The following is a 57,671-nucleotide window of genomic DNA, read 5'->3' as shown; positions in this document are numbered from 1 at the left end:
CCTGGAAAGACGTGTTTATTCAGCGTCCGGCTCAGTTCCGGTAACCTGCTCTGGGGCAACGACATCAACGCTTTCGGTCAGTTCTGAGTAGACCAAAACGGCTTTGCCCGCTTTCAGATTTTGTTTCAGTTGCTCAACTTTGGTGGCAAAGCTAAGTTCTTCATCACCGTAATCTGTACCTTCTCGTAAAACCACTGCCTCTAAGACATTATGAAGTGTTTCAGGATCAAGCTGTTGCCAAGGTATTTTCATCGCTGACCTCATTTTCTTTAGCGCGGAAGTACTGTGCTATAGCACTAGGTAACCAACTATGCAGTTTACCATCAAGCCGCTCTATAAATCCCATGTGGCCACCATGTTTGGCCATTTCATAGGTAGTCGTTGGCGAGAGCTCGTTTACTTTGGGTACTACGTTGGGGCCTAAAAAGGGATCGTCGGCGGCATGCAAGATGCGGGTTGCAACGTTAATCTGGCCAAGAACGGGCCTGCCACTGGCGCGTCGATAATAATCAGCCACGGAACGGAAGCCGTGCAACGGTGCGGTCACTTTATCATCAAACTGAAAAAAGCTACGCATCGATTTTACCGATACCGATGCCAACGGATGGTCGGCGGGGATAATGCCTTGCGCCACTTTTTGTTCAAATTTCTGTTTCAAAGGTTCCAGCAGATAGCGTCGGTAAATGCGGGAGAAGCCGCGATCGATTCGTTCCGAACAGCTCCAAAGGTCCAATGGCGCGCAAGCGACAAAAGCTGCGGCGATAGGTAATTTGGGTTGCTCAGCGAGTAACTTAACCAACATATTGCCGCCCAAACTAAAGCCAGCTAGATATATCGGTTGGGTGGGAAAGCGTTTAGCTAAATACGTGAGTACCTCCAGCGCGTCGCCGGTGTCTCCAGAGTGGTAGGCGCGCGGCAGCCGATTAAGCGGCTGCCTACCGCATCCTCGAAAATGCATGACCAAGGCATTGAAGCCTTGTTGTTGGCATTGTTGCAGCGTTTGCCAAATGTACGGTGAAGCGGCTCCCCCTTCCAAGCCGTGAAACAACACCACCAACGGACCGGTTTGTTGCTCGGGCTTTTGCGCTTGCCAATAAAGCTCAACAAAGTCGCCGTCGGTTAGGGTTACGTTCTGCCAGTGACCCTCTAACGGCGGGGTACGAAACAGCACCCGCGGCAGTAAGGTTTGGATATGGCTGTAGCTAAAGCCTTTTGCGGCTTGAAATTCACTGGCGATAATAGGCATCGAAGGTGTTACTGTTGGCTCTCAAACTCGGCTTGCATTTCCTGCAAGCGTTCTTCCGCAGCCAACCATTGCTCCTCTGCTTCGGCTAAGGCTTGTTGGAGGCTACGCTGTTGTTCCAATGTACGTTGTAAGCGCGGCTTTTGATCGCTGTGGTAAATACTTTGGTCGGCAAGCTCGGTTTCAACTGTTTGCAATGCCTCGGCTAATCGCGCCATTTGCTGCTCCTGTTCAGTCGCTTGCCTGCGCAACGGCTGGGTCTTTTTGCGAAACTCTGCTTCTAGGCGCTTTTGTGCCTTGCGGTCCGTTTTCGGCGAGGCTTCCGTAGGGGCTTCTGAGGGCGTACTGATCGGTTGCTGCAACCATTGCTGGTAGGCGTCTAAGTCGCCGTCAAAGTATTCAACCGTGCCATCAGCGACTCGATAAAATTCATCAACACAGGTACGCAACAGGTGGCGGTCGTGCGATACCAGAATGAGTGCACCTTCGTACGACTGCAATGCGTGAATGAGTGCTTCCCGCATGGATAAATCGAGGTGGTTAGTCGGTTCGTCGAGGAGCAATAAATTGGGCTTTTGGTACACCACTAACGCCAACGCTAAACGAGCCTTTTCGCCACCCGAAAAGTGGGCGATTGAACCTGTCGCCATCTCACCGGAAAAACCAAACTGGCCCAAGTAGTCCCGTCCCGCTTGTTCTGACAGTTGTGAGTCTAAGCGACGAACGTGTTGTAGCGGCGATGCCTGCATATCTAAAATTTCTAACTGGTGTTGGGAAAAATAGCCAAGCTTTAACCCTTTTGAGGGAACGCACTCGCCCGCTTGTGGGGCTAGCTGCTGCGCTAGAAGCTTTATCAGGGTTGATTTACCCGCGCCATTTTTCCCCAACAACCCCATCCGTGTGCCAGGCACAAGGTTGAGTTTGATTTGGTGCAAGATGGTGGTATCGCCATAACCCACTTTTACATCGCGCAACTGCATCAATGGGTTGGGTAACTGATCGGCCGCGCGGAATTGAAATTGCAGACCGGACTCCGCGGCTATGGGCGCTTGAACGTTTAATCGTTCAATCGCTTTTAATCGGCTTTGTGCTTGCCGCGCTTTACTCGCCTTATAGCGGAAGCGGTCGACATAGCTCTGCAGATGTTGGCGCATAGCTTGGGCTTTTTGGTAAGCACTTTGTTGTTGCGCCAGTTGTTCAGCATACTGCGCTTCAAATGCGGAGTAACCGCCGCTATAGCTGGTCAGTTGATGGTGGCTGAGGTGTAATATTTGACCGACGACATTATCGAGAAAATCGCGGTCGTGAGAAATTACCATTACCGTGCCGGCGAAACTTTTCAACCAGCTTTCCAACCAATAAATCGCATCCACATCCAAGTGGTTGGTAGGTTCGTCAAGCAGTAATAAATCGGCGCGACTGATCAGTGCCTGAGCAAGATTTAAGCGCATACGCCAGCCGCCAGAAAAGGCGCTGACGGGAGTCGATAATTGTTCGCTAGTGAAGCCCAACCCCGCCATTAAACTGGCGGCACGCGCTTGAATTTGGTAGCCACCAATAGCATCCATCTCACCATGTAATTCGCCGACTTTGGCGCCGTCGTTCTCTGCTTCGGCAATGGCTAACTGGCGCTGAATATCGCGGAACGGCGCGTCGCCATCGATCACATATTCAATGGCGGCCTGGTCAAGCGCTGGCGTTTCTTGTGCTACAGAGGCTAAGCGCCAATCTGCTGGGAACTGCAACGTGCCTTGGTCACTGCTAATTTCACCCTTGAGGAGTGCGAATAACGATGACTTACCGGTTCCATTACGCCCCACAATACCCACTTTGTGGCCGGGGAATACAGCAAACTGGCAATCTTCAAGAAGCGTTTTTCCGCCTCGCTGGAGGCTTAGAGCACTGGCATTAATCATAGAGCGGCTAACATTTCATCCTTTTCGGAACTGCGGTAAAATTACCCTTATCATTTGCCTATAGAGTACCACAGGACCCATATGGCACGACAAAAGAAACGCTTTATCGCGGGTGCCACTTGCCCAAAATGTGAGGCGGTGGATACCTTGATGTTGTTTGTCGAAAATGACGTCGAGCAAGTGGAGTGCGTGAATTGCAAACACCGAATAAGCGAGCCTAAAGCGCAAGGTGGAACCAGTGAACGCCAATTTGACCAAGTGATTGGCGTATTTAAGCCCGAGTAACTAGGCGTCTCGAGGTAAACCTTTTTCCACCGCACGGACCAAGCGTTTCAGCTGCTGGGTGGTTTTTGCTACCCCCCGCTGTTGTCGCTCAAGTGCCCAGTCGATGTGCTCCTGCACCATTTCAGATACCTGCCCACTGCGCTGCGCTAAAGCGTTAATAACGCTAACATCAGGGTCGGCATTACCGAGAGCGACAGCGATATTTCGTAACCAGCAGTCAAAGCCAATACGACGAATCGGAGAGCCTTGCAACTGGCTGTTGAATTGCTCTTCAGTCCATTGCCATAGAGAAATAAGTTCTGGAGCCAGAAGATCTTTTCGTGGGGAAAAATCATTTTCATCGGTCAGTTGGGCATAACGGTTCCACGGACAAATCAATTGGCAATCATCGCAGCCATAGATGCGATTACCCATTAGCGGGCGGAACTCCTCGGGTATTGAGCCGCGCAGTTCAATGGTTAAATAAGAAATACAGCGCCGTGCATCGATCACATATGGCTCAACGATGGCCTGAGTTGGGCAGATAGTCATGCAGGCGGTACAGCTACCGCAACCTTCTTCTACCGGTTGATCAACGGGTAAAGGTAGATTGATCAGTAACTCACCGAGGAAAAACCAAGAACCGCTGTCGCGGTCGAGAATTAAACTGTGTTTGCCGGTCCAACCCAATCCAGCTTTTTCTGCCAAAGGTCGCTCTAGAATCGGTGCGGTATCGACAAAAGGCCGAAAATCGGTGTCGTCGAAGGCGGCTTTGATTTTGTCACCAAGCTGCTTAAGGCGCTTACGCAGGACTTTGTGATAATCACGCCCCAAAGCGTAGCGTGAAATGTAACCCAGACGGGGATTCTTCAAGGTTTTCGCGAACCCGGCTTCGGCCGGCAGGTAATTCATCCGCACGGAGATTGCGCGAACGCTACCCGGATGGAGCTCCGCAGGGCGGGCGCGCAACATGCCGTGCCGCGCCATATATTCCATTTCACCGTGGTAGCCTTTATCCAACCAGTCTTGCAGCGCTTGCTCGTGGGCACTGAGATCTACGTCAGTGATCCCAACTTTCTGAAACCCCAATTCTTTCCCCCAGCGTTTGATATCCGCGGCTAATTGCTGATAATCGTAGGTATTGTTAGACATGATAAAGGCGCTTTATGGTGACTCACATTGATAGCTTAACACAGAGTTTGTACACCCCAGAACAAGTACAAAGTGGTGAGAAACAAGCCGCCGACGCCTCTGGCGTGAGCATGCAAGAATTGATGGCACGAGCTGGGCGCGCGGTATTCGCGCGTTTGCGCATGCAGCTCAGCGCACCGGCAAAAGTCGCAGTATGCTGTGGTGCAGGCAACAACGGCGGGGACGGCTTTATTGTTGCACGCCTAGCACAGCAAGCGGGCTATCAAGTGCAGGTATTTGCGCTAAACCCTGCTGCTGACGATCTCACCGCCGGCCCCGCGACCAATGCTCGTATGGCATGGCGTGATAACGCTGGGGAGGAGCGTGCGCTGTCTGAATTGCAAGCAGATGACTATGACCTCATTATCGATGCGGTGATGGGGATTGGCCTAAACCGGCCACTCGAGGGGCAATTACTGCAATGGGTTAATGCGGTGAATGACAGCCATACCCCGGTTATTGCTGTTGATGTACCCACCGGGTTGAATGCAGATAGCGGTACCGAGATGGGCGCAGCGATTAACGCCTTACATACGGTGACCTTTATTGTCCACAAGCGCGGGCTATTAACCGCTAAGGCCGCTGACCATATAGGCCATTTGCATTTAGAGCCACTGCAGGTGGCAGAAGCCTTCGTGGCTAAACAACAGGCGTTGTGGTTTCGTGAAGTTAGCGCCAGCTTACCCGAGCTACCACGGCGTTTGCCAACCGCACACAAAGGGACATTTGGCCATGTATTAATCGTTGGTGGCAATAATGGTATGCCGGGCGCCGCGGTATTGGCGATGATGGCAGCACTTCGCTGCGGAGCGGGAAAAGTATCAGTCGCCTGCCATCCAAAGGTTATGCCGGTCGTCGCTAGCTATCAACCTGAAGCAATGGTCACCGGGGTAGAGAATGAAGAGCAACTTACGCCATTATTAGAAAAAGCGTCAGTAGTCATTGTCGGTCCAGGATTAGGGCAAGATAGTTGGGCTCAAGCACTGTGGCAATGTGCGTTAGCTTACGATATCGACAAAGTGGTCGATGCTGATGCATTGAATCTGCTCACCCAAAACCGGGACACCAAACTGCAGCGCAGCGTAATGACGCCGCATCCCGGAGAAGCTGCGCGCCTGTTACAGCAAACCACCGCCGAGGTGCAGGATAACCGTTTCGCAGCCGTTAAAGCGTTGCAACAAGGTTTTGGCGGCACGGTACTGCTGAAGGGGGCTGGCACGCTGATCGACGATGGCCAGCGAGGTTGGCTGATTGACCGCGGTTCGGCAGCGATGGCATCTGCTGGAATGGGTGATGTTCTTAGCGGTGTTATCGGCGCACTATTAGCGCAGGGAATGGCAGCGACGGACGCGACCCGGTTAGCGGCCTATTGCCACGCCGTTGCCGGAGAGCAGGCGGCAAAATCGGGAACTTGTGGTACACTCGCGAGCGATTTAATACCCTTTATTCGCGATCGATTAAACCGTGCAATGAACCGAGACCATTAAACCATGTCGAACGTCTTAGTATCACGACAATTTGAAGCGCCCAATGAAGCTGCCTTGCTGGCGCTGGCAAAGCAATTTGCCCAGCACCTATCGCACCCTACAGTGACACACCTGAGGGGTGAGTTGGGTGCTGGAAAAACGACCTTTACTCGCGGTGTTTTGCGGGGTTTGGGTCATCAAGGTGCCGTTAAAAGTCCAACCTATACGCTGGTCGAACCGTACGAACTGGCAGGGTGGCGTTTACACCATTTCGATTTATATCGCCTCGGTGATGCGGAAGAGCTTGAATTCATGGGGATTCGTGAGTATTTTGCGGAAGATACCATCAATTTTATTGAATGGCCGCAACGCGGTCAGGGCGTGCTTCCTGACCCGGACGTGGTCATCGATATTGCATTTAGCGGTGAAGGGCGGGTGGTGACAATGGCCGCCTTGTCCAACGTAGGTAAACAGATAGTACAAAGGTTATGTTAAAACGTTTTTTGTTGCTGCTACTGGTTGCTGTGTCTTGTTCTGCGTTTGCGGACAACCGTATTGAGGGTGTCCGGGTATGGCCGTCGCCGGACAAAACGCGGATCGTTTTTGACCTCAGTGAAGCCCCCGAATTTAGCTATTTTACCTTGTATCAAAAGCACCCATACCGGGTTGTCATTGATTTCCGCAATGCGCAGCTCAAAGCTAAGCTGCAGGGCATTGCGAACGATTCCTTACTGGTAAAGAAGGTCCGTACCAGCACTCCGCAATATGCCGACAGCAGTCGTATTGTTATTGAGTTGGATCAGAAATCCGACCCAGAAATTTTTGCCTTGCCCGCTAACGATACCTATGGCGACCGCTTGGTTGTTGATTTACCCGGTAAGTCGATAGAACGTTCTGGCCCTGCCAAATCTGTGGCACAGTTAAAAGACCGAAAAATTACGGTAGCGGTGGACGCGGGCCATGGTGGTGATGATCCCGGCTCTATCGGCCCGCGGGGGACGTACGAAAAAGGTGTCGTGTTACCCATTGCAAAAGCCTTAGCTGCACTCATTAATAGTGATCCAGGCATGCAGGCATACCTTATTCGCAGTGGGGACTACTATGTTGGACTGGACGAAAGAACGGAAAAAGCACGCGAAGCGAATGCAGACATTTTCGTTTCAGTGCATGCTGATGCGTTTACCTCGCCTGAACCTAGCGGTGCCTCTGTATGGGTGCTGTCAAAACGTCGCGCAGATAGTGAAATCGGTCGATGGCTAGAATCGCGTGAGATCCACTCAGAATTACTGGGTGGGGCGTCGGAGATTTTGGAAGATCGGGAAGCTGAGCCGTACCTAGCTAGAGCGCTGCTTGATATGTCGATGGATAGCTCAATGGCTGGAGGGTATGCGGCAGCAAATGCCGTCATCGGAGAGTTGCGTGAAGTGACTGAGATGCACAAACGCCGTCCTCAGGCAGCTAGCTTGGCGGTATTGAAGTCGCCTGATCGACCGTCGATATTGGTGGAAACGGGATTTATTTCTAATCCGAGAGAAGAGCGTCTGCTGAGCAGTAACGGCCATCAGCAAAAATTGGCACGGGCGATATATCAAGGGATTCGGCGTTACTTTATTGAACATCCCATAGACGGCACGTACTTGGCTAAACAGCAGGACATTCCGTATAAAGTGAAGTCAGGTGATTCTTTGTCCGAGTTAGCAGAGCGTTATGGCACCTCGGTTGCGGCCATTAAAAAGCGTAATAACTTAAAAAGTTCGACGCTATACATTGGGCAAACTTTAGACATTCCGAGTCGTTGATGTCGATTCGCCAATTACCCGTCGAATTAGCCAACCAAATTGCCGCCGGAGAAGTGGTCGAACGGCCAGCCTCGGTGGTCAAAGAGCTGATCGAAAATAGCCTAGATGCTGGCGCGACCGAAATCGTGATTGATATTGAGGCCGGAGGGCGCAAGCGCATTCGTGTCCGCGACAATGGCAGCGGCATTGCAAAAGACGAACTAGCACTGGCTCTGGCGCGCCATGCCACCAGTAAAATTTCTACGCTGGATGACTTAGAAGCGATTTATAGCTTAGGTTTTCGTGGCGAAGCCTTGGCCAGTATGAGTTCGGTGTCGCGTTTAGTATTAACCTCGAAACCTGCGGCGCAACAGCAGGCATGGCAAGCTTGGACTAATGGCCGTGACATGCAAGCCCAAATTGAGCCGGCGGCGCATCCAGATGGAACCACCATCGATATTAGCGATTTATTTTTTAACACACCCGCAAGGCGCAAGTTTTTGCGCACCGACAAGACCGAGTTTGGCCACATTGATGAAATGGTTAAGCGAATAGCCTTAAGTCGTTTTGACGTTAGCTTTCAACTGCGTCACAACCAGCAATTAGTTCGCCAACTGCCGATCGCTAACACGCCCAAACAGCGTCAGCAGCGTTTAGCAAAACTCTGTGGTTCCTTGTTTGCGGAGCAGGCACAAAGGATTAGCGTTGAATCTCAGGGTTATCATCTAGAGGGCTGGTTCGCACCATCGGCGGGTTGTCGACATCAACCCGACGTACAGTACTTTTTTGTGAATGGTCGAATGATGCGCGACAAACTTTTAGCACACGCGCTGCGGCAAGCCTACGAGCCTTGGTTGATAGACGAGAAAGTCCCTACTTATGTGTTATTTTTACGCTTGCCAGCGGAGCAGGTGGACGTCAACGTTCACCCAGCCAAGCATGAAGTGCGTTTTCATCAAGCTCGGCAGGTGCATGATTGGTTGTTACAGCAAGTGCGGCATGGGTTACAAGCGGTTGAACAAGATCCAAGTGCAGCACTGGTTACAGAAGCTGGGCATCACTACCACAGTCACGATAATGACGCCTTACCGGCTACCGCAGATATTCCTAAGCCGCGCTCGCCGCTGCTGCCCAATGCAGCGCCGAGTCGACCGGCTAGCCAAGGGGATTGGCGCCAATTAGTACCGCAGCAAGAGCGGCAACAGGCTGACCACCGCTGGCAGGTATTGCGTGTTATCCAACAGCGTTTTGCACTGCTGATTGACCAGCAAGAGCAATTAGCATACTTGGACCTTTGGCCGCTTTACCGAGATAGCCAGGCGCACAAGCTGCGCCGTTCTGTCGACCATGGCTTAGCCGGGCAACCGCTATTGGTGCCAGTGAAATTGAACGTGGAATTGGCACGAGAATTTACCGCAATTGATCGTTTAGCGATGGAGCGCTTGGGTATTCATGCGCGCCAAGAAGGCCGCTCAGTAGTCATTAGCCATGTACCGCAGATGCTTCGTCGCAGCGACGTGCCTGCAATGATTGCCGATTTAGTCAAGCAATGGCAGCGGCTCAGTAACGACCCAGAACAGCTATGCCAGTGGTTACTACAACGCCAACCGCCGCTTACCATGAGCACCACCGAGGCAGAACAACTGGTGATTGAATGGCAGCAGCAAGGTGCGCCGCAGCAATGGCTACAGCCATTGGCGACTCCGGAGGTTACTGATGCAGCTCACTGATAGGCCGGCAGTGATCTGCTTATATGGTCCAACAGCGGCGGGAAAAACGGAACTTTCTTTGCAACTGGCAGAACAGTTACAAGGCGAAATTATCTCTGTCGATTCAGCACTGGTTTACCAAGGCATGGATATTGGCACGGCGAAGCCCAGTGACGCAGAACAACAACGTGCGCCACATCATCTGATTGACATCTGTGATCCAGCAGAAAGCTATTCCGCTGCAGATTTTCAACGCGATGCACTGCGCTGTGTAGAAGATGTGCTCGCACGTGGTAAACAGCCGATATTGGTGGGTGGCACCATGCTGTATTACAAAGCGTTGTTGGAGGGGTTATCGCAGCTACCACAAGCAGACCCAGAAATACGCGCACAACTGAATCAAGAGATAACGCAAAAAGGTTTAGAGGTATTGCATCAACGCCTACAAGCGCTCGATCCCGTTAGCGCAGAACGTATTCACCAAAATGATCCACAACGCATAACACGGGCGTTGGAGGTGTATATGTTGACGGGGAAAACGCTAACAGCGTTGACTCAACAACGCAGTGGTCAGCTAGCGTATCCGGTGTACCAGTTCGCTATTGCACCACGTCAGCGCGATGTGCTCCACCAACGCATCGCTGAGCGCTTTGACCAAATGCTGGCACAGCCTTTTCAACAAGAAGTCGAAGCACTTTATCAGCGCCCCGACTTACACAGTGAACTCCCGGCCATTCGCAGTGTCGGATACCGACAGATGTGGCAGTATTTAGCTGGCGAATTGGATTATCAACAAATGCGGGAGCGCGGTATCATCGCTACTCGGCAGTTGGCGAAAAGGCAGTTGACGTGGCTGCGCGGTTGGCCAGATGTGACGTGGCTGACGACCGCTGCTAGCGATAATATGGCGATAATATCAGAGCGCTTGCAGCAACCGGGCTATAAATTTTTATAGCGCAAGCGGTTGATTAATAAGAGCCCTGTCCCCAGATCCTTTTTGTCAGCAAAATCGTAGCAATGTCTCTAATTTAGTTGCAAAAATTTTTTGATCGTCTAGGGTGAGAATGATTGGCCTGACCCTACTAACAATGAAAACAAAAAGGAAAACTCCATGGCTAAGGGACAAACACTACAGGACCCCTTCCTAAATGCATTACGACGGGAACGTGTCCCTGTCTCGATTTATTTAGTCAACGGGATTAAGTTGCAAGGGCAGATTGAGTCGTTCGACCAATTTGTCGTTTTGCTGAAAAACACGGTGAGTCAGATGGTATATAAACATGCTATCTCGACGGTTGTACCTGCTCGCATCCCACAAAATTATTTGCCACAAAATGGCGCGCATGGAATGGAAACCGGGGAAGAGTAATTAACCAGTAGGGGAGGTCTTTACAGGTTGTTTGATCGTTATGAAGGCGGTGATACCGCCATTTTGGTTCATGTGGACCTTCCTGCTGAAGTTGATCGAGAAGACCTCTCTGAATTACAGCTCCTAGCGAATTCTGCTGGCGTAGAAACGCTAGCGGTGGTGACCGGCTCGCGTAGCGCGCCGTCACCCAAATACTTTGTCGGTTCCGGCAAGGCAGAAGAAATCGCGTGGCAGGTAAAACAGCACCATGCCGATGTTGTGATTTTTAATCACGCGTTATCCCCAACCCAAGAACGTAACCTCGAAAAAATTTGTGAATGCCGAGTGTTGGACCGCACCGGGCTTATCTTAGATATCTTTGCGCAACGGGCACGAACTCACGAGGGTAAATTGCAGGTTGAGCTCGCCCAGTTACGCCATATCTCCACGCGGCTAGTAAGAGGCTGGACGCACTTAGAACGGCAAAAAGGCGGGATCGGCTTGCGTGGTCCGGGTGAAACCCAGTTGGAAACGGATAGACGCTTAATTAGAGGGCGGATTAAAAATATCTTACGCCGTCTAGAACGTGTGCAGAAGCAGCGCGAACAGGGGCGCCGCGCCCGACGCCGAGCAGAAGTACCGACAGTATCCTTGGTAGGTTATACCAATGCTGGCAAGTCGACATTGTTCAATCGCATGACAGAAGCAAGTGTTTATGCGGCCGACCAATTGTTTGCAACCTTGGATCCAACGCTACGCAAACATTATATTGAGGATGTGGGTGACGTTATCTTTGCTGACACGGTTGGATTTATTCGCCATTTGCCCCATGATCTAGTCGCGGCCTTTAAAGCGACGTTGCAAGAGGTACAAGAGGCCGAATTATTACTGCATGTCGTTGATGTCAGTGACGAACAACAGCAACAAAATATCGAGCAGGTGCAAGAGGTATTAGAGGAAATTGATGCCGATGAAGTACCGCAATTGATGATTTGTAACAAAATTGATTGTGTTGACGATGCAACGGCGCGAATAGACTATGATGATGAGAAGCAGCCGATAAGAGTGTGGGTTTCTGCGCAACATGGCATTGGATTAGCGCTCATCGAGCAAGCAATCCGTGAGCGGCTGGGTCCGCAGATGGTGGAGCTAACCCTAAAATTACCCCCCTCTATGGGCAAACTTCGTGGTACATTGTACCAAATGAATAGTGTCACCGATGAGCACGTAGACGATGCGGGGCAAATAGCCATGCACGTGCGTCTCTCGGCGGTGGATTGGAAACGCCTAGATAAGCAGTTTGATCATTGTCTCAACGACTTGATTGAACCGTCGCCGACAGAACACTAAGAATAATAAATAGCAAATCGATTTCATAAACTTGTTGGAGCAATCAATGGCCTGGAATCAACCGGGGAACGGTCAAAATAATGATCGTGATCCATGGAAAAACCAAGGCGGACGTGATCAAGGTCCCCCAGATATTGACGAAGCCGTTCGCAAATTATTCGCTAAATTAGGTCTTGGCGGTAACGGTAAGCGCGGAAATGGCAGTGGTGGTAATGGTGGCAGCGGAATTCCGTTAAAGGGTATCGGTATTATCGTTATCCTTGCTGTCATTGTCTGGTTTATCGCCGGCTTTTATACCATTCGTGAAGCCGAGCGAGGTGTAGTACTGCGCTTTGGACAATTCGAATCGCTGGTTGAACCTGGCTTACATTGGCGACCTGTATTCGTTGATACCGTAACACCTGTCGACGTTAATAACGTACGTTCTGACCGTACCGACGGCTTCATGCTCACCCAAGATGAGAACGTGGTGATGGTACAGTTGGATGTACAGTACCGTGTTATTGACCCACGCGATTATCTTTATGCAGTAGATAACGCCGATGCCGTATTAGCACGCGCCACAGACAGCGCCCTACGCTATGTTATCGGCCATACCACAATGGATGAAGTTTTGACTACGGGTCGGGAAGAAGTGCGCGCTAAAACGCTGGAAAAGATTGAAGAAATCACAGAGTCCTACAACTTAGGTTTCCAGATTGTTGACGTTAACTTACTGCCAGCACGGCCGCCGGAAGAGGTGAAAGATGCATTCGATGATGCCATTGCCGCACAAGAGGATGAAGAACGCTTCATTCGCGAAGCTGAAGCCTATGCGCGTGAAATAGAACCGCTAGCTCGTGGTCAAGTGCGCCGTATGTTGCAAGAAGCGCAGGCTTATAAAGAGCAAATAACCCTCGAGGCACAAGGTGAAGTGGCACGTTTTGAAGCGTTATTGCCGCAGTACAAAGCCGCGCCGAAAGTGACGCGCGAGCGTATCTATATTGATACCTTGCAAGACCTTTATGCGAAGACACCGAAAGTCTTGGTGGACGTAAAAGGCAGCGACAACATGTTCTACTTGCCGTTGGACAAAATCTTAGAGAAGCAACGTGGGTCTGCACAAGAGAGCAGTGTAATTCCTGATGTTAAAATTCCTACTTCGGGTAACATGACCGGGCAAAATAGCCCCACACCAGAGAATGATACCGGGCGCTCAAGCCGTCGTGGCAACGGGAGGAACCTATGAAAAATTTAATCGGCATTTTAATTGTTGTGCTGGTGGTACTAGGTTTCTCATCGGTTTTCGTGGTGAAAGAGGGCGAACGAGCCATTGTTATACAATTCGGCAAGGTTGAGCGTAATGCAGTCTCCAACGAGACTGTAGTGTTTGGCCCCGGATTGCATTTTAAAATTCCATTGATTGAAAAAGTGAAACGTTTGGATGCTCGTTTGCAAACGTTGGACGGCGACCCTGACCGTTTCGTGACTAGCGAGAAAAAGGATTTGATCGTCGATACCTATGTGATGTGGCGGATCCGAGACTTTGCTAAGTTCTACCTGTCCACTAATGGTGGTAATCTATTACAAGCCGAAGCACTGCTGACGCGACGTATTAATAGCGGCTTGCGCAGCGAATTTGGTAACCGTACGATCACCGATATCGTTTCCGGCGAACGTGACGAGCTCATGCGCGAAGCGCTTATTAAGGGGGCTAAGAGCGCGAGTGAATTAGGTATCGAAGTGGTTGATGTGCGCGTGATGCAGATTAACTTGCCTGATGAGGTCAGCCAGTCAATCTATCGTCGTATGAGGGCTGAGCGGCAAGCGGTGGCGACAGAACATCGTTCAGAGGGTCGTGCGCAGGCGGAGTTCATTCGCGCCGATGTCGATGCCCGTGTCACGGTGATGATTGCGGATGCCAAACGTAAGTCAAGGACTATTCGCGGAGAAGGTGATGCAGAAGCGGCAGAAATTTATGCCAATGCATACAAGAAAGATCCCGAGTTCTTCTCGTTCTTACGCAGTATGCAAGCCTACAGCAAATCATTTAATGGCAATGGTGACATATTAGTGTTAGACGCTAATAGCGACTTTTTCCGCTACTTAAATGACCTTAAAGGCGAAGTTAAATAAGCCTCAGAATCTGACGGTAAAAGGGGTGCTACGGCGCTCCTTTTTATTTTTAATGGATAAATAATGAAAGATTTACGTGCGAATTATCGTGAGTTTTTGCAGCATCACCAAGGGGAGTTGCATTGTGCTCCCCATAGCCACCATTATTGGCCTGACGTGACGCTTGCTGGACACCAGCAATACTGGCTGGACTCCGCAAAGTGGGTAGATGATAAATGGAATGTAGTGTTAGGCGAACGCCTGCGACGCGCACAACAATTACTGTCAGAGTTGGTTAATCATCCTTATCCGGAGCAGTGGGTTTTTGCCAGTAATACTCACGAACTGCTTTATCGTATTCTTAGCTGTTTTGCACCGAGCCAGCCGCTACGAATATTGACCACCGACAGCGAATTTCACAGTTTCCGCCGTCAAGCGCTACGGCTTCAGGAACGCGAAACAGTGACTATCGATCGCGTGGCTTGTGACCCCATTGACAGTTTTCCACAGCGCTGGCAAGAAGCCGTAAAGCGCAGTCACTATGATGTGATTTTTATCAGCCAAGTATTTTTTAACTCAGGTTTTGTCGCGCCGTGGGTTGAACAGTGGCTTGATGAGGTGAGTGACGAGACCGTGGTGGTGATAGATGGCTATCATGGTTGCGGCGCGCTACCCACCGACTTAGCTAATGTTGCTGATCGCATTTTTTATTTAGCAGGTGGGTATAAATATCTGCAGGCGGGTGAGGGTGCCTGTTTTATGTCGGTGCCCAAAGGCACAAAAATGCGACCGGAATACACTGGCTGGTACGCAGATTTTGCTAACCTGGAAAAAGCGCAACAGCAGCGTGTAGAGTACGCCGACAATGGTTTTCGTTTTGCCGGCTCAACCATGGATTACACTGCCATGTATCGGCTGATCGCTGTGTTAGAATGGTGGCAACGCGACGGCATAACCGTGGCAAAACAACACCAGTATATTGAGCAATTACAGCAGGCGTTTTTACAACACATTGACCAGTTACGGCACCCATTGCTGAATCGCGATCATTTGCTGTACCGGCAAAACCAACCGCACGGTCATTTTTTCGCCTTTGAATTTGATACCGAAGAACAAGTACAAGAACTTTCTAAGCGCTTGAAATCACAAAAAGTATTAACCGATCATCGAGGCAAGCGATTACGTTTCGGGTTTGCGCCGTATCAGCGACCTGATGACTATCGTCAAATAAAAGGGTAGAATCGCAACTCGTTTTTTTACGCGGGGTAAAAATGGGCAAAAATGTGGTGATCCTCGGCACTCAATGGGGTGACGAAGGAAAAGGAAAAATCGTTGACTTACTCACGGACAAAGCTAACTGGGTAGTACGCTACCAAGGTGGTCATAATGCTGGACACACGCTTGTCATTAACGGTGAAAAGACTGTATTACACCTCATTCCATCGGGCATTTTGCGCGACAATGTGCGTTGTATTATTGGTAACGGTGTGGTGCTATCTCCGGCAGCATTGTTAGACGAACTTGAGATGTTGGAAGCGCGCAACGTGCCTGTTCGCGAGCGCCTGCTAGTGAGCGAAGCCTGTCCGTTAATTTTGCCTTTCCACATTGCTTTAGACCAAGCGCGTGAAACCGCACGAGGTAAAGAAGCGATCGGTACCACCGGGCGCGGAATTGGTCCAGCCTATGAGGACAAAGTCGCGCGTCGTGGTCTTCGCGTCGGCGATCTGTTCAATGAACAACGCTTTGCCCAAAAACTCAAAGAAGTGGTCGAATATCACAACTTTACCCTGACCCAATATTATAAAGCAGACGCGATTGATTATGATCAAGTGCTGCAGCAGTGCCGCGAATTCGCCAAAATCCTTAAACCAATGATTGCTGACGTACCAACGTTGCTTGATCAAGCACGGAAGAAAGGTGAGCGAGTCATGTTTGAGGGCGCGCAAGGGACGTTGCTCGATATCGACCACGGCACCTACCCCTATGTAACATCATCAAATACAACTGCAGGCGGAGTAGCGACTGGCGCAGGCTTCGGCCCACGTTACATCGACTATGTGTTGGGCATTGTTAAGGCATACACCACTCGAGTGGGGAGTGGTCCGTTCCCGACCGAGCTAGATTGTGATGTCGGCCAACACCTTGGCGAAAAAGGTCATGAGTTTGGCGCCACCACTGGCCGCAAACGCCGTACCGGTTGGCTGGATGCCGTTGCTATGCGTCGTGCCGTGCAGATTAACTCTGTTAGCGGCTTCTGTTTAACCAAGTTAGACGTTCTAGACGGCCTAGATGAACTGAAAATCTGCATCGGCTATCGTCAACAAGACGGCTCTGTGAGCGAGTATCCACCGCTAGCTGCGGAAGACTACGATGTGGTTGAGCCAGTATACGAGACCTTGCCAGGTTGGAAAGGCAGCACGGTAGGTCTAACAGAGCACAGCCAGTTGCCAACCGAAGCGTTAGCGTATATCGCGCGGATTGAAGCGATGACCGGCGTTCCTGTTGATATTATTTCGACCGGACCTGATCGTGCTGAAACCATTGTTTTACGACACCCATTTAACGACTAATAAGGCGCTGGTAAATACCCAAAATTTGGGTAAAATCCCAACGACTGTGTTAAAAAGTAACCAATCAGCACCGAATTAAGAAAAAAATTGGGTTTATCTATTGCATCACCAAAATCGATACAATAGAATGCGCTCCACCTAACCGGGGTGCCGGCATAGCTCAGCTGGTAGAGCAACTGACTTGTAATCAGTAGGTCGGGAGTTCGACTCTCTCTGCCGGCACCAATTTAAAAATTGCAGACGTTTTATTCGGGGAGGGGTTCCCGAGTGGCCAAAGGGATCAGACTGTAAATCTGACGGCTCCGCCTTCGCAGGTTCGAATCCTGCCCCCTCCACCACTGCAATTTTCTCATGGTTTGAGGTGGCCCATAATAATTGGTAAGCGGGTATCGTATAGTGGCTATTACCTCAGCCTTCCAAGCTGATGACGTGGGTTCGATTCCCACTACCCGCTCCAACAAATTCCCAGTGCTGATATAGCTCAGTTGGTAGAGCGCACCCTTGGTAAGGGTGAGGTCGGCGGTTCAAATCCGCCTATCAGCACCATTTCTACGTGTGCTCCCTCAATGATTAGGTAATACCATACATTGCACTGGTGCAATTGCACCGCAAGTTCGTTAGAGAGGCTGCTATGTCTAAAGAAAAATTTGAACGCTCGAAACCGCACGTAAACGTCGGTACAATCGGTCACGTTGACCACGGTAAAACTACGCTGACAGCTGCCATTACTACCGTATTGGCAAAAGTATACGGCGGTGCGGCGAAAGACTTCGCCTCTATTGATAACGCGCCAGAAGAGAAAGAGCGTGGTATCACGATTTCGACGTCACACGTAGAATATGACACCCCAGCACGTCACTACGCGCACGTAGACTGCCCAGGACACGCTGACTATGTTAAAAACATGATCACCGGTGCAGCGCAGATGGACGGCGCGATTTTGGTAGTAGCGGCAACAGACGGCCCAATGCCACAAACGCGTGAGCACATCTTGTTGTCACGTCAGGTAGGCGTACCGTTCATCGTAGTCTTCATGAACAAATGTGACATGGTAGACGACGAAGAGTTGTTGGAATTGGTAGAAATGGAAGTTCGTGAGTTGTTGTCAGAGTACGACTTCCCGGGCGACGACTTGCCAGTTATCCAAGGCTCAGCGTTGAAAGCGTTGGAAGGCGACGAAGAATGGTCGAAGAAGATTGTAGAATTGGCAGATGCGCTAGATTCATACATCCCAGAGCCAGAGCGTGACATCGACAAGCCGTTCATCATGCCAATCGAAGACGTATTCTCGATTTCAGGTCGTGGTACGGTAGTAACCGGTCGTGTAGAGCGCGGAATCGTTAAGACGGGTGACGAGTGTGAAATCGTAGGAATGAAAGAAACTACGAAGACCACCGTAACGGGTGTAGAGATGTTCCGTAAGTTGCTAGACGAAGGTCGTGCAGGTGAGAACATCGGTGCGTTGTTGCGTGGTACGAAGCGTGACGAAGTAGAGCGTGGCCAAGTATTGGCGAAGCCAGGCACAATCACTCCGCACACGAAATTCGAAGCAGAAGTCTACGTATTGACCAAAGAAGAAGGTGGCCGTCACACGCCATTCTTTAAAGGCTATCGTCCACAGTTCTACTTCCGTACAACAGACGTAACGGGCGCAGTAGAATTGCCAGAAGGCGTAGAAATGGTCATGCCAGGTGACAACTTGAAATTTGTTGTAGACCTGATTGCTCCAATCGCGATGGACGAAGGTTTACGCTTCGCGATTCGTGAAGGTGGCCGTACAGTAGGTGCAGGTGTTGTGTCTAAAATCTTAGACTAAGCACTTACGCTAAGTACTGAAGAAGCCCGCTTAACCGCGGGCTTTTTTATACCCCGAGCGCTGCAATGGACACGGTTAACGAACGCGCTTGCGTCGAGTTTTGTTATCGGTATAATATCGCGTCCATTCCATCGCCTCTTAAACTCCCCTTAAATGAAAGTTTAACTAGGTTGTTGGATTGCAGGGGTGTAGTTCCAATTGGTAGAACAGCGGTCTCCAAAACCGACGGTTGGGGGTTCGAATCCCTCCACCCCTGCCAGTTTATTTATGGGAAGAGTGAATACGTCGTAACGTAGGACGAATAGAATGAGTGCAAACACAGAGACGCGGAGCAGTTCCCTGGATTGGTTCAAATGGATTCTGGTGATCATCCTGCTTGCCGCAGCCGTTGGCGGTAATCATTATTATGCAGAGCAATATTCGGTATTAGTACGCGCAGTTGGCGTGGTGGTTTTGGTTGGTATTGCTGCATTTTTGGCGGCTTTCACCGGTAAGGGACAGAAGTTTCTTAGTTTTGCCAAGGAGAGTCGCACTGAAGTTCGTAAAGTGGTGTGGCCGACGCGCCAAGAGAGCACCCAGACAACCTTAATCGTTGTTGTAGCAACGGTTATCATGTCGTTGATCTTGTGGGGGCTTGATGCGGTGCTGGTACGTATCGTTGGCTTTATCACCGGGCTGGAGTTTTAATCATGAGTGATAAAAAACGTTGGTACGTCGTTCAAGCATTTTCGGGGTTTGAAGCTCGTGTTGCTCAATCGCTGAAAGAATACATCAAAATGCACGGCATGGAAGATAAGTTCGGCCAAATTTTGGTTCCGACCGAAGAAGTCGTAGAAATGCGTGCTGGTCAGCGTCGCAAAAGTGAGCGCAAATTCTTCCCTGGCTATGTGCTAGTGGAAATGGCTATGGACGATGAAACGTGGCACTTGATCAAAAGTGTGCCGCGAGTTTTGGGTTTCATCGGTGGCACCAGCGACCGTCCAACGCCGATCACTCAGAAAGAAGCTGACGCTATCTTAAACCGTCTGCAAGAAAGCACTGATAAGCCACGTCCGAAAACATTGTTCGAACCAGGTGAAGTGGTGCGGGTTAACGATGGTCCGTTTGCGGACTTTAACGGCACGGTCGAAGAAGTGGATTATGAAAAAAGTCGCGTGACAGTCTCGGTATCAATATTCGGTCGGGCGACACCAGTAGAATTGGAATTCGGTCAGGTAGAAAAAGCCTGATCAAAAATCGTCCAATAGCTATTGATCGAAGACGCGAATTCTTCTATAATTCGCGTCCTTTTTATTACGGGGAGCTGTTTGAGTAAGTTCACTCTGAGGACTTACGAGGCGTTAAACCCACAACAGAGGAAACTATCATGGCGAAGAAAGTCTCTGCCATCATCAAATTGCAGGTAGCTGCTGGTTCAGCTAACCCGTCTCCACCTGTTGGTCCTGCGTTGGGTCAGCACGGTGTGAACATCATGGAATTCTGTAAGGCGTTCAACGCGCAAACTGACAGCCTAGAAAAAGGCGCGCCAGTACCGGTTGAAATCACTGTCTTTGAAGACCGCTCGTTCACGTTCATCACTAAAACTCCTCCTGCCTCTTTCTTGTTGAAGAAAGCCGCGGGTATCAAGAGTGGTTCTGGTCGCCCTAACACTGAAAAAGTGGGTACGGTGACGCGTGCGCAATTAGAAGAAATTGCGAAAGTGAAAGAACCTGACCTGACTGCCGCCAGTTTGGACGCAGCAGTAAATACCATCGCCGGCTCTGCTCGTGCGATGGGCTTGAACGTGGAGGGCTAAGCAATGGCTAAATTATCAAAACGTGCACGCCTTATCCGCGAGAAAGTTGAAGCGCGGGATTACGAAGTCAACGAAGCGTTGGCATTATTGAAAGAATTAGCGACTGCGAAGTTCACCGAGAGTGTTGACGTGTCTGTTAACCTTGGTATCGACGCACGTAAATCTGACCAAAACGTTCGTGGTGCAACCGTACTACCAAACGGTACCGGTCGTGACGTTCGCGTTGCTGTGTTCACCGCTGGTGACAACGCTGAAAAAGCGAAAGCCGCGGGCGCTGACGTAGTTGGTATGGAAGATTTGGCAGAAAAAGTGAAGAAAGGCGAGATGGACTTTGACGTTGTCGTCGCTTCACCTGACGCAATGCGCGTAGTCGGTCAGTTGGGTCAAATTTTAGGTCCACGTGGCCTTATGCCAAACCCTAAAACAGGTACGGTCACTCCGGACGTTGCTACCGCGGTTAAAAACGCGAAGGCGGGTCAGGTTCGCTACCGTAACGACAAAAACGGCATCATCCACGCGACCATCGGTCGAGTAGATTTTGACAACGACAAGTTGAAAGAGAACTTGGAAGCGTTGTTGGCCGCGCTGAAGAAAGCTAAGCCTTCATCAGCGAAAGGTGTATATATCAAACGCATCAGCTTATCGACTACGATGGGTGCTGGTGTAAGTATCGACCAAGGCTCTATCGCTTCGGCGTAAAACTTGGTAGTAAAGGTTTTCGGGTTGGAGTTGCCGCGAAACTAGCAAAACTAGTCTCGTATTGCTCCCATCCAAGACCGCAGGTGTACCGCAGTAAGCTTTATCGCAAAGTTGTGGCACTTAATGTCCTGCGCAGATGGTGATATCCAGCTCAGACTCTCTGGGTAGAGAATCACCGTGACAACGCGGTGGGTTCGTTTGGCCCACCTAATTGTAACGAGGGACTTCGGTCCCAAATTGAAAACGAGGTGATATCAGTGGCAATTGGTTTAGCCGGAAAGAAAGCCATCGTTAAGGAAGTTAACGAAGTTGCTTCAAATGCGCTAGCCGTCACCGTTGCTGAATATCGAGGCATCGAAGTAGCCGATATGACTGCGTTGCGTCGTAAAGCTCGTGAACAAGGTGTGTTTGTTAAAGTAGTACGTAACACCCTTGCTAAACGCGCTTTCGAAGGCACAAAGTTTGACAGCATGTCTGATGCCCTGAAAGGTCCGTTAATTTACGGTTTTTCTTTGGACGCACCTGGCGCTTCTGCGCGGTTGTTCAAAGAGTTCGGTAAAGAAAACAAGAACCTTCAGGTTACAGCACTGTCGCTCGGTAATGGCTTAATGGGTCCAGATAAACTGGACGCAGTAGCTTCACTTCCGACTCGTGATGAAGCATTGGCGAAATTGTTGGCCACCTTCAAAGCACCTGTTAGCAAGTTCGTTCGTACAGTTAACGAAGTTCCTGCTAAATTTGTGCGTACGTTGGCAGCAATTAAAGACGCTAAATAAGACGTTGGTTTTTGACCATTTTTTTGTAATTATCAACCCAGGAGTTTAGAGTAATGGCTCTGACTAAAGAAGATATCTTGAACGCGATCGCTGAAATGCCAGTAATGGATCTGGTTGAATTGATCGAAGCAGCTGAAGAGAAATTCGGTGTTGACGCATCTGCTGCTGTTGCAGTAGCAGCGGGTCCTGCAGCAGGCGGCGACGCTGGTGCAGCTGAAGAGAAAACTGAATTTGACGTAATGCTGAAGTCTGCTGGTGGCAACAAAGTTGCTGCTATCAAAGCAGTTCGTGGCGCAACTGGCCTTGGCTTGAAAGAAGCTAAAGCAATGGTTGAATCAGCGCCAGTAGCTGTTAAAGAAGGCGTAAGCAAAGACGAAGCTGAAGAGCTGAAAAAGCAGCTTGAAGAAGCTGGTGCGGAAGTTGAAGTTAAGTAATTCAACTTTGGTACGACATACGGCCTTTTAGGCCTCAGGCTGGTGACGTAAAAGTCACCAGCCTTTTTGCGCTGTAGAGCTTGTAGCATTTTTCGCCTGTTGTTGGGATACAAGCGCGCAAGAACAACAACGGCATCGACAGAATGCAATCCGCATCTGTTAATAACCATCATTAGCGGATGGTTAGGGTCATCAATCAGCTAGCTGAGGAACCCCATGGCGTACTCCTACTCTGAGAAAAAACGTATCCGTAAGGACTTTGGCAAACGTCCACACGTGCTTGAAGTGCCTTACTTGCTGTCTATACAGCTTGATTCATTTAAAAAATTTGTTGAAGCCGATCCTGACGGTAACTATGGTTTGGAAGCGGCTTTCCGTTCGGTATTCCCGATTGCCAGCTATTCCGGTAATTCGGAATTGCAGTACGTCAGTTACCAACTCGGTGAACCGGCGTTTGACGTTAACGAATGTCAAATCCGTGGCATCACGTACTCTGCTCCGCTGCGGGTAAAACTGCGTTTAGTGTTATTTGACAAAGAAGCTGCGGCTGGCACTGTCAAAGACATTAAAGAGCAAGAAGTTTACATGGGTGAAATTCCACTCATGACCGAGAATGGTACCTTTGTTATCAACGGTACTGAACGAGTGATTGTGTCTCAGCTTCACCGTTCACCAGGTGTGTTCTTTGACCACGACCGCGGTAAAACGCATTCTTCGGGCAAAGTACTTTATAACGCTCGCGTTATTCCATACCGTGGTTCTTGGCTGGATTTTGAATTCGACCCGAAAGACAACGTATTCGTACGTATCGACCGCCGTCGTAAATTACCGGCGTCGATCATTCTGCGCGCGTTAGATTTCAGCACTGAGCAAATCTTGGAAATGTTCTTCGAAACCACTTACTTTGAAGTGAAGAAGAACAAAGTCATGATGCAGCTAGTGCCTGAGCGCTTGCGCGGCGAAACGGCGAAATTTGATATTGCTTCTCCAGAGGGTGAAGTGATTGTCGAAAAAGGCCGCCGTATCACTGCTCGTCACATCAAACAGCTTGAGAAGCTGGGTGTGGACGAAATGGAAGTGCCTATTGAATACATGGTCGGCAAAGTCCTTGCGAAAGACTATGTCGAGAAAAAGACTGGCGAAGTGGTTGCTGCTGCCAACGACGAGTTGACGCTTGAATTAATCGCGAAACTTCGTGAAGCAGGCCACAAACGCTTTGAAACCTTGTTCGTGAACGATCTTGACCATGGTCCTTACATTAGTGAAACCATGCGAATTGACCCGTCAAGCAACCGTATCGAAGCATTGGTCGAAATTTATCGCATGATGCGTCCAGGTGAACCACCAACGCGGGAAGCGGCAGAAGCATTGTTTGAGAATTTGTTCTTCAGCGATGACCGCTATGACCTGTCAACGGTAGGCCGGATGAAGTTTAATCGTCGTTTAGGTCGTGATGATCTAACCGGTGACGGCACTTTATCGCCAGACGATATCGTCGACGTTATGCGCAAGCTTATCGAGATCCGTAATGGTCTTGACGAAGTGGATGATATTGACCACTTGGGTAACCGTCGTATCCGCTCTGTCGGTGAGATGGCGGAAAACCAATTCCGTGTCGGCTTAGTGCGTGTAGAACGTGCCGTGAAGGAGCGTTTGTCACTGGGTGACTTAGACGCCATCATGCCGCAAGACTTGATCAACGCTAAACCGATTAGTGCTGCGGTGAAAGAGTTCTTCGGTTCAAGCCAGTTGTCACAGTTTATGGACCAGAACAACCCGTTGTCTGAGGTGACGCACAAACGTCGTATTTCAGCGTTAGGTCCAGGTGGTTTGACGCGTGAACGTGCTGGCTTCGAAGTGCGTGACGTACACCCAACGCACTACGGTCGTGTGTGTCCAATCGAGACGCCGGAAGGTCCAAACATCGGCCTTATCAACTCATTGTCTACGTTTGCGCGTACCAACGAGTATGGCTTCTTAGAAACACCTTATCGCCGTATCGAAAACGGTGAAGTGACTGATGACGTCGATTATTTGTCAGCGATTGAAGAAGGCAAATATGTTATCGCTCAGGCCAACGTTAAGCTGAACGAAAAAGGCCAGCTGGTCGATGACCTAGTGCCTTGTCGTCATAAAAACGAATTTACCCTGATGACCAAAGATCAGGTGCAATATATGGACGTTGCACCGCAACAGATCGTGTCAATTGCCGCAAGTTTGATTCCATTCTTGGAACACGACGATGCTAACCGTGCCTTGATGGGCTCGAACATGCAGCGTCAGGCGGTGCCAACATTGCGTGCTGATAAGCCGTTAGTGGGTACTGGCATCGAACGCACGGTAGCGGTTGACTCTGGGGTAACGGTTGTAGCGAAGCGTGGCGGTGTCGTCGATTATGTCGACGCGGCACGTATCGTGGTAAAAGTGAATGAAGAAGAGATGATCCCTGGCGAAGCCGGTATCGACATCTACAACTTGACCAAATATACCCGTTCTAACCAGAACACCTGCATTAACCAAAAGCCAACGGTTAATCCTGGTGAACCAGTAATGTTGGGTGACGTGCTAGCCGACGGTCCTTCGACCGACTTAGGTGAGTTAGCACTAGGTCAAAACATGCGCGTGGCGTTCATGCCGTGGAACGGTTACAACTTCGAGGATTCGATCTTAATCTCGGAGCGTGTGGTGCAAGAAGACCGCATGACGACCATCCACATTCAAGAACTGAACTGTGTTGCGCGTGATACCAAACTGGGTCCAGAAGAAATCACTGCAGACATCCCGAATGTGGGTGAGTCAGCATTGGGTAAATTGGACGATGCAGGCGTGGTCTATATCGGCGCTGAAGTTAATGGTGGCGATATCCTTGTTGGCAAAGTAACGCCAAAAGGCGAAACCCAACTGACGCCGGAAGAAAAACTACTGCGTGCCATCTTTGGTGAGAAAGCCTCTGACGTTAAAGACAGTTCGCTGCGTGTGCCAAACGGCGTAAGCGGCACGATTATTGACGTACAGGTATTCACTCGTGACGGCGTAGAGAAAGACAAGCGCGCCATTGCGATTGAAGAGATGCAAGTAGCGAAGGCGAAAAAAGATCTTACTGACGAATTTAAGATCCTTGAAGAGGGTATCTTTAGCCGTGCGCGCAACTTGTTGTTAGCGAATGGTTTCGATGAAGCCAAATTAGCTAGCCTTGAGCGCAGCAAGTGGTTGACGCAAAACTTAGGTGACGAATCTGCGCAGCAACAGCTAGAGCAGATCGCCGAACAGTACGACGAAATTCGTGCCGACTTTGACAACAAATTCGAAACTAAACGTCGCAAGATCACTCAAGGTGATGACTTAGCGCCGGGTGTATTGAAGATTGTTAAAGTTTACTTGGCCGTTCGCCGTCGCATTCAACCCGGTGATAAGTTGGCCGGTCGTCACGGGAACAAAGGTGTTATTTCCACCATCGTTCCTGTAGAAGACATGCCGCATGACGATGAAGGTAATCCAGTTGACTTGGTATTGAACCCGCTGGGTGTACCGTCACGGATGAACATCGGTCAGATCCTTGAAACACACTTGGGTATGGCTGCTCGTGGTATCGGTCGTAAGATTGAGAAAATGCTTGTGCAACAACGTAAAGTCGCTGAACTGCGCGAGTTCTTGCAGAAAGTTTATGATCTGGGTGAAAGCCGCCAAGAAGTCAACATCGACGAATTCAGCGATGAAGAAGTGATGCGCTTGGCAGAAAACCTGAAAGCTGGCTTACCAACAGCAACGCCTGTTTTTGATGGTGCGCGTGAAGAAGAAATTAAAGCACTATTAAACTTGGGTGACTTGCCAGAGTCAGGGCAGATCAAACTGTTTGACGGACGTACCGGTGAGAAATTTGAGCGTGATGTGACCGTGGGTTACATGTACATGTTGAAACTTAACCACTTGGTTGATGACAAGATGCACGCCCGTTCAACCGGTTCTTATAGCTTGGTAACTCAGCAACCGTTGGGTGGTAAAGCCCAGTTCGGTGGTCAGCGCTTCGGTGAGATGGAAGTCTGGGCACTGGAAGCATACGGTGCAGCTTATACCTTGCAAGAAATGTTAACGGTGAAATCGGACGACGTTAATGGTCGGACGAAGATGTACAAAAACATCGTTGATAACGATCTGCAAATGGATGCCGGTATGCCGGAATCTTTCAACGTATTGCTGAAAGAAATCCGTTCACTGGGTATCAATATTGAGCTGGAACAGAGCTAGTAAGACCGTTACCAGAGAATTTTGGGGAGCCTCGGCTCCCCTCAGGTTGAACTCCGACAGGAGATAAATCGTGAAAGACTTGCTGAAGTTTTTAAAACCGATGAATCAGGCGGAAGAATTTGATGCAATTCGCATCGGTCTTGCGTCTCCCGACATGATCCGTAGTTGGTCATACGGGGAAGTTAAAAAGCCAGAAACCATCAATTACCGGACATTTAAGCCGGAACGTGATGGTTTGTTCTGTGCGCGTATCTTTGGCCCGGTCAAAGACTACGAGTGCTTGTGTGGTAAATACAAGCGTCTTAAGCACCGTGGCGTAATCTGTGAAAAATGTGGTGTTGAAGTTACGTTGACCAAAGTGCGTCGTGAGCGCATGGGTCACATCGAGCTTGCTAGCCCTGTTGCTCACATTTGGTTCCTTAAGTCGTTGCCTTCACGCATCGGCTTGATGCTTGATATGACCCTGCGTGATATCGAGCGGGTTCTGTATTTCGAATCGTACGTTGTCACCGAGCCAGGTATGACATCGTTAGAAGGCGGCCAGATCCTAACCGAAGAAGAATACCTCGACGCGTTAGAAGAACATGGTGACGAATTCGAAGCGAAAATGGGTGCTGAAGCGGTTCTTGAACTGCTCCGCGAAGTAGATATCGAAGCGGAAATCAAGCAGTTACGTGAAGAGCTTCCTGAGACCAACTCAGAAACCAAGCGTAAGAAAATTAGTAAGCGTTTGAAGTTGCTTGAGTCATTCCAAATGTCAGGAAACAAACCTGAGTGGATGATCATGAAAGTGCTTCCTGTGTTGCCACCGGATTTACGTCCGTTGGTACCACTTGATGGTGGCCGTTTCGCGACTTCGGATTTGAACGACTTATACCGTCGTGTGATTAACCGTAACAACCGTTTGAAGCGTCTATTGGATCTGGCTGCGCCAGATATCATCGTGCGTAACGAAAAGCGGATGTTGCAAGAAGCGGTTGATGCATTGTTAGATAACGGCCGTCGTGGTCGTGCTATTACTGGCTCTAACAAGCGTCCATTGAAATCGCTTGCAGACATGATTAAAGGTAAACAAGGTCGTTTCCGTCAGAACTTGCTGGGTAAACGTGTCGACTACTCTGGTCGTTCGGTTATCACTGTGGGTCCTAAATTGCGTCTGCACCAGTGCGGCCTACCGAAGAAAATGGCATTGGAATTGTTCAAGCCATTCATCTACGGCAAATTGGAGCGTCGTGGTGTCGCTACAACCATCAAAGCTGCGAAGAAGATGGTTGAGCGTGAAACCGCAGAAGTTTGGGACGTACTTGACGAAGTGATCAAAGAGCATCCGGTACTATTAAACCGGGCGCCAACCCTTCACCGTTTGGGTATCCAAGCGTTTGAACCGGTATTGATTGAAGGTAAAGCCATTCAATTACACCCGTTGGTTTGTGCGGCCTATAACGCCGACTTCGACGGTGACCAAATGGCGGTACACGTGCCACTAACGTTGGAAGCACAGTTGGAAGCGCGGGCATTGATGATGTCTACCAACAACGTGTTGTCTCCAGCAAGCGGTGAGCCAATCATCGTGCCTTCGCAGGACGTTGTCTTGGGTCTGTATTACATGACTAAAGAAAAAATCAACGGTAAAGGCGAAGGCATGGCATTTAAAAATGCCAAAGAAGTAGAAAAAGCCTATCGCAGTGGTGCTGTGGAACTTCACAGCCGTATTAAAGTACGTATTCCAGAAACCCATATCGCGGAAGATGGTAGCCGTACTAAAACGGTCAAGTTGTTCGATACCACAGCGGGTCGTGCGATTCTATCGCTGATTATGCCTGAAGGTCTGCCGTTCGAAATGATCGACCAGCCGATGGGTAAAAAGCCAATCGCTCGTATGCTAAACCGTGCGTACCGTGATATCGGCCTAAAAGAAACCGTGATTTTTGCTGACCAAATCATGTACACCGGTTTCCATTACGCGATGATTTCGGGTGCCTCTATCGGTATTAACGATATGGTTATCCCAGACGCGAAGAAAGCCATCATCGACGAAGCGGAAGCAGAAGTTGCAGAGATTCAAGAACAGTTTGAATCGGGCTTGGTTACTGCAGGCGAGAAATACAACAAAGTCATCGACATTTGGTCTACCGCGAACGAACGCGTTTCCAAAGCGATGATGGAAAACTTGTCGAAAGAAGTCGTCACCAACAAAGACGGTAAAGAAGAAGAACAGGCATCATTTAACTCAGTGTTTATGATGGCCGATTCTGGTGCACGGGGTAGCCCCGCACAGATCCGTCAGTTGGCCGGTATGCGTGGTTTGATGGCGAAGCCAGATGGCTCAATCATCGAAACCCCAATCGTGGCGAACTTCCGTGAAGGTCTGAACGTACTTCAGTACTTCATCTCAACCCACGGTGCGCGTAAAGGTTTGGCCGATACCGCATTGAAGACGGCGAACTCAGGTTATCTGACACGTCGTTTGGTCGACGTTGCGCAAGACGTGGTGATCATGCAAGAAGACTGTGGCACTCACGAAGGTCTCTTCATGAAGCCATTGATCGAAGGTGGTGATGTGGTAGAACCATTGCGCGAACGGGTACTCGGTCGCGTATTGTGTGAAGACGTTATCAAGCCGGGAACGAAGAAAGCGGTATTGTTGCCTCGTAACACTTTGCTCGACGAGAAAAACTGTGACGTGCTTGAAGAGCACTCAATCGACGAAGTAAAAGTTCGCTCGGTTATCACCTGTGATACAGAGTTCGGCGTGTGTGCACAATGTTACGGTCGTGACCTTGGTCGCGGACACTTGGTCAACCAAGGTGAAGCCGTGGGCGTTATCGCTGCGCAATCAATAGGTGAGCCAGGTACACAGTTAACCATGCGTACGTTCCACATCGGTGGTGCGGCATCACGGGCATCTGCAGAAAACAGTATCCAAGTAAAAAATGCCGGTACCTTGAAACTGCACAATGCGAAATCAGTTCGTAACAGTGATGACCACATTGTTATCACTTCACGTTCAACCGAGTTAACGTTGATTGATGAATTCGGTCGTGAGCGTGAGCGTTATAAAGTGCCTTACGGTGCGGTATTGAAGAAAGGTGAAGCAGAACAAGTTGAAGCGGGCGAAACCGTGGCTAACTGGGATCCGCACACTCACCCAATCATTACCGAGGTAGAAGGTCGGATTAAATTCGTTGACTTGGTTGATGGTGTAACCATGACCCGTCAAACGGATGAATTGACTGGCTTATCAAGCATCGTGGTATTGGAAACAGGTCAACGCACCAGTGCGGGTAAAGACATGCGTCCGATGGTGAAACTGGTCGATGAGAAAGGTGACGACGTTAATATCGCCGGCACCGACATTCCTGCGCAATATTTCTTGCCAGGTAATGCCATCGTCAACTTGGAAGACAACGCCGAAGTGAAAGTGGGTGATACCTTAGCGCGGATTCCGCAGGAAGGTTCAAAAACTCGCGACATCACTGGTGGTCTGCCACGGGTTGCTGACTTGTTCGAAGCGCGTAAGCCAAAAGAGCCTGCGATTCTTGCTGAAATCACCGGTACGGTGTCGTTCGGTAAAGAAACCAAAGGTAAACGTCGATTGATTATCACTCCAACAGATGGTGGTGATCAGCACGAAGAAATGATTCCGAAATGGCGTCAATTGAACGTGTTCGAAGGTGAACAGGTACAGAAAGGTGAGGTGATTGCCGACGGTCCTGAAGCACCGCACGACATTCTGCGTTTACGTGGTATCAGCGCTGTAGCGAATTACATTGTTAACGAAGTCCAAGAAGTTTACCGCCTACAAGGGGTAAAAATTAACGACAAACACATCGAAACGATTGTTCGTCAGATGCTTCGTAAAGCATTGATCCTGCGCGCCGGTGACACCGAATTGCTAGAAGGCGAAATGATGGAGCTAGGCGATGTCTTGGCAGCCAACAAAAAAGCTGAAGCTGAAGGCAAAATGCCGGCAATCTTCGAGCGTCAATTGTTGGGTATTACCAAAGCATCGCTGTCGACAGAGTCATTCATCTCTGCGGCGTCGTTCCAGGAAACTACACGGGTACTGACAGAAGCGGCCGTACAAGGCAAGCAAGATGGACTACGTGGCTTGAAAGAGAACGTTATCGTGGGTCGCTTGATCCCAGCAGGTACGGGCTATTCATACCACCGCGAACGTCAACAGTTACGTGCAGAGGAAGAAGAAACGCTAACACCTAAGCTGACTGCGGAAGAAGCAGAACAGCAGTTAGCGGATGCCTTGAACGCAGGAAGTCAGGATAACGAACAAGAATAATTGTTCGCTAAATATCTGAAAACGTATAGAAGCCGGTACTGTAATGGTACCGGCTTCTTTTATGGAGCCTTGACAGGCGAAAATCTGACCATTAAAATTCCCGCTCCCGATTTTCGGGATCCGTTTTCCTATGGGGGAACGGGAAATGATTTTTCACACGGTTGAGCGACATCAACTAACTTAGGAGTAATGAATGGCAACAGTTAACCAGCTGGTGCGCAAAGGTCGTCAAAAGCCGGTTGCTAAAAGCAACGTTCCGGCGCTTGAGGCTTGCCCACAAAAGCGCGGTGTTTGTACCCGCGTATATACAACTACCCCGAAAAAACCGAACTCAGCATTGCGTAAAGTATGCCGTGTTCGTTTAACCAATGGCTTCGAAGTAAGCTCGTACATTGGTGGTGAGGGTCACAACTTACAAGAACACAGTGTGGTACTAATCCGTGGCGGTCGTGTTAAAGACTTGCCAGGTGTGCGTTATCACACCGTACGCGGCGCACTTGACTGCGCAGGCGTTAACGATCGTAAACAAGGCCGTTCTAAGTACGGCGCGAAACGGCCTAAGTCTTAACGGTTCTCCGTTAGTAAGGCCAAACACAACATACGTTTTGGGGAAACCCTGAATTAATCGGAGAATTTTGAGATGCCAAGAAGACGCGTCATAGGTCAACGTAAAATCCTGCCGGATCCTAAGTTCGGATCAGAGTTGTTGGCTAAATTTATCAATGTCGTCATGGTTGACGGCAAAAAATCTGTCGCAGAAAAGATCATTTACGGTGCTCTAGATATCCTGGCTGATAAGTCAGGCAAAGATCACCTAGAAATTTTTGAAGCGGCGTTGGACAACGTTCGTCCTACTGTCGAGGTTAAATCTCGTCGCGTGGGTGGTTCTACCTACCAAGTACCAGTCGAAGTTCGTCCAGTACGTCGTAATGCACTGGCTATGCGTTGGTTAGTTGATGCAGCGCGTGTCCGTGGTGAAAAATCAATGTCGCAGCGTCTAGCCGCTGAAATGTTAGACGCATCTGAAAGCAAAGGGTCGGCTGTGAAGAAACGTGAAGACGTTCACCGCATGGCTGAAGCGAACAAAGCCTTCGCTCACTATCGCTGGTAATTATTTCACAGTTAACCATTTAAGGAGTTTATTGTGGCTCGTAAGACTTCCATTGAGCGCTATCGTAATATCGGTATCTGTGCTCACGTAGACGCTGGTAAAACGACCACCACAGAGCGTGTGTTGTTTTATACCGGTCTGTCTCACAAAATTGGTGAGGTACATGATGGTGCTGCAACCATGGACTGGATGGAGCAGGAGCAGGAGCGTGGTATCACAATCACCTCTGCTGCGACTACCTGTTTCTGGCAGGGCATGGACAAGCAGTTCCCTGAGCACCGCATCAATATCATCGATACTCCTGGACACGTTGACTTCACAATCGAAGTAGAACGTTCTTTGCGGGTACTTGATGGTGCAGTTGTTGTGTTGTGTGCTTCTTCAGGCGTGCAACCGCAGACTGAAACCGTATGGCGTCAGGCTAACAAATACGAAGTACCACGCATGGTATTCGTGAACAAGATGGACCGTGCAGGTGCGGACTTCTTGGCAGTTGTTGGGCAAATGAAAACTCGCTTAGCAGCAGAAGCGGTACCAATGCAGTTACCGGTTGGCGCAGAAGATAACTTCCGCGGCGTTGTGGACTTGATCAAAATGAAGTTCATCAACTGGAACGAAGAAGACATGGGTACGTCTTTCACTTATGAAGACATCCCTGCAGACATGGTTGAAGAGTGTGAAGAATGGCACAACAACCTTGTTGAAGCAGCTGCAGAAGCTAACGAAGAATTGATGGAAAAATACCTTGAAGAAGGTGAACTAACAGAAGCCGAGATTAAGCAAGGCCTACGTGCTCGCACATTGGCTAACGAAATCTGCTTGGTTGCTGCTGGTTCAGCGTTCAAAAACAAAGGCGTTCAAGCGGTTCTTGACGCAGTTGTCGAATATTTGCCATCACCCACTGAAGTTAAGGCAATTCGCGGTATTCTTCCTGACGAGTCAGAAGGCGTGCGTAAGTCATCTGATGACGAGCCTTTCTCAGCGTTGGCATTCAAAATCGCTACCGACCCATTCGTTGGTACTCTGACTTTCGTTCGTGTTTATTCAGGTAAACTGAACCAAGGTGACGGCGTTCTTAACGCAGTTAAGAGCAAAAAAGAACGTGTTGGCCGTATGGTACAGATGCACTCGAACAGCCGTGAAGAGATCAAAGAAGTATTGGCTGGCGACATCGCTGCACTGATCGGTTTGAAAGACGTAACCACCGGTGACACGCTGTGTGATCCAAACAATCCAATCATTTTGGAACGTATGGAATTCCCAGAGCCTGTTATCTCTGTTGCGGTTGAACCAAAAACCAAAGCTGACCAAGAGAAAATGGGTATTGCCCTAGGTAAGTTGGCGGCAGAAGATCCTTCGTTCCGTGTTAAAACTGACGAAGAATCTGGTCAAACCATCATCTCTGGTATGGGTGAGCTGCACTTGGATATCATCGTTGACCGTATGAAGCGTGAGTTCAAAGTTGAATGTAACGTAGGTCAGCCTCAGGTTGCTTACCGTGAAGCTATCCGCAGCAAGGTTGAAGTCGAAGGTAAATTCGTACGTCAATCAGGTGGTCGCGGTCAGTTCGGTCACGTATGGTTAAGACTTGAGCCGATGACGATCGAAGAAGATGAAAACGGCGACGACATTACTTACGAATTCGTTAACGAAATCGTTGGTGGTGTAGTACCGAAAGAGTACATCCCTGCGGTCGATAAAGGTATTCAAGAACAAATGCAACAAGGTGTGCTTGCTGGCTTCCCAGTATTGGGTGTTAAAGCGACCTTGTATGATGGTTCATACCACGACGTTGACTCGTCAGAAATGGCGTTTAAAATCGCGGGTAGCATGGCGTTCAAAAAAGGCGCAATGCAGGCGAGCCCAGTATTACTTGAGCCGATGATGAAGGTTGAAGTAGTAACCCCTGAAGAATTCATGGGTGACGTAGTGGGTGACTTGAACCGTCGTCGCGGTTTAATCGAAGGTATGGAAGAAGCTCCTGGTGGCTTGAAAGCGGTTAACGCGCAAGTACCACTGTCTGAGATGTTCGGTTATGCAACCGACTTGCGTTCACAAACGCAAGGTCGCGCATCTTACTCAATGGAGTTCTTGAAGTACGGCGAAGCGCCTAATAACATTGCTGAAAAAGTAATGGCTGAGCGCAACACTAAAGGTTAAGTAAGGTCTGGTCCGGTCTCGAAAGGGCCGGGCTTTTAACTTAAGTTTGAGGAAATATCATGTCTAAAGAAAAATTTGAACGCTCGAAACCGCACGTAAACGTCGGTACAATCGGTCACGTTGACCACGGTAAAACTACGCTGACAGCTGCCATTACTACCGTATTGGCAAAAGTATACGGCGGTGCGGCGAAAGACTTCGCCTCTATTGATAACGCGCCAGAAGAGAAAGAGCGTGGTATCACGATTTCGACGTCACACGTAGAATATGACACGCCAGCACGTCACTACGCGCACGTAGACTGCCCAGGACACGCTGACTATGTTAAAAACATGATCACCGGTGCAGCGCAGATGGACGGCGCGATTTTGGTAGTAGCGGCAACAGACGGCCCAATGCCACAAACGCGTGAGCACATCTTGTTGTCACGTCAGGTAGGCGTACCGTTTATCGTAGTCTTCATGAACAAATGTGACATGGTAGACGACGAAGAGTTGTTGGAATTGGTAGAAATGGAAGTTCGTGAGTTGTTGTCAGAGTACGACTTCCCGGGCGACGACTTGCCAGTTATCCAAGGCTCAGCGTTGAAAGCGTTGGAAGGCGACGAAGAATGGTCGAAGAAGATTGTAGAATTGGCAGATGCGCTAGATTCATACATCCCAGAGCCAGAGCGTGACATCGACAAGCCGTTCATCATGCCAATCGAAGACGTATTCTCGATTTCAGGTCGTGGTACGGTAGTAACCGGTCGTGTAGAGCGCGGAATCGTTAAGACGGGTGACGAGTGTGAAATCGTAGGAATGAAAGAAACTACGAAGACCACCGTAACGGGTGTAGAGATGTTCCGTAAGTTGCTAGACGAAGGTCGTGCAGGTGAGAACATCGGTGCGTTGTTGCGTGGTACGAAGCGTGACGAAGTAGAGCGTGGCCAAGTATTGGCGAAGCCAGGCACAATCACTCCGCACACGAAATTCGAAGCAGAAGTCTACGTATTGACCAAAGAAGAAGGTGGCCGTCACACGCCATTCTTTAAAGGCTATCGTCCACAGTTCTACTTCCGTACAACAGACGTAACGGGCGCAGTAGAATTGCCAGAAGGCGTAGAAATGGTCATGCCAGGTGACAACTTGAAATTTGTTGTAGACCTGATTGCTCCAATCGCGATGGACGAAGGTTTACGCTTCGCGATTCGTGAAGGTGGCCGTACAGTAGGTGCAGGTGTTGTGTCTAAAATCTTAGACTAAGCACTTACGCTAAGTACTGAAGAAGCCCGCTTAACCGCGGGCTTTTTTATTTCTGCTGTTCCGCGGCAGAGCGATGCCTTGACATTTGTTAGAGATGTTAGGAGTATTAATAGGGCTTTTTTGAGGGTTACTGAATTTTGAGAAGACTGATATTCGCTTTATTGCTTGTCATTATCTCAGTGAACGCACACGCGCAGATGAAGGTGCGTGTCGCCGCCTATGAATTTGCCCCGTACTACTCAAAATATTTAGATTCCAGTTTAACCTCCGACCTCATCGATGCGTTAAACGCCTATCAAGACACCTACGAATTTGTTTTGCAAGAAGTGCCTGCGGCGACACGTTATCGCGCCCTGTCAAAAAAGGGTTGTTGTGATGTCATGTTCTTCGAAGACATTGATTGGGGTTGGAACCGCAAAGGCGAGACGGTGCAGGCGGTACAGCCGTTAATTCAAGGTAGCGATAGATTTGTGGCCTTGAAGCAACCCGGGAGAACGCAAGCGTATTTTAAGGACTTAACCGATAAACGCCTTGGCGGCATCAATGGTTACCATTATAGTTTCACCAACTATCACACCGACCGAAAATTCCTCGAACAACACTACAACATGTACTTGGCAGATTCGCATGTCGCCTGCTTACGCCTGTTACTGCATGGGCGTCTTGATGTGATCGTACTGAATGATGAATTCCTTGCCGCGCTGCAAAATGCGAAGGAAGATTATTTGGATAAACTATTAATCTCTCAGCGCCACGATCAACAATATAAGCTCAGCATTCTTGTTGCGGACAATAAAGCGGTAAGCGCGACAATTATACGCCAACTGATTCGTGAATTAGGTCGCAACGGTACAATCGATCAATTGTTTCGGCGTTACAATTTAAGCCGTTTTCAAATCTATCGCTCTCGCGGAGTGCATTAATAAACGCTAAGCCCTAATCGCGTTGCCACTTCGCGGATCATGTAGAGTCCTCTCTGGCTGTTGCCGTAGTGGTTTAATTTGGGGCTCCACGCCGCGATAACGCCATAATCGGGTACTACTGCGACAATACCACCGCCGACGCCACTTTTCGCTGGCACTCCTACGGTAAAGGCGAATTCACCGCTTTGGTCATACATCCCCGAGGTGGAGAGGATGGCATTGATGCGTTGTGCATCTCGGCGCGCGACGATGCGCTTCTGCGAAAACGGACAGACACCACGATTTGCCAAGAAGGCGAATGAGCGCGCCAACTGCTGAGTACTCATGGTCAGGGCACATTGCCAAAAATAGTGATCCAGCACCTCGTCTACGTCCGCTTCGATATTGCCAAAGCTCTTCATCAGATGGGCAAGTGCGGCGTTGCGGTGACCATGCGCCATCTCACTTTGGTGAACCCGGCCGTCAGCAAATACATCGTCCGCGCCGCAAAGTTGCCTGACCAAGCTTAGAACCGCGTTCTTACTGGCTGAATAACGGCTAACAAGCACATCGGCAACGAGAATTGCGCCGGCGTTTATCATTGGATTACGCGGAATGCCTTTTTCCCATTCAAGCTGCACAATGGAATTAAAAGGTTGCCCAGAAGGCTCCATTTGAACCCGCTCCCAAAGCGACTCGCCAACACGTTCCATGGCCAGCATAAGGCCAAAAATTTTTGAGATAGATTGAATAGAAAAGCGTTGCGCGGCATCACCTACCGACACACTCTGACCGTCTAGGGTCGCCAAGGTAAGCGCGCATTGCTCTGGGGCAACTTCGGCCAGTGCAGGAATGTAGCTGGCAACCTCACCACCTTCAATCGCTCGTGCCTGTTGATAAATGGTTTCCAATAAGGCTCGAGTGTCATCAGGTTGTTGTATCGGCTGGCCGCCGCTCATTACATCATGCGTCAATCGGATACTCCGGATGTGCCAATGCTGAAAGTTTCTGTTTGATGTCTGCCGTTAACGGTGTGGCTTTTTGTTCGCTGTAGTCAAAGTACACCAATATCGTCTTACCCATAGCACAGCATTGGTCGTCTTGCCAAACCTCGGTGCCAATATCGAAACTACTGTTCCCTAAGCGCATGACGAACGTTTTCACCGTAACGGGCTTACCAAAATATATTGGACGAAGATAATCGACTTCTAAACGTGCCACGATCAGGCTAATGGTCTCGCCGGACATTGCGCCAAAGAAGTCGAAAATGGGTAAACGCCCGGTTTCTATCCATCCTGGGATCACCGTGTTATTGACATGCCCAAGCGCGTCGGTTTCATAAAATCTGACCTTAAACTGCTCTTCTAACATCTTACTTTCCCTGTTTTAACATCGGTTTTAAAAAGGTCGCTGTATGAGAGCGTGGTTCGTTAACAATCTTCTCTGGCGCGCCCTCACACAGAATTTCGCCACCCCCAGAGCCCCCCTCTGGGCCTAAATCGACAATCCAATCAGCGGTTTTAATCACATCTAAGTTATGCTCGATAATCACGACTGTATTGCCATGATCGCGTAAACGGTGAATCACCGACAACAACTGCTGGATATCATGGAAGTGCAAGCCGGTTGTCGGTTCATCCAGAATATAAAGGGTTTTACCGGTGTCGCGTTTGGACAATTCGCGAGACAACTTGACCCGTTGCGCCTCACCACCGGAAAGCGTCGTCGCCGACTGTCCCAAGCGAATGTAGGAGAGACCCACATCGATCAGGGTTTGTAACTTACGGGCAATGGCAGGAACCGCATCAAAGAATTCTCGCGCGTCCTCTACGGTCATATCCAGTACTTCATGAATGCTCTTACCTTTGTACTGAATCTCTAAGGTTTCACGGTTATAACGTTTGCCTTTACAGATATCGCAAGGTACATAGACGTCGGGTAAAAAATGCATTTCGACCTTAATCACGCCATCGCCTTGGCAAGCCTCGCAACGTCCACCACGGACGTTAAAAGAAAAACGTCCGGGTTTGTAGCCGCGAGCTCGGGCTTCAGGGACGCCAGCAAATAACTCGCGAATAGGCGTGAAGATGCCTGTATAGGTCGCAGGGTTTGAGCGCGGTGTGCGTCCAATTGGGCTTTGGTCGATATCGACCACTTTGTCGAGATATTGCATGCCGTCTACGGCTTGGTATGGCGCTGGTTCAACCGCGGTAGCGCCGTTGAGCTCGTGGTGAGCGATGCGGAATAGGGTATCATTGACCAGCGTTGATTTACCTGAACCCGAGACACCCGTTACACAGGTCATCAAGCCAATAGGTAGCTTCAGCTCGACATCTTTTAGGTTGTTGCCACTGGCACCGGATAACGTGATCCAGCGATCGTCAGGTTGGTGGCGTTGTGCGGGAACAACGATTTTTTGTTTACCACTAAGGTATTGCCCCGTTAGTGAGCCTTCACTATTAATGATGTCGTTAACGTCACCTTGGGCGATAATGCTGCCGCCATGAACGCCTGCCCCGGGGCCAATATCAATAACATGGTCAGCCTGACGGATCGCATCTTCATCATGCTCAACCACAATGACGGTATTACCCAAGTCGCGTAAGTGGGTCAGTGTCGCCAATAGGCGTTCATTGTCACGCTGGTGTAAGCCAATACTGGGTTCGTCGAGCACATACATGACGCCGACCAAACCGGCACCAATTTGCGAGGCTAAACGGATCCGTTGCGCCTCCCCCCCGGACAGTGTTTCTGCACTGCGTGAGAGGCTTAGGTAGTTGAGTCCAACATTGACCAAAAAGTGTAAGCGGTCATTGATCTCTTTAAGGATTTTCTCAGCAATTTGTGCGCGTTGGCCTTCAAGCGATAAGTTATTGAAAAAGTCTAATGCATCGCCAATAGACTTTTCGACAATCTCTGGCAGCGTGGTGTCGTTGACAAAAACATGCCGTGCTTCAATCCGCAAACGCGTGCCGTGGCAGCTCTTACACGGCTGCACCGCAAGGTACTTGCTTAGCTCATCGCGAACCGCTTGCGACTCGGTCTCCCGATAGCGTCGTTGCATATTCGGGATAATGCCTTCAAACGCATGGTCACGGACGACTTTATCACCACGATCATTCATATAGGTGAAGCGAATCGAGGTTTTACCACTGCCGTACAGTACGACCTGACGCACATCGTCCGGTAAACTGTTAAATGGCGCGGTTAAGCTAAAGTCATAGTGTTTCGCCAGCGACTGTAGCATCTGATAGTAGTAAAAATTGCGTTTGTCCCAGCCGCGGATGGCGCCACCAGACAACGATAGTTCACTGTTTGTTACCACTTTATCAGGGTCAAAAAACTGCTCAACACCCAGTCCGTCACAAGTGGTACAAGCTCCCGCTGGGTTGTTGAACGAAAACAGTCGTGGCTCTAGCTCTTGCATGCTGTAGCCGCAATGTGGGCAGGCGAAGTTCGCGGAAAACACTAAGGTTTCGCCGTCACCCTCCATTGGCGCGACGAACGCTGTGCCGCCACTCAATTCCAACGCGGTTTCAAAGGATTCTGCTAAGCGTTGCTCAATGCCGTCACGTGCTTTGAAACGGTCGACCACCACTTCAATCGTATGTTTTTTCTGTAGCTCTAGTGTTGGAGGATCGCTGAGGTCGCAAATTTCGCCGTCGATACGGGCACGGATAAAGCCTTGTAGCTGCAGGTTCTCTAATACTTTAACGTGCTCGCCTTTACGGTTTTGAATAATCGGTGCGAGCAACATTAATTTACTGCCTTCTGGTTGCTCCAGCACTTGGTCAACCATTTGCGATACAGTTTGCGCGGCAAGCGCGACATCGTGCGTCGGACAGCGTGGTTCGCCCACTCGGGCATACATAAGGCGCAAGTAGTCGTAGATTTCGGTGATCGTGCCCACCGTCGAACGCGGGTTATGCGAGGTCGACTTTTGTTCAATCGAAATGGCGGGTGATAAGCCTTCTATGGCATCGACGTCAGGCTTCTCCATTAACGACAAAAACTGCCGTGCATAGGCCGACAGCGATTCAACGTAACGCCTTTGCCCCTCTGCATAAAGCGTGTCAAACGCGAGTGATGATTTACCAGACCCAGACAACCCCGTGATCACAATCAAACGGTCGCGCGGAATGGTTAAGTTAATATTTTTCAGGTTATGGGTTCTAGCCCCACGGACTTCTATCGTTTCCATGTTTCGTTTGCGTTACTGTTTGGTGAGCGGAGAAATAATGGGCCATTATCGCACAGCCATGACCTTCTGGTACAATCTAGCCGTTCGCTATTTCATTTACCTTCAAGCAGGCCAGACTCATGACCCAAGAATCGCTAAATGCAACAGAGCGTAAAGCAGCCCTTTCGTTAGCGGCTGTCTTTGGAGTACGGATGTTGGGGTTATTTTTGATCATGCCGGTATTGGCGATCTATGCCCAAAATTACCCCGACTACAGTGCCACTATGGTGGGTGTCGCACTCGGGGCATATGGATTAACTCAAGCATTACTGCAAATTCCTCTCGGTATTGTGTCCGATCGAATCGGTCGTCGCCCAGTTATCGTCGGTGGATTACTCTTATTTGCTGTTGGGAGCGTCGTTGCTGCGACGTCTGATACGCTCACCGGTATCGCAATTGGCCGCGCGATTCAGGGCACCGGCGCGATTGCGGCGGCAATCCTAGCACTCGCGGCCGACGTCTCTCGTGATGACCAACGGCCTAAAGTTATGGCGACTATTGGTATGTGTATCGGCTTCGCTTTCGCTATTGCTTTGGTGCTGGGGCCGCTATTGGCGAGTGCCGTCGGGCTGAAAGGCGTATTCTGGCTAACCGCTGCCAGTGCATTATTGGGTATTGGGCTTTTACTCTTCAGCGTACCTAAGGTTGTTAATCGCAACGCCCGTCGTGAAGCCCTACCCGTATTATCGGAAATGGGTCAACTGTTGAAGCATAAGCAGCTTTGGCGGCTCAACTTTGGCGTGTTTGTGTTGCACGCAATGATGACCGCATGGTTTGTTAATTTACCGCTGCAATTAGAGAAAGCGGGGTTAGATGGAGCGACCCAAGCGTGGCTCTATTTACCGACCTTAGTACTGTCGTTTGTATTTATGATCCCCATGCTAATAATGAGTGCGCGCAGTGACGCGCCGCGGCTGTGGTTCCGCGCCGCGATCGGTCTGTTATTGTTAGCGATGTTGATGATCGAGACCGAAGGCAGCCATTTTATTGGCTTGGTGGTTGCGGTCATAGTATTCTTTACCGGCTTCAACTTTTTGGAGGCGACGCTACCGTCATTGTTAACGCGCATCGCTCCCCCGGGTAGTAAAGGCAGTGCTAGTGGGCTTTACACCACCTGTCAGTTTTTAGGCGCCTTTATTGGCGGTTCGGCCGGCGGGTATTTATTACAACACGATGGGTTAGATGGCGTTATGCTTTTCGCCATTGTCTTGTTACTATGTTGGTTGGCGATCACTTACGGTATGCGCTACCCCGCGAAAGCGGTGAATGCGGCTTACGACACCCCAGCGCTGAATGCCCAACAAGCTGAGCAACTGGCCGATAAGCTAGTGCAAATTGCCGGTGTGGAGGAAGCGCGAGTGGTGACCGAAGAGCGCAAAACCTATTTGAAAATCGATAAAAAACAATTTGATGAAAGTGCCGTGAAGGCGCTACTGAAAGTGGAATAACAGGAGAACAGAATGGCCAGTCGTGGGGTTAACAAAGTCATCTTAGTGGGTAACTTGGGCGCTGATCCAGAAATTCGTTACACCCAAAACAGCACCGCGATAGCAAATCTGTCGATTGCGACGAGTGAGACGTGGAAAGATAAGCAAACCGGTGAGCCGCGCGAACAAACCGAATGGCACCGTTGTGTGGCCTACCGTCGTTTAGCAGAAATTGCCGGTGAGTATCTGAAAAAGGGCTCAAAAGTCTATGTTGAAGGACGCTTACAAACGCGCAAGTGGCAAGGCCAAGACGGTGTTGAACGCTATACCACTGAAATTGTAATCAACGAAATGCAGATGCTTGATTCACGCGGCGGTAGCCAAGGTGGGCAAGGCATGAACCAAGGTTTCGGTGGTCAGCAACAAGGCGGTGGTTATGGTAATGCCCCACAAGGAGGCATGGGTGGCCAGCAGCAACAAAGCCGTCCGCAAGGGCAGGGCATGAACCAAAACACCCAAGCTAATCAAGGTGGGTTTGGCGGCCAACAGCAGCAGCGCCCGGCCCAGCAAGCGCCGGAACCAGAACCATTTTCACCAGATAACGACTTCGACGACGATATCCCGTTCTAGCCCTCGCGGTGAATGCGATATCCCAAAGCCCTCAAACATTGAGGGCTTTTTTGTTGGGGTTAGTCATCATCGTCTTCGAAGGCTTCGATAAGCGAACGAAATTCGCGTAAACGATTGCGCACGCCACTGACTTCTTCCACCGTCTGTTTGGCAAGTTGGGTTGTGTGCTTAGAAGATTCTGTGAGCGACGATACACTTTCACGTATTTCTGTTACTGCGCTGCTATGCTGCTCTGCCGCCACGGCAATTTGTGCCATGCGATCATTGATGTCATCTACGCCAATTGATACTTTAGTAAGTTCTTCTTTTGTGCGTTCACTTAGTTCACCAACTTCCTCAGCTTTGTCGGCTTGTTTACTCATTTGCTCGTGCGATGCTTGCACCGCTGCGTTCATTTTATGAATACTCGATTGAATTTCGTCGACCGCGCGTTGTGTTCGTTGCGAGAGTGTTCTTACTTCGTCCGCAACAACGGCAAAGCCGCGCCCAGATTCGCCGGCCCTTGCGGCTTCAATAGCCGCGTTCAATGCTAATAAGTTCGTTTGTTCTGCAATCCCGTCAATTTGTTCAACAACGGCAGAGACATTTTCCGCGTTGCTATTAAGCTCACGCGTCGTATTTCGTCCACTTTTTACCAACTCCACAAGCTCATGAATAGTCGTAGCGCTTTGTTGGTTGAACTGATCGGCATGCTTCATCTGGGACTTCACATCGCTACAGGCATCGGCAGAATTGGACGCATTATGTGCAATGTCGTCAACAGTAGTAGACATTTGTTCCATTGCGACTGCAATTTGGTCTAACGAATCGCTTGCTTGCCCCGTTGTTACAACAGTGTTTTCGGAATGCTCCCTAGTAGTGTTGATAGCTTCTTGTATATCTTCTGTGCCTCTACCAAGTCGAGACATCATGGCATTTATGATACCGTCTTTGAGTGCAATCTCGTAATCTAGCGGGGCACTGCTGGCGTCGTCACTATAAATTGCATGCTGACTTTCACAAAAACGGGCCTCAAGTTTTGCCAGACGTTTTGCTTGTTTACGACGTGTTAAGTAATTTCCAATAATCAGCGCAAAAGTGACGATGATGGATGTAACCAACCACGCCCAACCATAAAAACTGGCAGCTATAAATAGTCCAATAACGATGGCAATGTTTACCCACTCATGTTGTGCTAAAAGCGGTTGTTTTAGACGTTTTTTATAAAGCTGCTTTGCCTTTGCGATATGCCTATCTTCGGCAAATTCACCAAGCCATTGACTGCCGTTGACTTTCCCTTTCTTGAACAGCGGTCTTACCAATACATCAAGCCATACTATGGTTTGTGCTATTGAAAAAGGAACGATACCCCGCCAAGCAAATCCTCCGTTTACCGTATCGTGGATCTCTGCTTCAACCTGTGGCGGGAGTGTCTGAACCAGCTCGCGCAAAGGGGTTTCATTCAATTGATCAGATTGCTCCTTATAGAGCACTCTGAAATCAGAGTTTACCTGTCGAATTTTTTGTTCTTGGGATAGCGAAAATACGAAATTTGCGTCGCTATTCAGGCCATTAAATGACATAAAGCGTCCTATTTTTTTAAATACGTTGTTGTTATAGAGGAAAAAATAGACAAGGAAAAGCGTGAGTTTCGCTAGGCAAACGAATGCTTTGAGCATCTTAGTCATGTGATGAGCATTCAGTTATTTTCTGCAAGCTACGCGAAAAAAGGGATGTAGGAATAATTAAAAAATAATTTTTCATAAGAATATAACTATACGCTTATAACAAAAAACGCGATTTACTTAGCATGCTAACCATGTTAAAGTGGTTAGCATGCTAAGTAATAGAGAAATAGTGATGTCTCCAACTGATGATTTATTAAAACAGCTTTCCGTGGCTGAACGCTTGGCCCGGGTTGCACGCGTGTGGCAGCGGGTGGTTGATCAAGAACTTGAGCCGTTAGGGCTTACGCATCCACGCTGGAGTGCACTGTGGAAGTTGGCACGTTTAGGTGACGGTATTAGCCAAAAGCAACTGGCGCAAGCGCTAGAAATTCAGTTGGCGTCATTAATGCGCACCCTCAGTCAACTGGAGCAGCAGGGGTTAACTGAACGACGAGATTGCGCTGACGATAAGCGTGCTAAACAAGTCTATCTGACGCCAGCAGGCCGAGAACTCGTGGCTTCGATGGAAACCCGAATTCTCGCGGTGCGCCGGGCGCTATTAAACGATATTAGTGATGAGCAACTGAGCACGGTGCGGGAAGTGCTGCACAGCATATGTGTCAATGCCAAAGCCTTTGAAGTGGCTCAGCAAGGAGGTCAGGATGAGCGCTGATCAAAAATTTGCCCGTTGGGTGAAAGTATCAATAGCGGTTTTTGTGGTGATCTTTGGCTATTTTCTGTTTGCCGATGCGGTGATTCCGATGACCCCACAGGCCAAAGTGACGCGCGTGGTTACTCAGGTCGCACCTCAGGTTAGTGGCACCATCGTGCAGGTGGATATTAACAATAACCAACGGGTCAAACCGGGCCAACGGTTATTTACTATTGACCCTCGACCCTATCGTTTGGCTGTAGAGAATGCGCAACTCAGCTTACAGCAGGCGCACCAGCAAAATGCCCAGTTAGATGCAAAAATTGCAGCAGCAGCAGCGAGCTTAACCGCTGAAAAAACGGCAGCCGCTGAATATCAACGTGAAGCGCAGCGTGTTGAGGGATTGTTTAACGACGGCAGTGCTTCGCAACAACAGTTGGATCAAATTCACAGCCAAACCGATGCCGCACAAGCGAAGGTTGCCGCGGCCAAGGCTAACCTAAACGAGCTAAGAACGGATCGCGGCGCACTCGATGATGACAGTAACTTACGCATCCAGAAAGCACGCACGGCATTGGATATTGCGCAGCTCAATCTTGCTTACACGGAAGTGCGCGCTAAGCAAGTCGGCCAAGTGAGCAACTTACAATTGCAGCAGGGTGCCTATGCACGCGCTGGTCAACCGTTACTGGCGGTAGTCGGCGACGAGGTCGACTTAATTGCAGATTTTCGCGAGAAAAGTCTGCGTAACGTCAACGTTGGTCAGCATGCCTATGTCGTATTTGATGCGCAACCGGGCGAGGTATACCAGGCCACGGTGAGCAGTATTGATGCCGGTGTTGCTGCTGGGCAGTTAGCCGCCAACGGTGTGTTAGCCGATCCATTGCAATCAAACCGCTGGGTGCGAGATGCACAGCGCTTACGTATCCACCTTCGGCTTGCCCAACCAGAGGTTACCAGCGATATGCCCGCGGGCGCTAAAGCCACTGTGCAACTGCTGCCAGAGTCAGGACTCTTAACTGCGCTGGCAAGGATGCAAATTCGTACCGTAGGCTTGCTGCACTATATTTATTAAGGCAACGCTATGCAGCCGTTAACTGCCAATGGATTACGCCAGTGCCTAAGGATCGCCATCGGTGCGACCTGTGGCTTTGTCTTTGCCAAGGTGTTTGGCTTTCAGTATGGCGTGTTTTTTACCGTCGTACCTATGTTGTTATTGGGCATGGTGCCGGTAATGAATCTGCATGCGGCGCGCCAATTATTGGCTGCCGGCGTGGTCTGTGCTTTGGAAGTTGGCATTATTGGCGGTTTGCTGGGCAGTCATCCAATATTGGTCACCTTGGTTGCCTTTGTTTTGTTTCTTTATCGCTTTATTTGTATGGCCAAAGGTCCACTGTTTCTTTTTGGTGCGAACGGCGTGCTGATGTTGAGCATTTTGCTGCATTTCGCGAGTTACCCGAGCACCAATGTGAATGATCTGTTGCTGAACAATTTACTCGCTAATGTACTCTCGATCGCTGTCGCGTTTGTACTCACAGTGATATTACCCGATGTAGAACCTCGTCCAGCAGCACCGCAGGCGCCTGCGAAAACGTCCAGTCGTATTCGCCATGAGGCGTTGCTCGGTGCAATTGTCTGTACCTTGGCGTTCATTGCCTTCCAAAGCCTCGATTTGAAAGATTCGATGTCGGCGCAAGCCACCATGATTTTGGTGTTGTTTCCGATGAACTGGTACGGTGCCATAGCTTACGCACGGCGGCGCGCTATCGGCACTATTCTTGGGGTGGTTTATGGCTTGGCGGCGCAAGCCTTATTATATAGCTGGAGTCACCAGCTACTGCTGCTGGTTCCGTTGTTTTGGATTGGGGTGTTAATTTTCGCACGCTTACATGTCCGTGAGGCGAACGGTGCGGGAGTTGGCTTCGGCGCCTTGACCACGTTGGGTATTTTGTTTGGACAATACTTAACGCCAACAAGTGATCTGGTCTTCAGTGGTTTATACCGAGTCAGTAGCACATTGGCCGCCATCGTTATTGCTATGACGGCCTGTTTTGCCTTGCATCATCTATTGAACCGTTTTCCGGCGACGCGCTTTGGTGATTAGTCGGTGAGCCCGTGCTGACGTGCGACTTCGTCAAAGTAACTGATGTTCTTTTTCGCGTAAGCACGCTTTTCTACATAGTTGCCGGGGAAAAAGTTTTTCTTAAAGCCGTAAGCAACCATGTCTTTTAAACGCTTCAGCGGAACATCAAACGTCGACAACGCTAGTTCATACTCATTGCTAACCGTGGTACGTGACACCAACCGGTTATCGGTACAAATAATCGTGGCTAAGCGATTGTCCAGCATATGCTTGAAGTTGTGATTTTTGATGTCACCAATGCTTGGATTGGTTTGCAAGTTACTGGTTAAGCAGACTTCGACGGCAATCCGTCGGTCACCAATGTACGACGCCAAATTGCGGCTGTAGGTTTGCTTATCCTCGATGTCTGGATCTTCGATCATTTCTGGCGAGAACAGCGAATAACCATGCCCCAAACGGTCAGCATGACATTGTGTCAGCGCTTCGAAAATACTCTCTGCCCCGTATGCTTCACCCGCGTGAACGGTTTTCAATAAAAAGTTTTCGTGGGCGTACTCATATACCTCGCGGAACTCGCTGGCAGGGTAGCCAATTTCCTGCCCCGCTATGTCTAGGCCAACAATCGGAATACCTTCATCATCGCGCATCCGCACACTGGCACGCACCAGCTCCATGGCCGCGGTTTTGATCACTTGCATGGGTTCAAAATCGCGCATCAACTGGAACAGTTGAGTGTAATAGGGCGAAAAGCCCTTTTTGCCAAACATCCGCATTGCGCAGTTAATGATGCCGTATTCAAACGGCGGACGTTCGCCGGCTTTAACCTCGGCACTGTTGTTGTATTCGGTTTTGGCTTTTTTCAGGCCATCGTTGACCACATGCATAATGGTATCAAAGGTCACCCCATTGCTTGGGTTCATCAGCAATTGTGGAGCAAAGCGTACTTCTATGTAGGTCACTCCCTCACGCTGATTGTCGACCGCCAACTCGTAGGCTGCTTGTTCGAGATTTTCTAAGTCCCGTAATACCGCACAGGTATATTGAAAGCCATTAAGGTACTCACCGAGGTTGTTGTAATGGGATTTGAAAACTTTCTCGTATAAACCCTCTGGGGTGTACGAAGGTAATTCAATGTGTGCCCGTTTTGCCATGTCGATAAGACTCTCGACGCGCAGACTGCCATCCAAATGAAGGTGTAAGTCGGCTTTAGGCATCGCTTGAATAAATGCTTTACTGTATTTTGGCATTAGGGGCTCCTGTTACCGGTGAGTTTTTACAATGATGCCATAAAATCGTGATAACCTCCCGTATCTTGAGTGAATAGCATAATAACGAAAACAACTATGGCCTCTTTATACTTCACTTACTCCGCCATGAACGCGGGTAAAAGCACCTCGTTATTGCAGGTGGCGCACAACTATGAAGAACGTCGCCAACAGGTATTGTTGATGACGCCAGCGGTCGATGACCGCGCTGGCGCAGGGCGGATAGCTTCGCGCCTTGGTATTGCGCGTGAAGCGCTACCGTTTACCAGCCACTGTGCACTAGACCAGAAGATTGTTGCCGCTCATCAACAACAAGCCATTGATTGTGTGTTGCTTGATGAGGCGCAATTTCTGACTCCGGCGCAAGTTTGGCAACTGTCACGAGTGGTAGATCAGCACAATATCCCGGTAATGTGCTACGGCATCCGCACCGATGCCTTTGGCGAGGCGTTCCCTGGCAGTGCGGTACTGTTGGCGATAGCAGACAAATTGGTCGAAATGAAGACCATTTGTCATTGTGGACGTAAGGCCACGATGTCGCTCCGGGTTGACGAACACGGCCACGCTATCCGCATGGGGTCACAAATTGCTATTGGCGGCAACGACCGTTATGTCTCTTGTTGTCGACAGCATTGGAAAGAGGCGATGGGGATTCGATAAGTCAGGGTGAGATATTGACTAAGTCAGGTATAATAGCGACAGTTGATAAGATGATCTGAGGTCCCTGATGCGCACAGTAACCATTCCCCGCCCCGACGATTGGCATTTACACTTACGAGATGAAGCGATGTTGGCGCTCACTGTGCCTGCGACGGCACAGGTATTCAATCGTTGTGTGGTGATGCCAAATTTGGTTCCACCGGTAACCACTGTGGCGTTGGCAATGGCGTATCGGCAACGAATTCTTGCGCAGCTCCCCGCTAGCATGAGCTTTGACCCAAAAATGGCGTTATACCTCACCGATAAAACCTCGCTCGAAGACGTCGAACAGGCTGCGGCGAACCCCGATGTTATCGGCTTTAAGCTATATCCATCTGGTGCCACCACGAACTCTTCTGCCGGGGTGAAGTCAATGGCGGCGCTTGACCCGCTGTTAGAAAAAATGGCGGCGCTACAAGTGCCGCTGTTGGTGCACGGCGAAGTCACCGATGCTGACATCGATATTTTTGACCGAGAGCAAGTATTTATCGAACGGCACTTGCAGCCGATGCTTGCGAAATTTCCCACACTGAAATTAGTGTTAGAGCATATAACCACTGGCAACGCCGTGGACTTTGTTTTATCGCAAGGGGATAACGTGGCGGCAACGATTACCCCGCAGCACCTGTTGATGAATCGTAATGATCTGCTGGTTGGGGGTATTCGTCCGCATAACTACTGTTTGCCAATTCTGAAGCGCCGTGAACATCAAATGCGCTTACAGCAGGCGGCGTTGTCGGCGAACCCGAAATTCTTTTTAGGGACTGACTCTGCACCGCACGTGCAAGCTAACAAAGAAACCTCGTGTGGCTGCGCCGGCTGCTTTTCTGCGCCGGCGGCGATTGAACTTTATGCCGAGTTTTTTGATCAACATGATAGTTTGGATAAGCTCGCCGACTTCGCTAGTGGCTTCGGTGCCGATTTCTATGGTTTGCCGCGGAACAATGAAACGCTGACGTTAAAGCAACACCCGTGGCAGGTGCCTGAGCAGGTGTCAGTGGCGCAGCAGCAGGTGGTGCCATATTTCGCTGGAGAAACGCTGAACTGGCAAATATCACGGGATTAACGGTTCAGATTTTTGTTATAACGCCGATAATCAGTGTATTACTAGGTGTGTAACGTTTGGGTTGGGGTAACAACGATGAAATTAGTGCACAAATTGTTTATAGCCTTCGCTACTATCGTAGTAGTGCTTGGTGCACTGATAACTGCGGTAATGATGGGCATTGGGGACATGACCCAAACCAACCAGCGCAGCATCCATTCATTCGAAGTGATTGGCCAAGCTGATGACTTGTATATGAGTTTATTAAACATCGAGTCGGGCCAGCGGGGTTATGTGATCACGGGTAACGAGGATTTCCTCCAGCCTTATGTAGATGGCACGGCTGAAGTGGAGAAAGCGCTGGCGAATTTAAAAAACTTAGTGAAAGATTCGCCCAAGCAGCTAGAGCTACTGAAGAAAATCGAAGATGAATACCAGTATTGGCTAACCAGTGCGGTCGAGCCGCCGATTGAGATTCGCAAGAGTTATGGGCCGGGTTCGTTAGGCCTTGACCAGTCTGCCGCCATTGTTGCCCAAGGCCGCGGCAAAGCCGGCATGGACAATTTACGCGAGTTTGTGCAGCAGTTCACCAAAACCGAAAAGTCGTTGCTGTTGGAGCGTGCCGATGCCGCTTCAGCAGCCGCAACACTGGCACAAACCATTTCTATTGGTGGCGGGTTGCTGGTGATTATCATCGCCGTGTTGTCAGCATGGGTATTTAAGCGCCAATTAGAACAGCGCTTGGAAGAAGCCATGCGAGTGGCTACCGCGGTCGCGGACGGCCGCTTGAATAATCAGATCGATGACGACGGCAAAGATGAAATCGGTGAATTGTTGTCAGCGTTGGCAGCCATGCAAACGCAATTGCGCAGCATGTTGCAGCAAATCATTCAGTCATCCAATGAATTGAACAGCTCAAGCCAATCGGTCGCTTCTACCGCAGAAGAGTTATCAGCCAGTTCTACTGAGCAAACCGATGCTTCAGAATCGATTGCGACCTCCGTTCAGCAACTCAGTGCGAGCATCAGCCATGTTGCTGACAATGCGAACGAAGCGCGGACCATCTCTGAACAATCGAGCACCGACGCAGAGCAGTCCGCGAAGACGATGGAGCGCATGGTTAACAGCATGAACCGCATCAACCAAGCGGTAAACGAAGCCTCTGCGCAGGTTGTTGAGTTAGGTAAACAGTCGGAGCAAATTAACTCAATTGTTAACGTGATTAAGTCGATTGCTGATCAAACCAACTTGCTGGCGCTGAACGCAGCCATAGAAGCCGCTAGGGCCGGTGAGCAGGGGCGTGGCTTCTCGGTTGTTGCCGACGAAGTGCGAACACTCGCGCAACGTACTAGCGCTTCCACAGACGAAATTGAGTCAATGGTTGCATTAATTCAACAGGGTACTCAGGCATCAGTGGCGCAAATGGAAAAAGGTGTTACCGAGGTTGAACAAGGGGTGCAACTCGCGGGAGATAGTGGTGAAGCTATTAGGGAGATCCGGGTCAGCTTTGATAGAGTATTAGCCGTTGTTGAAGATATTAGCAGTGCGCTATCGGAACAGAATCAGGCCAGTGCGGAAGTCGCTCAGCATGTCGAGCGTTTTTCTAGTATGGCGGAACAAAATCAAGAAGCAACGCGACATACCAGCTCAACCGCGCACCAGTTGCAAGGATTGGCTGAAAAACTCAAACAAGCGGTGAGCCGATTCACCTTGTAAGGATGTCAGTATGACAAGGGAAAAATTTGCGGTCTTTACGGCAACCCTATTGTTGGGGTTGCCGTTTGTCGTTTCTGCGGCAGCGTTTCCGAAAGTGGATGATCAACAGGCGGTAGGACAGCAGCCAATCCAGCAAAAGCCGATTAACCCGTACCAAAAGAATTTGCTCGAACAAGAAGATGAAAATCTGCGAGAGGTACAGCTGGGCGAATGGAGTCTTGGACCTGAGGAAGAAGAGCCGCCGTTATGGATTAACGAACCGATGTATTTTGTGGTGGGCAAGGGCCATGACGTTAAAGCGCGATTTCAGTTTAGCTTTAAGTACCGGATGTTTTCAGAAAAGGGCATTGTGGTAAAGGCATTGCCGTTTATGAAATATTTTCATTTGGGCTACACCCAAACGTCGCTATGGAATTTAAGCGCCGACTCAAAGCCGTTTGAAGATTCCAGCTATCGCCCAAGTTTTTTTTGGGAATTGCAAGAGCCGAACCACGATATTTGGCCAGACTACTGGAGGTTTGGCTTTGAACACGAATCTAATGGCCAGGCGGGCCCAGCCTCGCGCAGTATGAATATCGTTTTTGTGCAGCCGGGCTGGGGCATGCGTATTGGCAGTCAGGACTTAGTGTTCGCGCCGAAATTCTATAGTTACGTCACACGCGGTGAAGAAAATGCCGATATTGCCAAGTACCGTGGATATGCGGATTGGGTGGTACGGTTTGGTCGTCAGGATGGTTTCCTTGCTGCATTAACCGCCCGTCTAGGAACGGCGAATAAGGGTTCGGTGCAATTGGACTTGTCTTACCCAATTCGAGAGCAATTTTTTAGCCGTGCCGGCGGCTATGTGTATTTACAATTATTTCACGGCTATGGGCAAAGCTTAGCGAGCTATAACGTCAGGGAAGAAGCGCAGGTTAGAATTGGCTTTGCCATCGTGCGTTAATTCAGCAAAAAGTTCTCGCTTAGAAGTCGCGTAATTTGTTAATATAATAATACAACTAAATAACAAATGTATAACGAGCTTTACTGTTCGTTTTTGGGGTACGAGTTGAAGCGTTGGTTTTCTTCCAAAAAGACGGAACAGCGTCTGGCTGCATTGGCCATCTTGGATGGTCAGGTAAAGCTTATGGTAGCGGAACTGCGCAACGAACGCCTCGCATTGATGATTAACGATGCAGTGGCGGTTGCAGATGGCGCATTACCGCATGAATATGCCCTCGCCATTGAGCAATTGCTGAAGCATTACCAACGGTATTTATCGTCATCTACGCCACTCCAAGTTGTGTTGGCGCATCGCTGGTATCAGGCGTTAAACATCCCGCGTCCCCAAGTTCCCGCCGCTGAGCTCGCAGCAAGTTTAAAGTATGCCTTGCGAGATTTGGTTGCTTGGGCGCCCGACGAAATGGTTTGTGACTATTATGAACTGCCGGTGCAGTCTGCGGGACAGGATAATATTGCTGTGGTTGTTGCTGAGAAGTCGCTGCTCAAGCTGTGGGCTGAGAGTATCAGTAACTACTCGGTGAGCATTGCGGGTATAAGCACCGAAGAACTGTTTGCGGCTAAATTCTTTACCGTTGAAAACAAGCCTAACCTGACCCTGTGGCAAGCAGATAACCAGCCGATGCTGTTGCAAGTAGCCTCTAATAAAGGGCTCCTGGTGAGTCGCTATTTGCGCCAATTTAGCAATGCGCGAGCGCAGCAAGGAGATAACCTAACAGACCTGATCGATAACTTGGCGGTCGAAGTCCAGCGCTCAATGGACTTTCATGAGAGTCAGCTAAAGCAGGCGCCGATCGCTAAAATTCGCATAGCGATTGATCACCCGCAGATTGAACAAGTGGCGCAACAATTACAGCAACAAATTGGTGTGACTACGGTGGTGGAGCGCTTGCCTGATTGGTCGCTCGAATTGGCTGACCCGCGTTACAGCGATAATCTGCTAATCGGCGCGCTAACCCAGTTAACAGAGCAACCGCTGCAGGAGAGTAACGGATGAAGCGCTCCGTCAATCTCTATACCGATGATATCAAGATTGTTCGGCAACGGATAACCTTACTGCGATTAGGGATGGTTGCCAGTGTGCTGCTGGTATTAATGATCGCGAGCAGTTGGACGGTCGTAGTGCTGACACAATTTGCAGCCGATAAGGTTGCCGCCGTGCAGCAACAGCTCGACCAACGTCAGCAACAGATTGACGCACTCAATGCCCAATTGGCAGCGCATAAAGCGGACGCCACGTTGTTGCAGACGGTCGACGAAAAGCAACAGCAATTGCGTGATTTACGTGAAATATACCAGCGCATTAAAGCGCCTAAGGCAAGTATTCAACCCGCGCAGTTAATGGCGGAATTGCGGCAAACAACCCCGCCACAATTGTGGTTAACCGCATTTCACTACGATACCAAGCACATTAGCCTCGACGGCAGAGCGGTTGCGGCCAAATGGTTACCCTTTTGGATGCAGCGATTTGCAGAATATCCGCTACTAGGTGAACGCAATTTTAGTACCGTAAAGCTCGACACCACAGACGCAGGGGCGTTGGTGTTTCGGCTGGATGATGGTACCGATGAGGTGAGTGATGAGTCGCTTCAGTAGGTGGCAGGAAAAATTTGCGCAACAACCGCGAGATCGGCGCGTGCTTATCGCCGCGTTAGTGGTTTTGGTGATTGTCGCACCATTGTTGTTGAGGGTGATTATACCGCGGTTACAGTTGGACCAACGTTACCAACAGCAATCGCAACAACTTGCCTATCAGCAGCAACAGTTGCAACGGCAACAACAGTTATTGCAACAGCAGCTAGAACAAGACCCAAATCAGCCAGTGCGGGAAAAATTAACCCAGTTGGAGCAAGCGCTGACGGCAGAGTACCAGCGCTTATCGGCAATGGAACACTTGCTGACCCCTGAGGAAAAGAACCAAGCGCTGGCCGATTTGGTGGCGATGACGGATGCGGTTGAGGTATTGTCACTCAATACCGAGGAGCCGAAACCAGTACTTCGTCAGGGCGACACCTTAATCAATCAACAACAGGTAACATTGGTGGTAAAAGGCCGTTTTGGTGCTATTGAAACGCTACTAAAACAAACGCAGTCATTAGGTGGCGCACTCGCTTGGCAGGCTCTGGACTATCAAGTCGAGAGCTATCCGTACGCTCAGGCGAGCCTGCGCTGGTTAATGTATACCATCGAGCAGAAGGCAGACTGATATGAAATATTGTCTGAGTGGCCTGCTAACTATTGGTGTTGCATTGTCGGTAAATGCGCAAGATCCGACTCAGCCCTATGGCTGGAATCAGCAGCAGCAATCATTAGCGGTTCCGGTAACCCTTAAAGTGAGCGCCATAAGGGTTGGGAACCATTCTGCAACTGCCGTAATTAATGGTCGATCCGTCGAACAGGGTGACCAAATTGAGGGTTATACGGTCATCGAAATTATGCCATCTTATGTGCTGGTGAGTGACCAAAGCCAGCAGCACCGACTAACGGTATTTAATGCGGGGAACGTATCCATTAAGCGTTCGTCGGAACAAGGAGAAAGGTAATGCGACGTTTGTTGTTACTTGTCACAATCACCTTAACCGCTTGTGCGTATCACCCAGACCGTGCGCCAGAAGAAGCGCATGCCGCTTTACAAGACAAACCTGCTGCCGAGAAAGAAGCGGCGGTGGAAATCCCCGCGGCGGTGGCTGAGTATTTAACCACCGATGTTGAGGCAACCAACGCAGGCAAAGCGCTACTTGAAGAACCGCGATTCAGCATCAACGCCAACGATGTCGATGTTCGTGAATTTTTAAAAGCGTTGGCCGCGAATGCGCCACAAAGCTTGGTGATTCATCCAGAGGTTAAGGGCTCAGTGTCGTTAAGCCTGAAAGACGTGACCTTAGATGAGGCGCTAGAAGTATTGAGCGACGTCTATGGCTATCAAATACGTAAGAGCAATCGTGTGGTTCAGGTGTTACCTGCGGGAATGCGGACTGAGACCTTTGCATTAGATTATTTAGCGTTGCGGCGAATGGGGTTCTCACAAACCGAAGTTTCAGCTGGTGGCGTGCGTGATCAACAGCGTAATGGCAACAATGGCAATAATTACAACAACGGCAACCAGAATAGTGGCTTTGGTAATCCATTGCTGGGCAACCAAAGTGGAAACAACAGTGGTTCGCAGCAACAGCGCAATCAAATGCAAGGCAACGGCACCAGTATTTCCAGCCAAACTGAGACGGATTTATGGGCCAATCTTGAAGATATATTAGAGGGTGTAGTGGGCAAAGGTGAAGGGCGCCGGGTGATTGTTGCTCCACAAGCTGGACTCGTTAGCATTACTGCTTACCCCGATGAGTTGCGGGCGGCAAAAGATTTTTTAAAAGTCGCTGAAAAACGCTTACAACGCCAAGTTATTTTAGAGGCGCGCATTATAGAAGTAACCCTTAATGACGAATACCAACAAGGCATTAACTGGAGCGACGCACTGTCGGCGATGGGCGGTAATCTTAGTTATCGGTTTACCGGGAATACGCCAACAAACGCGACCTCTGCAGCGTTGGGGGGAATTTTCGGTATCGCCTTCACTGACCAAAACTTCAGTGGCTTAATAGAGTTGTTGCAGACCCAAGGCAACGTGCAAGTGCTATCTAGCCCCAGGGTATCGGCCGCAAATAACCAAAAAGCGGTTATTAAGGTGGGCGAAGACGAGTATTTTGTCACTGATGTCTCAACCACTACGGTAACCGGAACAGCGACAACGACATCGCCAAACATTGACTTAACACCATTTTTCTCCGGTATTGCGTTGGATGTGACGCCGCAAATTAGTGACTCAGGGGAAGTGATTCTGCATGTCCACCCAGCCGTAGTGGAAACCTCAGAACAGGAAAAAGTGATTACCCTCAATGAAGATCAATTTGTATTGCCTTTGGCGCAGAGCAATATCCGCGAGTCAGATACGATTGTGCGAGCGCACAATGGGGAAATTGTAGTCCTCGGCGGGTTAATGCAAACCACCTACAGTGAAATGGTTTCGAAAGCCCCGCTGTTAGGCGATATTCCGTTACTGGGTGAATTGTTTAAAAATCGCCGTAACGTGGAGAAGAAAAAAGAGTTGGTAATTCTGTTAAAGCCAACGGTCGTGGGTGCTGACACTTGGCAGCAAGAAGTACAAAAATCCGATGAGCTATTAAAAAAATGGTTTCCAGAGCAATAATAGGACGTTAACGCGGTATGTATTTGTACCATTTTGGTTTGCGGGAGCTGCCGTTTACGATTGCTCCTAATACACATTTTTATTATCAGTTGCAGAGCCATCAAGCTGCGCTGGATGTGCTATTGACCGCGTTAAAGACTGGCGAAGGTTTTATTAAAGTGGTCGGTGAAGTCGGCACAGGCAAAACCTTATTGTGTCGCAAGTTACTCATGGAAATGCCGGACCATTTTGTCACAGTGTATGTTCCTGACCCCTATTTGAATCCATCCGAATTGCGCGAAGCGATTGCGCGGGAATTACAGATACCGTTTCAAGCGGATGGCAACCAACAGCAGCTAGCATCTGCTATTCAGCAACGGCTAATGGCTATTCATCGTGAGGGCCGCAGTGTCGCTATCTTAATTGATGAAGCGCAGGCGCTGCCGAGCGAAAGCCTAGAGGCATTGAGGCTGCTATCGAATGTAGAAACTGAGTCGCGCAAATTGGTGCACATTGTATTGTTCGGACAGCCAGAGTTAGATGAACGGCTAGCCACAAGGGCGCTCCGCCAGCTCCGCCAGCGCATTAGCTTTTCCTACAATTTAGCGGCTATGAGCCGCAAAGAAATGACGGAATATATTGCGCATCGGCTGCGCGTAGCTGGCTATAAAGGACCGCCAA

The 57,671-nt window shown here is 49.6% G+C and carries 51 protein-coding genes and 5 tRNA genes (2 of these 56 running past the window's edge); 47 read left to right on the top strand and 9 right to left on the bottom strand.

Features of this window, described 5'->3' with window-relative positions; translation table 11 throughout:
• Positions 1 to 44, top strand: the end of a protein-coding gene (gene cysQ, locus CWI84_RS07815; protein WP_126842029.1) for a 3'(2'),5'-bisphosphate nucleotidase CysQ. The gene continues 787 nt to the left of window position 1, outside the view; the window shows 44 of its 831 coding nt (coding positions 788-831); its start codon lies beyond the left edge, outside the window; its stop codon occupies positions 42 to 44.
• Here cysQ and CWI84_RS07810 read toward each other — a convergent pair.
• From CWI84_RS07810 to CWI84_RS07800, 3 genes are read right to left on the bottom strand one after another with little or no spacing between them, the layout of a single operon-like run.
• Positions 16 to 252 carry a YheU family protein gene (locus CWI84_RS07810; RefSeq protein ID WP_126842028.1) on the bottom strand — a complete coding sequence of 79 codons (237 nt, stop codon included), beginning with the start codon at positions 250 to 252 and terminating at the stop codon, positions 16 to 18. The two genes, cysQ and CWI84_RS07810, sit on opposite strands and share 29 nt — an antisense overlap.
• Entirely contained in the window at positions 227 to 1,246 is a 1,020-nt protein-coding gene (locus CWI84_RS07805) for a hydrolase (protein ID WP_126842027.1), read from the bottom strand. Before CWI84_RS07805 ends, CWI84_RS07810 begins: the two co-directional genes overlap by 26 nt.
• Before the next feature lie 8 nt (positions 1,247 to 1,254).
• Entirely contained in the window at positions 1,255 to 3,159 is a 1,905-nt protein-coding gene (locus CWI84_RS07800) for an ATP-binding cassette domain-containing protein (RefSeq protein WP_126842026.1), read from the bottom strand.
• Between the two features lie 81 nt (positions 3,160 to 3,240).
• Between CWI84_RS07800 and CWI84_RS07795 the strand changes: the two genes are divergently transcribed.
• On the top strand, positions 3,241 to 3,444 hold the full coding sequence (locus tag CWI84_RS07795) for a YheV family putative zinc ribbon protein (RefSeq protein WP_126842025.1): 204 nt from the start codon (positions 3,241 to 3,243) through the stop codon (positions 3,442 to 3,444).
• Here CWI84_RS07795 and queG read toward each other — a convergent pair whose 3' ends face one another.
• Complete coding sequence (gene queG, locus CWI84_RS07790; protein WP_126842024.1) at positions 3,445 to 4,575, bottom strand: tRNA epoxyqueuosine(34) reductase QueG; 1,131 nt, start codon at positions 4,573 to 4,575, stop codon at positions 3,445 to 3,447.
• Positions 4,576 to 4,589: 14 nt separating this feature from the next.
• Here queG and CWI84_RS07785 point away from each other — a divergent pair, with 14 nt between their 5' ends.
• The 30 genes from CWI84_RS07785 to CWI84_RS07640 all read left to right on the top strand — a co-directional run bounded on the left by CWI84_RS07785 (position 4,590) and on the right by CWI84_RS07640 (position 36,429).
• Entirely contained in the window at positions 4,590 to 6,101 is a 1,512-nt protein-coding gene (locus CWI84_RS07785; protein ID WP_126842023.1) for an NAD(P)H-hydrate dehydratase, read from the top strand.
• Positions 6,102 to 6,104: 3 nt separating this feature from the next.
• Positions 6,105 to 6,575, top strand: coding sequence for a tRNA (adenosine(37)-N6)-threonylcarbamoyltransferase complex ATPase subunit type 1 TsaE (gene tsaE / locus CWI84_RS07780; protein ID WP_126842022.1), 471 nt, complete (start codon positions 6,105 to 6,107; stop codon positions 6,573 to 6,575).
• Positions 6,569 to 7,879 carry an N-acetylmuramoyl-L-alanine amidase gene (locus CWI84_RS07775; RefSeq protein ID WP_126842021.1) on the top strand — a complete coding sequence of 437 codons (1,311 nt, stop codon included), beginning with the start codon at positions 6,569 to 6,571 and terminating at the stop codon, positions 7,877 to 7,879. Before tsaE ends, CWI84_RS07775 begins: the two co-directional genes overlap by 7 nt.
• Complete coding sequence (gene mutL / locus CWI84_RS07770; protein ID WP_126842020.1) at positions 7,879 to 9,588, top strand: DNA mismatch repair endonuclease MutL; 1,710 nt, start codon at positions 7,879 to 7,881, stop codon at positions 9,586 to 9,588. Before CWI84_RS07775 ends, mutL begins: the two co-directional genes overlap by 1 nt.
• Entirely contained in the window at positions 9,575 to 10,522 is a 948-nt protein-coding gene (gene miaA / locus CWI84_RS07765) for a tRNA (adenosine(37)-N6)-dimethylallyltransferase MiaA (protein WP_126842019.1), read from the top strand. The genes mutL and miaA overlap by 14 nt, the downstream gene beginning before the upstream one ends.
• 156 nt (positions 10,523 to 10,678) lie before the next feature.
• Positions 10,679 to 10,936 carry an RNA chaperone Hfq gene (hfq, locus tag CWI84_RS07760; RefSeq protein ID WP_126842018.1) on the top strand — a complete coding sequence of 86 codons (258 nt, stop codon included), beginning with the start codon at positions 10,679 to 10,681 and terminating at the stop codon, positions 10,934 to 10,936.
• 27 nt (positions 10,937 to 10,963) lie between these two features.
• Positions 10,964 to 12,265 carry a ribosome rescue GTPase HflX gene (gene hflX / locus CWI84_RS07755; RefSeq protein WP_126842017.1) on the top strand — a complete coding sequence of 434 codons (1,302 nt, stop codon included), beginning with the start codon at positions 10,964 to 10,966 and terminating at the stop codon, positions 12,263 to 12,265.
• A 46-nt stretch (positions 12,266 to 12,311) separates the two neighbouring features.
• Positions 12,312 to 13,493 (top strand): FtsH protease activity modulator HflK, encoded by a 1,182-nt coding sequence (gene hflK, locus CWI84_RS07750; protein ID WP_126842016.1) that lies wholly within the window; start codon positions 12,312 to 12,314, stop codon positions 13,491 to 13,493.
• The gene (gene hflC, locus CWI84_RS07745) at positions 13,490 to 14,380 is read left to right on the top strand and encodes a protease modulator HflC (RefSeq protein WP_126842015.1); all 891 of its coding nucleotides are present in this window, start codon (positions 13,490 to 13,492) and stop codon (positions 14,378 to 14,380) included. The genes hflK and hflC overlap by 4 nt, the downstream gene beginning before the upstream one ends.
• Positions 14,381 to 14,443: 63 nt before the next feature.
• Positions 14,444 to 15,598, top strand: a complete 1,155-nt coding sequence (locus CWI84_RS07740; protein WP_126842014.1) for an aminotransferase class V-fold PLP-dependent enzyme — start codon at positions 14,444 to 14,446, stop codon at positions 15,596 to 15,598.
• 32 nt (positions 15,599 to 15,630) lie between these two features.
• Positions 15,631 to 16,929 carry an adenylosuccinate synthase gene (locus CWI84_RS07735; protein ID WP_126842013.1) on the top strand — a complete coding sequence of 433 codons (1,299 nt, stop codon included), beginning with the start codon at positions 15,631 to 15,633 and terminating at the stop codon, positions 16,927 to 16,929.
• A gap of 149 nt (positions 16,930 to 17,078) precedes the next feature.
• Positions 17,079 to 17,154 (top strand) — tRNA-Thr (locus CWI84_RS07730).
• A 28-nt stretch (positions 17,155 to 17,182) separates the two neighbouring features.
• A tRNA-Tyr gene (locus CWI84_RS07725) sits at positions 17,183 to 17,267 on the top strand.
• A gap of 44 nt (positions 17,268 to 17,311) precedes the next feature.
• Positions 17,312 to 17,386: transfer RNA gene (locus CWI84_RS07720), tRNA-Gly, on the top strand.
• A gap of 13 nt (positions 17,387 to 17,399) precedes the next feature.
• Positions 17,400 to 17,475 (top strand) — tRNA-Thr (locus CWI84_RS07715).
• A gap of 85 nt (positions 17,476 to 17,560) precedes the next feature.
• Positions 17,561 to 18,745 carry an elongation factor Tu gene (tuf, locus tag CWI84_RS07710; protein ID WP_126842001.1) on the top strand — a complete coding sequence of 395 codons (1,185 nt, stop codon included), beginning with the start codon at positions 17,561 to 17,563 and terminating at the stop codon, positions 18,743 to 18,745.
• A gap of 182 nt (positions 18,746 to 18,927) precedes the next feature.
• Positions 18,928 to 19,004 (top strand) — tRNA-Trp (locus tag CWI84_RS07705).
• Positions 19,005 to 19,051: 47 nt separating this feature from the next.
• Positions 19,052 to 19,432, top strand: a complete 381-nt coding sequence (gene secE, locus CWI84_RS07700; protein WP_126842012.1) for a preprotein translocase subunit SecE — start codon at positions 19,052 to 19,054, stop codon at positions 19,430 to 19,432.
• 2 nt (positions 19,433 to 19,434) lie between these two features.
• Positions 19,435 to 19,974, top strand: coding sequence for a transcription termination/antitermination protein NusG (gene nusG / locus CWI84_RS07695; protein ID WP_126842011.1), 540 nt, complete (start codon positions 19,435 to 19,437; stop codon positions 19,972 to 19,974).
• A 137-nt stretch (positions 19,975 to 20,111) separates the two neighbouring features.
• Entirely contained in the window at positions 20,112 to 20,540 is a 429-nt protein-coding gene (gene rplK, locus CWI84_RS07690; protein ID WP_126842010.1) for a 50S ribosomal protein L11, read from the top strand.
• Between the two features lie 3 nt (positions 20,541 to 20,543).
• Positions 20,544 to 21,239 (top strand): 50S ribosomal protein L1, encoded by a 696-nt coding sequence (rplA, locus tag CWI84_RS07685; protein ID WP_126842009.1) that lies wholly within the window; start codon positions 20,544 to 20,546, stop codon positions 21,237 to 21,239.
• 257 nt (positions 21,240 to 21,496) lie between these two features.
• Positions 21,497 to 22,015: a 50S ribosomal protein L10 gene (rplJ, locus tag CWI84_RS07680; RefSeq protein ID WP_126842008.1), complete on the top strand. Its 519-nt coding sequence runs from the start codon at positions 21,497 to 21,499 to the stop codon at positions 22,013 to 22,015.
• Between the two features lie 53 nt (positions 22,016 to 22,068).
• On the top strand, positions 22,069 to 22,449 hold the full coding sequence (gene rplL, locus CWI84_RS07675) for a 50S ribosomal protein L7/L12 (protein WP_126842007.1): 381 nt from the start codon (positions 22,069 to 22,071) through the stop codon (positions 22,447 to 22,449).
• Between the two features lie 216 nt (positions 22,450 to 22,665).
• Positions 22,666 to 26,694 (top strand): DNA-directed RNA polymerase subunit beta, encoded by a 4,029-nt coding sequence (gene rpoB, locus CWI84_RS07670; protein WP_126842006.1) that lies wholly within the window; start codon positions 22,666 to 22,668, stop codon positions 26,692 to 26,694.
• Between the two features lie 70 nt (positions 26,695 to 26,764).
• A complete protein-coding gene (gene rpoC, locus CWI84_RS07665) occupies positions 26,765 to 30,991 on the top strand; it encodes a DNA-directed RNA polymerase subunit beta' (RefSeq protein WP_126842005.1) in 4,227 nt (1,408 codons plus the stop codon).
• A 193-nt stretch (positions 30,992 to 31,184) separates the two neighbouring features.
• On the top strand, positions 31,185 to 31,559 hold the full coding sequence (gene rpsL, locus CWI84_RS07660; RefSeq protein ID WP_126842004.1) for a 30S ribosomal protein S12: 375 nt from the start codon (positions 31,185 to 31,187) through the stop codon (positions 31,557 to 31,559).
• Positions 31,560 to 31,631: 72 nt separating this feature from the next.
• Positions 31,632 to 32,102, top strand: coding sequence for a 30S ribosomal protein S7 (rpsG, locus tag CWI84_RS07655; protein WP_126842003.1), 471 nt, complete (start codon positions 31,632 to 31,634; stop codon positions 32,100 to 32,102).
• A 33-nt stretch (positions 32,103 to 32,135) separates the two neighbouring features.
• Complete coding sequence (gene fusA, locus CWI84_RS07650) at positions 32,136 to 34,262, top strand: elongation factor G (RefSeq protein ID WP_126842002.1); 2,127 nt, start codon at positions 32,136 to 32,138, stop codon at positions 34,260 to 34,262.
• A 59-nt stretch (positions 34,263 to 34,321) separates the two neighbouring features.
• Entirely contained in the window at positions 34,322 to 35,506 is a 1,185-nt protein-coding gene (gene tuf, locus CWI84_RS07645; protein ID WP_126842001.1) for an elongation factor Tu, read from the top strand.
• Between the two features lie 197 nt (positions 35,507 to 35,703).
• Positions 35,704 to 36,429, top strand: a complete 726-nt coding sequence (locus CWI84_RS07640) for a substrate-binding periplasmic protein (RefSeq protein ID WP_126842000.1) — start codon at positions 35,704 to 35,706, stop codon at positions 36,427 to 36,429.
• Here CWI84_RS07640 and CWI84_RS07635 read toward each other — a convergent pair.
• The 3 genes from CWI84_RS07635 to uvrA are packed head-to-tail and all read right to left on the bottom strand — an operon-like array spanning position 36,426 to position 40,609.
• Entirely contained in the window at positions 36,426 to 37,382 is a 957-nt protein-coding gene (locus tag CWI84_RS07635) for a glutaminase (protein WP_126841999.1), read from the bottom strand. The genes CWI84_RS07640 and CWI84_RS07635 overlap by 4 nt on opposite strands.
• The gene (locus tag CWI84_RS07630; protein ID WP_126841998.1) at positions 37,372 to 37,779 is read right to left on the bottom strand and encodes an acyl-CoA thioesterase; all 408 of its coding nucleotides are present in this window, start codon (positions 37,777 to 37,779) and stop codon (positions 37,372 to 37,374) included. The genes CWI84_RS07635 and CWI84_RS07630 overlap by 11 nt, the downstream gene beginning before the upstream one ends.
• 1 nt (position 37,780) lies before the next feature.
• Positions 37,781 to 40,609 carry an excinuclease ABC subunit UvrA gene (gene uvrA / locus CWI84_RS07625; protein WP_126841997.1) on the bottom strand — a complete coding sequence of 943 codons (2,829 nt, stop codon included), beginning with the start codon at positions 40,607 to 40,609 and terminating at the stop codon, positions 37,781 to 37,783.
• 119 nt (positions 40,610 to 40,728) lie between these two features.
• Here uvrA and CWI84_RS07620 point away from each other — a divergent pair, with 119 nt between their 5' ends.
• Both CWI84_RS07620 and ssb read left to right on the top strand, forming a co-directional pair.
• Complete coding sequence (locus tag CWI84_RS07620; protein ID WP_126841996.1) at positions 40,729 to 42,096, top strand: MFS transporter; 1,368 nt, start codon at positions 40,729 to 40,731, stop codon at positions 42,094 to 42,096.
• A 12-nt stretch (positions 42,097 to 42,108) separates the two neighbouring features.
• A complete protein-coding gene (gene ssb / locus CWI84_RS07615; RefSeq protein WP_126841995.1) occupies positions 42,109 to 42,705 on the top strand; it encodes a single-stranded DNA-binding protein in 597 nt (198 codons plus the stop codon).
• Between the two features lie 59 nt (positions 42,706 to 42,764).
• Here the strand turns inward: ssb and CWI84_RS07610 are convergent, their stop codons facing one another.
• Positions 42,765 to 44,372 (bottom strand): methyl-accepting chemotaxis protein, encoded by a 1,608-nt coding sequence (locus CWI84_RS07610; protein ID WP_126841994.1) that lies wholly within the window; start codon positions 44,370 to 44,372, stop codon positions 42,765 to 42,767.
• Positions 44,373 to 44,544: 172 nt separating this feature from the next.
• Between CWI84_RS07610 and CWI84_RS07605 the strand changes: the two genes are divergently transcribed.
• The 3 genes from CWI84_RS07605 to CWI84_RS07595 are packed head-to-tail and all read left to right on the top strand — an operon-like array spanning position 44,545 to position 47,107.
• Positions 44,545 to 45,024 (top strand): MarR family transcriptional regulator, encoded by a 480-nt coding sequence (locus tag CWI84_RS07605; RefSeq protein ID WP_126841993.1) that lies wholly within the window; start codon positions 44,545 to 44,547, stop codon positions 45,022 to 45,024.
• On the top strand, positions 45,014 to 46,078 hold the full coding sequence (locus tag CWI84_RS07600; protein ID WP_126841992.1) for an HlyD family secretion protein: 1,065 nt from the start codon (positions 45,014 to 45,016) through the stop codon (positions 46,076 to 46,078). The genes CWI84_RS07605 and CWI84_RS07600 overlap by 11 nt, the downstream gene beginning before the upstream one ends.
• Before the next feature lie 9 nt (positions 46,079 to 46,087).
• Positions 46,088 to 47,107 (top strand): DUF2955 domain-containing protein, encoded by a 1,020-nt coding sequence (locus tag CWI84_RS07595; RefSeq protein ID WP_126841991.1) that lies wholly within the window; start codon positions 46,088 to 46,090, stop codon positions 47,105 to 47,107.
• Here CWI84_RS07595 and CWI84_RS07590 read toward each other — a convergent pair.
• Positions 47,104 to 48,333 carry an adenosine deaminase family protein gene (locus CWI84_RS07590; RefSeq protein WP_126841990.1) on the bottom strand — a complete coding sequence of 410 codons (1,230 nt, stop codon included), beginning with the start codon at positions 48,331 to 48,333 and terminating at the stop codon, positions 47,104 to 47,106. The genes CWI84_RS07595 and CWI84_RS07590 overlap by 4 nt on opposite strands.
• Positions 48,334 to 48,429: 96 nt before the next feature.
• Here CWI84_RS07590 and CWI84_RS07585 point away from each other — a divergent pair, with 96 nt between their 5' ends.
• The 10 genes from CWI84_RS07585 to CWI84_RS07540 all read left to right on the top strand — a co-directional run.
• A complete protein-coding gene (locus tag CWI84_RS07585) occupies positions 48,430 to 49,011 on the top strand; it encodes a thymidine kinase (RefSeq protein ID WP_126841989.1) in 582 nt (193 codons plus the stop codon).
• A gap of 67 nt (positions 49,012 to 49,078) precedes the next feature.
• Positions 49,079 to 50,116 carry a dihydroorotase gene (gene pyrC, locus CWI84_RS07580; RefSeq protein ID WP_126841988.1) on the top strand — a complete coding sequence of 346 codons (1,038 nt, stop codon included), beginning with the start codon at positions 49,079 to 49,081 and terminating at the stop codon, positions 50,114 to 50,116.
• 75 nt (positions 50,117 to 50,191) lie between these two features.
• Positions 50,192 to 51,811 carry a methyl-accepting chemotaxis protein gene (locus tag CWI84_RS07575; protein WP_126841987.1) on the top strand — a complete coding sequence of 540 codons (1,620 nt, stop codon included), beginning with the start codon at positions 50,192 to 50,194 and terminating at the stop codon, positions 51,809 to 51,811.
• A gap of 10 nt (positions 51,812 to 51,821) precedes the next feature.
• Positions 51,822 to 52,754 carry a phospholipase A gene (locus tag CWI84_RS07570; protein WP_126841986.1) on the top strand — a complete coding sequence of 311 codons (933 nt, stop codon included), beginning with the start codon at positions 51,822 to 51,824 and terminating at the stop codon, positions 52,752 to 52,754.
• A gap of 105 nt (positions 52,755 to 52,859) precedes the next feature.
• The gene (locus CWI84_RS07565; RefSeq protein ID WP_126841985.1) at positions 52,860 to 53,807 is read left to right on the top strand and encodes a hypothetical protein; all 948 of its coding nucleotides are present in this window, start codon (positions 52,860 to 52,862) and stop codon (positions 53,805 to 53,807) included.
• On the top strand, positions 53,804 to 54,406 hold the full coding sequence (locus CWI84_RS07560; RefSeq protein WP_126841984.1) for a PilN domain-containing protein: 603 nt from the start codon (positions 53,804 to 53,806) through the stop codon (positions 54,404 to 54,406). The genes CWI84_RS07565 and CWI84_RS07560 overlap by 4 nt, the downstream gene beginning before the upstream one ends.
• Positions 54,390 to 55,016, top strand: a complete 627-nt coding sequence (locus CWI84_RS07555) for a hypothetical protein (protein WP_126841983.1) — start codon at positions 54,390 to 54,392, stop codon at positions 55,014 to 55,016. The genes CWI84_RS07560 and CWI84_RS07555 overlap by 17 nt, the downstream gene beginning before the upstream one ends.
• A 1-nt stretch (position 55,017) precedes the next feature.
• Complete coding sequence (locus CWI84_RS07550) at positions 55,018 to 55,353, top strand: hypothetical protein (protein WP_126841982.1); 336 nt, start codon at positions 55,018 to 55,020, stop codon at positions 55,351 to 55,353.
• Positions 55,353 to 57,011 (top strand): pilus (MSHA type) biogenesis protein MshL, encoded by a 1,659-nt coding sequence (gene mshL, locus CWI84_RS07545; RefSeq protein ID WP_126841981.1) that lies wholly within the window; start codon positions 55,353 to 55,355, stop codon positions 57,009 to 57,011. Before CWI84_RS07550 ends, mshL begins: the two co-directional genes overlap by 1 nt.
• A 17-nt stretch (positions 57,012 to 57,028) precedes the next feature.
• A protein-coding gene (locus tag CWI84_RS07540) for an ExeA family protein (RefSeq protein ID WP_126841980.1) crosses the window boundary here: on the top strand, positions 57,029 to 57,671 show its 5' portion. Its footprint extends 269 nt past the window's final position; 643 of the gene's 912 nt are visible here — the first part of the coding sequence; the start codon lies at positions 57,029 to 57,031; its stop codon lies off the right edge, out of view.

The organism is Idiomarina tyrosinivorans (assembly GCF_003987475.1).
Lineage (GTDB): Bacteria > Pseudomonadota > Gammaproteobacteria > Enterobacterales > Alteromonadaceae > Idiomarina > Idiomarina tyrosinivorans.
This window is presented reverse-complemented; position numbering and strand designations above follow the sequence as displayed.

What these genes read in the sequence shown, in the direction of transcription:
- CWI84_RS07810 (WP_126842028.1), bottom strand. Translation starts at nt 252, where the DNA reads ATGAAAATACCTTGGCAACAGCTTGATCCTGAAACACTTCATAATGTC.
- CWI84_RS07805 (WP_126842027.1), bottom strand. Translation starts at nt 1,246, where the DNA reads ATGCCTATTATCGCCAGTGAATTTCAAGCCGCAAAAGGCTTTAGCTAC.
- CWI84_RS07800 (WP_126842026.1), bottom strand. Translation starts at nt 3,159, where the DNA reads ATGATTAATGCCAGTGCTCTAAGCCTCCAGCGAGGCGGAAAAACGCTT.
- CWI84_RS07795 (WP_126842025.1), top strand. Translation starts at nt 3,241, where the DNA reads ATGGCACGACAAAAGAAACGCTTTATCGCGGGTGCCACTTGCCCAAAA.
- queG (WP_126842024.1), bottom strand. Translation starts at nt 4,575, where the DNA reads ATGTCTAACAATACCTACGATTATCAGCAATTAGCCGCGGATATCAAA.
- CWI84_RS07785 (WP_126842023.1), top strand. Translation starts at nt 4,590, where the DNA reads ATGGTGACTCACATTGATAGCTTAACACAGAGTTTGTACACCCCAGAA.
- tsaE (WP_126842022.1), top strand. Translation starts at nt 6,105, where the DNA reads ATGTCGAACGTCTTAGTATCACGACAATTTGAAGCGCCCAATGAAGCT.
- CWI84_RS07775 (WP_126842021.1), top strand. Translation starts at nt 6,569, where the DNA reads ATGTTAAAACGTTTTTTGTTGCTGCTACTGGTTGCTGTGTCTTGTTCT.
- mutL (WP_126842020.1), top strand. Translation starts at nt 7,879, where the DNA reads ATGTCGATTCGCCAATTACCCGTCGAATTAGCCAACCAAATTGCCGCC.
- miaA (WP_126842019.1), top strand. Translation starts at nt 9,575, where the DNA reads ATGCAGCTCACTGATAGGCCGGCAGTGATCTGCTTATATGGTCCAACA.
- hfq (WP_126842018.1), top strand. Translation starts at nt 10,679, where the DNA reads ATGGCTAAGGGACAAACACTACAGGACCCCTTCCTAAATGCATTACGA.
- hflK (WP_126842016.1), top strand. Translation starts at nt 12,312, where the DNA reads ATGGCCTGGAATCAACCGGGGAACGGTCAAAATAATGATCGTGATCCA.
- hflC (WP_126842015.1), top strand. Translation starts at nt 13,490, where the DNA reads ATGAAAAATTTAATCGGCATTTTAATTGTTGTGCTGGTGGTACTAGGT.
- CWI84_RS07740 (WP_126842014.1), top strand. Translation starts at nt 14,444, where the DNA reads ATGAAAGATTTACGTGCGAATTATCGTGAGTTTTTGCAGCATCACCAA.
- CWI84_RS07735 (WP_126842013.1), top strand. Translation starts at nt 15,631, where the DNA reads ATGGGCAAAAATGTGGTGATCCTCGGCACTCAATGGGGTGACGAAGGA.
- tuf (WP_126842001.1), top strand. Translation starts at nt 17,561, where the DNA reads ATGTCTAAAGAAAAATTTGAACGCTCGAAACCGCACGTAAACGTCGGT.
- secE (WP_126842012.1), top strand. Translation starts at nt 19,052, where the DNA reads ATGAGTGCAAACACAGAGACGCGGAGCAGTTCCCTGGATTGGTTCAAA.
- nusG (WP_126842011.1), top strand. Translation starts at nt 19,435, where the DNA reads ATGAGTGATAAAAAACGTTGGTACGTCGTTCAAGCATTTTCGGGGTTT.
- rplK (WP_126842010.1), top strand. Translation starts at nt 20,112, where the DNA reads ATGGCGAAGAAAGTCTCTGCCATCATCAAATTGCAGGTAGCTGCTGGT.
- rplA (WP_126842009.1), top strand. Translation starts at nt 20,544, where the DNA reads ATGGCTAAATTATCAAAACGTGCACGCCTTATCCGCGAGAAAGTTGAA.
- rplL (WP_126842007.1), top strand. Translation starts at nt 22,069, where the DNA reads ATGGCTCTGACTAAAGAAGATATCTTGAACGCGATCGCTGAAATGCCA.
- rpoB (WP_126842006.1), top strand. Translation starts at nt 22,666, where the DNA reads ATGGCGTACTCCTACTCTGAGAAAAAACGTATCCGTAAGGACTTTGGC.
- rpsL (WP_126842004.1), top strand. Translation starts at nt 31,185, where the DNA reads ATGGCAACAGTTAACCAGCTGGTGCGCAAAGGTCGTCAAAAGCCGGTT.
- rpsG (WP_126842003.1), top strand. Translation starts at nt 31,632, where the DNA reads ATGCCAAGAAGACGCGTCATAGGTCAACGTAAAATCCTGCCGGATCCT.
- tuf (WP_126842001.1), top strand. Translation starts at nt 34,322, where the DNA reads ATGTCTAAAGAAAAATTTGAACGCTCGAAACCGCACGTAAACGTCGGT.
- CWI84_RS07640 (WP_126842000.1), top strand. Translation starts at nt 35,704, where the DNA reads ATGAAGGTGCGTGTCGCCGCCTATGAATTTGCCCCGTACTACTCAAAA.
- CWI84_RS07630 (WP_126841998.1), bottom strand. Translation starts at nt 37,779, where the DNA reads ATGTTAGAAGAGCAGTTTAAGGTCAGATTTTATGAAACCGACGCGCTT.
- uvrA (WP_126841997.1), bottom strand. Translation starts at nt 40,609, where the DNA reads ATGGAAACGATAGAAGTCCGTGGGGCTAGAACCCATAACCTGAAAAAT.
- CWI84_RS07620 (WP_126841996.1), top strand. Translation starts at nt 40,729, where the DNA reads ATGACCCAAGAATCGCTAAATGCAACAGAGCGTAAAGCAGCCCTTTCG.
- ssb (WP_126841995.1), top strand. Translation starts at nt 42,109, where the DNA reads ATGGCCAGTCGTGGGGTTAACAAAGTCATCTTAGTGGGTAACTTGGGC.
- CWI84_RS07610 (WP_126841994.1), bottom strand. Translation starts at nt 44,372, where the DNA reads ATGACTAAGATGCTCAAAGCATTCGTTTGCCTAGCGAAACTCACGCTT.
- CWI84_RS07605 (WP_126841993.1), top strand. Translation starts at nt 44,545, where the DNA reads ATGTCTCCAACTGATGATTTATTAAAACAGCTTTCCGTGGCTGAACGC.
- CWI84_RS07600 (WP_126841992.1), top strand. Translation starts at nt 45,014, where the DNA reads ATGAGCGCTGATCAAAAATTTGCCCGTTGGGTGAAAGTATCAATAGCG.
- CWI84_RS07595 (WP_126841991.1), top strand. Translation starts at nt 46,088, where the DNA reads ATGCAGCCGTTAACTGCCAATGGATTACGCCAGTGCCTAAGGATCGCC.
- CWI84_RS07590 (WP_126841990.1), bottom strand. Translation starts at nt 48,333, where the DNA reads ATGCCAAAATACAGTAAAGCATTTATTCAAGCGATGCCTAAAGCCGAC.
- CWI84_RS07585 (WP_126841989.1), top strand. Translation starts at nt 48,430, where the DNA reads ATGGCCTCTTTATACTTCACTTACTCCGCCATGAACGCGGGTAAAAGC.
- pyrC (WP_126841988.1), top strand. Translation starts at nt 49,079, where the DNA reads ATGCGCACAGTAACCATTCCCCGCCCCGACGATTGGCATTTACACTTA.
- CWI84_RS07575 (WP_126841987.1), top strand. Translation starts at nt 50,192, where the DNA reads ATGAAATTAGTGCACAAATTGTTTATAGCCTTCGCTACTATCGTAGTA.
- CWI84_RS07570 (WP_126841986.1), top strand. Translation starts at nt 51,822, where the DNA reads ATGACAAGGGAAAAATTTGCGGTCTTTACGGCAACCCTATTGTTGGGG.
- CWI84_RS07560 (WP_126841984.1), top strand. Translation starts at nt 53,804, where the DNA reads ATGAAGCGCTCCGTCAATCTCTATACCGATGATATCAAGATTGTTCGG.
- CWI84_RS07555 (WP_126841983.1), top strand. Translation starts at nt 54,390, where the DNA reads ATGAGTCGCTTCAGTAGGTGGCAGGAAAAATTTGCGCAACAACCGCGA.
- CWI84_RS07550 (WP_126841982.1), top strand. Translation starts at nt 55,018, where the DNA reads ATGAAATATTGTCTGAGTGGCCTGCTAACTATTGGTGTTGCATTGTCG.
- mshL (WP_126841981.1), top strand. Translation starts at nt 55,353, where the DNA reads ATGCGACGTTTGTTGTTACTTGTCACAATCACCTTAACCGCTTGTGCG.